Source organism: Rubrobacter marinus (genome assembly GCF_011492965.1).
In the GTDB taxonomy this organism is placed as follows: Bacteria; Actinomycetota; Rubrobacteria; order Rubrobacterales; family Rubrobacteraceae; genus Rubrobacter_F; species Rubrobacter_F marinus.
Map to the genome: position 1 here is coordinate 1,068,742 of NZ_CP045121.1, position 57,090 is coordinate 1,125,831.

53 protein-coding genes, 6 tRNA genes and 5 pseudogenes (2 of these 64 cut by a window edge) are annotated in these 57,090 nt (G+C 68.3%); 56 read left to right on the forward strand and 8 right to left on the reverse strand.

What is annotated here, in order from left to right; genetic code table 11:
- Positions 1-119 carry the 3' end of a vWA domain-containing protein gene (locus GBA65_RS24015; protein ID WP_228281699.1) on the forward strand. It extends 805 nt beyond the left edge of the window, so only the last 119 of its 924 coding nucleotides appear in the window; its start codon lies beyond the left edge, outside the window; the stop codon is at positions 117-119.
- 243 nt (positions 120-362) lie between these two features.
- On the opposite strand, the gene GBA65_RS05465 is transcribed toward GBA65_RS24015, so the two are convergent.
- The 3 genes from GBA65_RS05465 to GBA65_RS05475 form a co-directional block, all read right to left on the reverse strand.
- Positions 363-1,436 (reverse strand): class I SAM-dependent methyltransferase, encoded by a 1,074-nt coding sequence (locus GBA65_RS05465; RefSeq protein ID WP_166395715.1) that lies wholly within the window; start codon positions 1,434-1,436, stop codon positions 363-365.
- 255 nt (positions 1,437-1,691) lie between these two features.
- Positions 1,692-2,018 (reverse strand): YdhR family protein, encoded by a 327-nt coding sequence (locus tag GBA65_RS05470; protein WP_228281896.1) that lies wholly within the window; start codon positions 2,016-2,018, stop codon positions 1,692-1,694.
- Between the two features lie 46 nt (positions 2,019-2,064).
- A complete protein-coding gene (locus GBA65_RS05475) occupies positions 2,065-3,810 on the reverse strand; it encodes an FAD-dependent oxidoreductase (protein WP_207956175.1) in 1,746 nt (581 codons plus the stop codon).
- 627 nt (positions 3,811-4,437) lie between these two features.
- On the opposite strand from GBA65_RS05475, the gene GBA65_RS24020 reads away from it, so the two are divergent.
- Together GBA65_RS24020 and GBA65_RS22830 are read left to right on the forward strand one after the other, a co-directional pair.
- Entirely contained in the window at positions 4,438-5,091 is a 654-nt protein-coding gene (locus tag GBA65_RS24020; RefSeq protein WP_166395718.1) for a response regulator, read from the forward strand.
- A gap of 80 nt (positions 5,092-5,171) precedes the next feature.
- Positions 5,172-8,234, forward strand: coding sequence for a PAS domain S-box protein (locus GBA65_RS22830; RefSeq protein WP_407691067.1), 3,063 nt, complete (start codon positions 5,172-5,174; stop codon positions 8,232-8,234).
- A gap of 3 nt (positions 8,235-8,237) precedes the next feature.
- Here GBA65_RS22830 and GBA65_RS05510 read toward each other — a convergent pair whose 3' ends face one another.
- A complete protein-coding gene (locus GBA65_RS05510) occupies positions 8,238-8,870 on the reverse strand; it encodes a methyltransferase domain-containing protein (protein WP_207956177.1) in 633 nt (210 codons plus the stop codon).
- A gap of 329 nt (positions 8,871-9,199) precedes the next feature.
- Here GBA65_RS05510 and GBA65_RS05515 point away from each other — a divergent pair, with 329 nt between their 5' ends.
- The 3 genes from GBA65_RS05515 to GBA65_RS05525 all read left to right on the forward strand — a co-directional run bounded on the left by GBA65_RS05515 (position 9,200) and on the right by GBA65_RS05525 (position 12,899).
- On the forward strand, positions 9,200-11,962 hold the full coding sequence (locus GBA65_RS05515) for a PAS domain S-box protein (RefSeq protein ID WP_166395720.1): 2,763 nt from the start codon (positions 9,200-9,202) through the stop codon (positions 11,960-11,962).
- Between the two features lie 16 nt (positions 11,963-11,978).
- Entirely contained in the window at positions 11,979-12,365 is a 387-nt protein-coding gene (locus tag GBA65_RS05520) for a response regulator (protein WP_166395721.1), read from the forward strand.
- 84 nt (positions 12,366-12,449) lie between these two features.
- Complete coding sequence (locus GBA65_RS05525; RefSeq protein ID WP_166395722.1) at positions 12,450-12,899, forward strand: NUDIX hydrolase; 450 nt, start codon at positions 12,450-12,452, stop codon at positions 12,897-12,899.
- 58 nt (positions 12,900-12,957) lie between these two features.
- On the opposite strand, the gene GBA65_RS05530 is transcribed toward GBA65_RS05525, so the two are convergent.
- Positions 12,958-13,122 (reverse strand): hypothetical protein, encoded by a 165-nt coding sequence (locus GBA65_RS05530; protein WP_166394799.1) that lies wholly within the window; start codon positions 13,120-13,122, stop codon positions 12,958-12,960.
- 53 nt (positions 13,123-13,175) lie between these two features.
- Positions 13,176-13,559: a hypothetical protein gene (locus GBA65_RS05535; protein WP_166395723.1), complete on the reverse strand. Its 384-nt coding sequence runs from the start codon at positions 13,557-13,559 to the stop codon at positions 13,176-13,178.
- Between the two features lie 71 nt (positions 13,560-13,630).
- Between GBA65_RS05535 and GBA65_RS05540 the strand changes: the two genes are divergently transcribed.
- The 3 genes and pseudogenes from GBA65_RS05540 to tilS (GBA65_RS26155) all read left to right on the forward strand — a co-directional run.
- Positions 13,631-13,704, forward strand: a tRNA-Met gene (locus GBA65_RS05540).
- A 421-nt stretch (positions 13,705-14,125) separates the two neighbouring features.
- Complete coding sequence (locus tag GBA65_RS05545) at positions 14,126-14,995, forward strand: hypothetical protein (protein WP_166395724.1); 870 nt, start codon at positions 14,126-14,128, stop codon at positions 14,993-14,995.
- 195 nt (positions 14,996-15,190) lie between these two features.
- Positions 15,191-15,629: pseudogene (gene tilS / locus GBA65_RS26155) on the forward strand (tRNA lysidine(34) synthetase TilS); the annotation flags it as partial.
- Here tilS (GBA65_RS26155) and GBA65_RS24025 read toward each other — a convergent pair.
- Complete coding sequence (locus GBA65_RS24025) at positions 15,564-15,863, reverse strand: hypothetical protein (RefSeq protein WP_228281701.1); 300 nt, start codon at positions 15,861-15,863, stop codon at positions 15,564-15,566. The pseudogene tilS (GBA65_RS26155) and the gene GBA65_RS24025 sit on opposite strands and share 66 nt — an antisense overlap.
- 214 nt (positions 15,864-16,077) lie before the next feature.
- Here GBA65_RS24025 and tilS (GBA65_RS24030) point away from each other — a divergent pair, with 214 nt between their 5' ends.
- The 11 genes from tilS (GBA65_RS24030) to GBA65_RS05605 all read left to right on the forward strand — a co-directional run bounded on the left by tilS (GBA65_RS24030) (position 16,078) and on the right by GBA65_RS05605 (position 26,482).
- A complete protein-coding gene (tilS, locus tag GBA65_RS24030) occupies positions 16,078-16,464 on the forward strand; it encodes a tRNA lysidine(34) synthetase TilS (protein ID WP_228281703.1) in 387 nt (128 codons plus the stop codon).
- Between the two features lie 5 nt (positions 16,465-16,469).
- Positions 16,470-17,012, forward strand: coding sequence for a hypoxanthine phosphoribosyltransferase (gene hpt / locus GBA65_RS05560; RefSeq protein ID WP_166398362.1), 543 nt, complete (start codon positions 16,470-16,472; stop codon positions 17,010-17,012).
- A 104-nt stretch (positions 17,013-17,116) separates the two neighbouring features.
- Positions 17,117-19,000 (forward strand): ATP-dependent zinc metalloprotease FtsH, encoded by a 1,884-nt coding sequence (gene ftsH / locus GBA65_RS05565; RefSeq protein ID WP_166395727.1) that lies wholly within the window; start codon positions 17,117-17,119, stop codon positions 18,998-19,000.
- Complete coding sequence (gene folP / locus GBA65_RS05570; RefSeq protein WP_228281705.1) at positions 19,001-19,855, forward strand: dihydropteroate synthase; 855 nt, start codon at positions 19,001-19,003, stop codon at positions 19,853-19,855.
- A gap of 6 nt (positions 19,856-19,861) precedes the next feature.
- Entirely contained in the window at positions 19,862-20,239 is a 378-nt protein-coding gene (locus tag GBA65_RS05575; protein ID WP_166395728.1) for a dihydroneopterin aldolase, read from the forward strand.
- Complete coding sequence (locus GBA65_RS25035) at positions 20,236-20,487, forward strand: 2-amino-4-hydroxy-6-hydroxymethyldihydropteridine diphosphokinase (RefSeq protein WP_166395729.1); 252 nt, start codon at positions 20,236-20,238, stop codon at positions 20,485-20,487. Before GBA65_RS05575 ends, GBA65_RS25035 begins: the two co-directional genes overlap by 4 nt.
- On the forward strand, positions 20,477-20,722 hold the full coding sequence (locus GBA65_RS25040) for a 2-amino-4-hydroxy-6-hydroxymethyldihydropteridine diphosphokinase (protein WP_166395730.1): 246 nt from the start codon (positions 20,477-20,479) through the stop codon (positions 20,720-20,722). The genes GBA65_RS25035 and GBA65_RS25040 overlap by 11 nt, the downstream gene beginning before the upstream one ends.
- A 2-nt stretch (positions 20,723-20,724) precedes the next feature.
- Entirely contained in the window at positions 20,725-21,495 is a 771-nt protein-coding gene (locus GBA65_RS05590) for a type III pantothenate kinase (protein ID WP_166395731.1), read from the forward strand.
- 171 nt (positions 21,496-21,666) lie between these two features.
- Positions 21,667-22,152 (forward strand): transcription elongation factor GreA, encoded by a 486-nt coding sequence (gene greA, locus GBA65_RS05595; protein ID WP_166395732.1) that lies wholly within the window; start codon positions 21,667-21,669, stop codon positions 22,150-22,152.
- Between the two features lie 64 nt (positions 22,153-22,216).
- Complete coding sequence (gene lysS, locus GBA65_RS05600) at positions 22,217-23,713, forward strand: lysine--tRNA ligase (RefSeq protein ID WP_166395733.1); 1,497 nt, start codon at positions 22,217-22,219, stop codon at positions 23,711-23,713.
- A 252-nt stretch (positions 23,714-23,965) separates the two neighbouring features.
- Complete coding sequence (locus GBA65_RS05605) at positions 23,966-26,482, forward strand: ATP-dependent Clp protease ATP-binding subunit (protein ID WP_166395734.1); 2,517 nt, start codon at positions 23,966-23,968, stop codon at positions 26,480-26,482.
- Between the two features lie 81 nt (positions 26,483-26,563).
- On the opposite strand, the gene GBA65_RS05610 is transcribed toward GBA65_RS05605, so the two are convergent.
- Positions 26,564-27,313, reverse strand: a complete 750-nt coding sequence (locus tag GBA65_RS05610) for a hypothetical protein (protein ID WP_166395735.1) — start codon at positions 27,311-27,313, stop codon at positions 26,564-26,566.
- A gap of 339 nt (positions 27,314-27,652) precedes the next feature.
- On the opposite strand from GBA65_RS05610, the gene GBA65_RS05615 reads away from it, so the two are divergent.
- From GBA65_RS05615 to rplB, 36 genes and pseudogenes are all read left to right on the forward strand, one after another.
- Positions 27,653-28,666: a Rossmann-fold NAD(P)-binding domain-containing protein gene (locus GBA65_RS05615; protein ID WP_166395736.1), complete on the forward strand. Its 1,014-nt coding sequence runs from the start codon at positions 27,653-27,655 to the stop codon at positions 28,664-28,666.
- A gap of 158 nt (positions 28,667-28,824) precedes the next feature.
- Positions 28,825-30,243, forward strand: a complete 1,419-nt coding sequence (gene radA / locus GBA65_RS05620; RefSeq protein WP_166395737.1) for a DNA repair protein RadA — start codon at positions 28,825-28,827, stop codon at positions 30,241-30,243.
- Positions 30,240-31,322: a DNA integrity scanning diadenylate cyclase DisA gene (gene disA / locus GBA65_RS05625; RefSeq protein WP_166395738.1), complete on the forward strand. Its 1,083-nt coding sequence runs from the start codon at positions 30,240-30,242 to the stop codon at positions 31,320-31,322. Before radA ends, disA begins: the two co-directional genes overlap by 4 nt.
- On the forward strand, positions 31,323-31,520 hold the full coding sequence (locus tag GBA65_RS26160; RefSeq protein WP_407691043.1) for a CarD family transcriptional regulator: 198 nt from the start codon (positions 31,323-31,325) through the stop codon (positions 31,518-31,520).
- The gene (locus tag GBA65_RS05630) at positions 31,445-31,879 is read left to right on the forward strand and encodes a CarD family transcriptional regulator (protein WP_207956178.1); all 435 of its coding nucleotides are present in this window, start codon (positions 31,445-31,447) and stop codon (positions 31,877-31,879) included. Before GBA65_RS26160 ends, GBA65_RS05630 begins: the two co-directional genes overlap by 76 nt.
- Before the next feature lie 32 nt (positions 31,880-31,911).
- The gene (gene ispF / locus GBA65_RS26990) at positions 31,912-33,096 is read left to right on the forward strand and encodes a 2-C-methyl-D-erythritol 2,4-cyclodiphosphate synthase (protein WP_166395739.1); all 1,185 of its coding nucleotides are present in this window, start codon (positions 31,912-31,914) and stop codon (positions 33,094-33,096) included.
- A 4-nt stretch (positions 33,097-33,100) separates the two neighbouring features.
- Complete coding sequence (locus GBA65_RS26995; protein ID WP_166395740.1) at positions 33,101-34,507, forward strand: glutamate--tRNA ligase; 1,407 nt, start codon at positions 33,101-33,103, stop codon at positions 34,505-34,507.
- Entirely contained in the window at positions 34,392-35,807 is a 1,416-nt protein-coding gene (gene cysS, locus GBA65_RS05645) for a cysteine--tRNA ligase (protein WP_166395741.1), read from the forward strand. Before GBA65_RS26995 ends, cysS begins: the two co-directional genes overlap by 116 nt.
- Positions 35,808-35,817: 10 nt before the next feature.
- Positions 35,818-36,534, forward strand: coding sequence for a 23S rRNA (guanosine(2251)-2'-O)-methyltransferase RlmB (rlmB, locus tag GBA65_RS05650; RefSeq protein WP_166395742.1), 717 nt, complete (start codon positions 35,818-35,820; stop codon positions 36,532-36,534).
- On the forward strand, positions 36,531-37,040 hold the full coding sequence (locus GBA65_RS05655; protein ID WP_166395743.1) for an NYN domain-containing protein: 510 nt from the start codon (positions 36,531-36,533) through the stop codon (positions 37,038-37,040). The genes rlmB and GBA65_RS05655 overlap by 4 nt, the downstream gene beginning before the upstream one ends.
- 161 nt (positions 37,041-37,201) lie before the next feature.
- Positions 37,202-37,273: transfer RNA gene (locus tag GBA65_RS05660), tRNA-Thr, on the forward strand.
- Between the two features lie 90 nt (positions 37,274-37,363).
- Positions 37,364-37,445 (forward strand) — tRNA-Tyr (locus GBA65_RS05665).
- A gap of 16 nt (positions 37,446-37,461) precedes the next feature.
- Positions 37,462-37,533 (forward strand) — tRNA-Thr (locus tag GBA65_RS05670).
- A 53-nt stretch (positions 37,534-37,586) separates the two neighbouring features.
- Positions 37,587-37,660 (forward strand) — tRNA-Met (locus tag GBA65_RS05675).
- A gap of 44 nt (positions 37,661-37,704) precedes the next feature.
- Positions 37,705-38,905: pseudogene (gene tuf / locus GBA65_RS05680) on the forward strand (elongation factor Tu).
- 64 nt (positions 38,906-38,969) lie between these two features.
- The gene (gene rpmG, locus GBA65_RS05685; protein WP_166395744.1) at positions 38,970-39,119 is read left to right on the forward strand and encodes a 50S ribosomal protein L33; all 150 of its coding nucleotides are present in this window, start codon (positions 38,970-38,972) and stop codon (positions 39,117-39,119) included.
- A gap of 7 nt (positions 39,120-39,126) precedes the next feature.
- Positions 39,127-39,199, forward strand: a tRNA-Trp gene (locus tag GBA65_RS05690).
- Positions 39,200-39,233: 34 nt separating this feature from the next.
- A complete protein-coding gene (gene secE, locus GBA65_RS05695) occupies positions 39,234-39,491 on the forward strand; it encodes a preprotein translocase subunit SecE (RefSeq protein WP_166395745.1) in 258 nt (85 codons plus the stop codon).
- Positions 39,492-39,503: 12 nt separating this feature from the next.
- Entirely contained in the window at positions 39,504-40,037 is a 534-nt protein-coding gene (nusG, locus tag GBA65_RS05700) for a transcription termination/antitermination protein NusG (protein WP_166395746.1), read from the forward strand.
- Positions 40,038-40,058: 21 nt separating this feature from the next.
- Positions 40,059-40,502, forward strand: a complete 444-nt coding sequence (gene rplK, locus GBA65_RS05705) for a 50S ribosomal protein L11 (protein ID WP_166395747.1) — start codon at positions 40,059-40,061, stop codon at positions 40,500-40,502.
- Entirely contained in the window at positions 40,495-41,184 is a 690-nt protein-coding gene (rplA, locus tag GBA65_RS05710) for a 50S ribosomal protein L1 (RefSeq protein ID WP_166395748.1), read from the forward strand. The genes rplK and rplA overlap by 8 nt, the downstream gene beginning before the upstream one ends.
- Positions 41,185-41,352: 168 nt before the next feature.
- Positions 41,353-41,868: a 50S ribosomal protein L10 gene (rplJ, locus tag GBA65_RS05715; protein WP_166395749.1), complete on the forward strand. Its 516-nt coding sequence runs from the start codon at positions 41,353-41,355 to the stop codon at positions 41,866-41,868.
- A 43-nt stretch (positions 41,869-41,911) separates the two neighbouring features.
- Positions 41,912-42,298, forward strand: a complete 387-nt coding sequence (rplL, locus tag GBA65_RS05720; RefSeq protein WP_166395750.1) for a 50S ribosomal protein L7/L12 — start codon at positions 41,912-41,914, stop codon at positions 42,296-42,298.
- A 319-nt stretch (positions 42,299-42,617) separates the two neighbouring features.
- The gene (gene rpoB, locus GBA65_RS05725) at positions 42,618-45,941 is read left to right on the forward strand and encodes a DNA-directed RNA polymerase subunit beta (protein ID WP_407691069.1); all 3,324 of its coding nucleotides are present in this window, start codon (positions 42,618-42,620) and stop codon (positions 45,939-45,941) included.
- Between the two features lie 97 nt (positions 45,942-46,038).
- The gene (locus GBA65_RS05730) at positions 46,039-49,923 is read left to right on the forward strand and encodes a DNA-directed RNA polymerase subunit beta' (protein ID WP_166395752.1); all 3,885 of its coding nucleotides are present in this window, start codon (positions 46,039-46,041) and stop codon (positions 49,921-49,923) included.
- A 196-nt stretch (positions 49,924-50,119) separates the two neighbouring features.
- Positions 50,120-50,503, forward strand: a complete 384-nt coding sequence (locus GBA65_RS05735) for a hypothetical protein (protein ID WP_166395753.1) — start codon at positions 50,120-50,122, stop codon at positions 50,501-50,503.
- Between the two features lie 385 nt (positions 50,504-50,888).
- Positions 50,889-51,257, forward strand: coding sequence for a 30S ribosomal protein S12 (gene rpsL, locus GBA65_RS05740; RefSeq protein ID WP_166395754.1), 369 nt, complete (start codon positions 50,889-50,891; stop codon positions 51,255-51,257).
- A gap of 13 nt (positions 51,258-51,270) precedes the next feature.
- A complete protein-coding gene (gene rpsG, locus GBA65_RS05745; protein ID WP_166395755.1) occupies positions 51,271-51,741 on the forward strand; it encodes a 30S ribosomal protein S7 in 471 nt (156 codons plus the stop codon).
- Positions 51,742-51,752: 11 nt separating this feature from the next.
- Positions 51,753-53,906, forward strand: coding sequence for an elongation factor G (gene fusA / locus GBA65_RS05750; protein ID WP_166395756.1), 2,154 nt, complete (start codon positions 51,753-51,755; stop codon positions 53,904-53,906).
- Positions 53,907-53,920: 14 nt separating this feature from the next.
- Positions 53,921-55,119 (forward strand): annotated as a pseudogene (gene tuf, locus GBA65_RS22835) (elongation factor Tu).
- Between the two features lie 7 nt (positions 55,120-55,126).
- Positions 55,127-55,437, forward strand: a pseudogene (gene rpsJ, locus GBA65_RS05770) (30S ribosomal protein S10).
- Between the two features lie 204 nt (positions 55,438-55,641).
- Positions 55,642-55,920 (forward strand): annotated as a pseudogene (locus GBA65_RS05775) (hypothetical protein); the annotation flags it as partial.
- The gene (locus tag GBA65_RS25050) at positions 55,921-56,055 is read left to right on the forward strand and encodes a hypothetical protein (RefSeq protein WP_266096544.1); all 135 of its coding nucleotides are present in this window, start codon (positions 55,921-55,923) and stop codon (positions 56,053-56,055) included.
- Between the two features lies 1 nt (position 56,056).
- Positions 56,057-56,701, forward strand: a complete 645-nt coding sequence (gene rplD, locus GBA65_RS05780; protein WP_166395757.1) for a 50S ribosomal protein L4 — start codon at positions 56,057-56,059, stop codon at positions 56,699-56,701.
- Positions 56,701-56,988 carry a 50S ribosomal protein L23 gene (gene rplW / locus GBA65_RS05785; protein WP_166395758.1) on the forward strand — a complete coding sequence of 96 codons (288 nt, stop codon included), beginning with the start codon at positions 56,701-56,703 and terminating at the stop codon, positions 56,986-56,988. Before rplD ends, rplW begins: the two co-directional genes overlap by 1 nt.
- A 4-nt stretch (positions 56,989-56,992) precedes the next feature.
- Positions 56,993-57,090, forward strand: partial view of a 50S ribosomal protein L2 gene (rplB, locus tag GBA65_RS05790; RefSeq protein ID WP_166395759.1) — the 5' portion only. 742 nt of this gene lie beyond the right edge of the window; 98 of the gene's 840 nt are visible here — the first part of the coding sequence; its start codon is at positions 56,993-56,995; the stop codon falls past the right edge of the window.

Here is a 57,090-nt window from a genome sequence, read left to right on the forward strand (position 1 = left end):
GGAGCGAAGAATCCCTCGCCCGCTGCCGCCGGCTCGCCGACCTCGGCGGCGGGCGCTGCGCCCGCATAACGGCGGCGGGAGACATCCCCGCCGCCGTAAACTCCTGTCTCGCGGCGTAGGGCTGGACGGGGGCACGAGGCCGGAAGGTAGCCCGGTCCGAGCGGCTTCGCCCCTCGCGTTCGAGGCCGAGCGTGTAGGGGGGGCGCTTCGCGGGGCTCGTACCGTGCGACGACCGGGGACCTGCCCGGCTCTTCGTACTTCGGGGCGGCGCTAGGCGGCACGGGCCTTCGAGCGGGCTGTGCTTCGTCTCGTGCGAGCGTGAGGGGCGGCCGTCCGACGGCCGCCCCTCGCGCTCCGGTAGGCTAGTTTTTGGTGGAGACGTAGTAGCTGTTCTGGACGTCGTGGGGGAGGTGTTTGACCTCGATGTTGGCGAACCCCGCTTCCCGAAGCATCTCCTGGGCCTTCTCCTCGCCCCACATGGTGCCCAGGCCGTCGCCGTCCTGCGCGAGCGAGACCGTCATGCAGTGCATGGTGGAGACGGTGTAGAGGAACGGGCCGAGGGGGTGGTCCAGGTTGTTGTGGACGTGGCTGGAGCCCGCTATGTCCTGCATGAGGTAGACGCCCTCCGGCTCGAGCGCGTTCGCTATGCCCTCGAGCACGGCGGCGGGCTTCGCCTGGTCGTGTATCGCATCGAAGGTGGTGATGAGGTCGTAGCGCGCGGTCTCGCCGAGCTTCGAGGCGTCCCTGACCTCGAAGCGGACGTTGGAAGAGCCGTCCCTTTCGGCCTCTTCCCGTGCCCGGGCTATCCCCTCCTCGGAGAGGTCGTAGCCGGTGAAGAAGCTGTTGGGGAAGGCGCGGGCCATGAGGTTCAGCGCGCGCCCGCTGCCGCAGCCCACGTCCAGGACCTCGATGCCCCTTTCGAGACGCGCGGTCAAGCCGGGGACGAGCGGCAGGATGTGGTCGATCAGGGCCGGCAGGACCGTCTGGCCGCTATCCTCGGCCATCACCTCCTGAAAGCGCGGGAAGTCGGCGTACGGCACGCCGCCGCCCTCGCGGAAGCACCCGACGATCCGGTCTTCGACCGATCCCAGAAGCGGGATGTACTGCATGAAGGCGGCGACGTTGTCCGGGGCGGCGTCCCTCGTCAGCGAGGCGGCGTGCTCGGGGGGGAGGCGGTAGGTGTCGCTCTCGGGATCGTGCTCGACGACCCCGCCGACGACCATAGCGCCCAGCCACTCGCGGACGTAGCGCTCGTCGAGGCCGGATGCCCCGGCGATCCCCTCGCTGGTGGCGGGCGGCATGTCCGCCATCGCGTCGAAGAGCCCGGTCCTGTGGCCGATGCTCGTCATCAGCGCGATCGCCCCGTCGTTCAGCACCCCGACCATCCGCTCGGCGAAGGCCTCCGCGGCTGCCGCATCCAAGTTCCTCGTAGTCATGATCCTCCTTTGCTCGATTCCTTCGTGGGAGAGCCGCTGGCGGTTCGGCCTCCGAGGCTACGCCGCCGGACGGCGCCCCTCGCCGCCCTTCCGGCGTACCTTCCGCGTCGCCTGCGCCGTGGCCGTCGCGGACCGGACAGGAGGTCCGCTCCTGACCCTCCGCAGGTACTCCTCGCCCTGCCGGCGCCACGTCTCCCGGTCTCTCGGGTGGTGCGCCATCGGTCGACTCCTCCGTTCGTTGCGACTCTCCTCCGCCTACGCCCTCCCGACGGCCGGGGTGGGGGTTCCGGACAGCCCCCGCGTGACGCGCGTCGGCCCTTCCAGGACGGCGAAGTCCCTGACGGTGAGGTCGCCGAAGTGCGGGTTCGCCAGCATGCCCTTGTAGATGTCCGTCTCCCTGTAGTCCTCCATGGCCTGCCGGTCGCGCCAGGCGTAGACGCCCCCGTAGGTGTTCGTCTCCGCGTCGGCGAGCCAGGTCTTCGAGACGAGGCCGGGGAGCCCGGCGAACGCCGGGGCGATGGCCTCGCACTGGTTCCGGTACTCCTCCTCGCTTACATCCTCGAGGCGGAAGTTGACGATCATGACGTGCACGGCTTGCTCCTCTCCGGTGGGGCGTTGCGCTCTCTCTTCACGCGGTCGCGCTCATCGCTCCTTCATCGCTCGCCCCCTTCCCCTCGGCGGCCGGCTGTTCCGACCTCGGCTCCCGGGACCGCTCGCGCCGGACGGACCCCAGGTACTCGTGGACCATCTGGACGGCGATGGAGCCCTCCCCGACGGCCGAGGCGACGCGTTTCACGGAGCCGTGCCTCACATCCCCGACGGCGAACACGCCCTGCATGCTCGTCTCCATGAGGAGGGGAGGGCGCTCCACGTGCCATCCCCGGCGGGGCAGTCCGTAGCGCGAGAAGTCCGCGCCGGTGATCAGGTATCCGCCCTCGTCGCGTTCGATCCCCTCGGGCAACCAGGCCGTGTGCGGCTCCGCGCCGATGAGCACGAACAGCCCGGCCGCCGGAACGGTCTCGTTGCGCCCCGAGCGCGAGTCCTCGAGGACGAGGCGTTCGAGGCGCGCCCTGCCGCCGCCACCGGCCACCCGGGTCTCCAGGCGGACCTCGACGTTCTCGGACGCCCCGATCTCCCGGATGAGGTACTCGGACATGCTCGTCTCCAGCGAGGCCCCGCGGGCCAGTATCGTCACGCGCGAGGCGTACTTGGAGAGGTGCATCGCGGCCTGCCCGGCGGAGTTGCCGGCGCCCACGACGTACACCTCCCGCCCCTCCATGGCCTGCGCCTCGGAAACCGCCGCGCCGTAGAACACGCCCGCGCCGCGCAGGGCTTCGAGGCTCGGGATGCCCAGGCGGCGGTAGGACGCCCCGGTCGCGACGACGACCGCGCGTGCCGTGACCTCTTGCCCGCAGGAGAGGCTCACCACCACCTCGTCTCCGGCGCGGCGCAGGCCCGTGACGCGGCGCATGAACAGGAACGTCCCGCCGAACAGCCAGGCCTGCTCCGCGGCGCGGCGGGCCAACTCCGCCCCGCCGATCCCCGAGGGGAAGCCGGGGTAGTTCCGGATCAGGGAGCTCGTACCCGCCTGGCCCCCGATGGCCTCGCCCTCCACGATCAGGGTGTCGAGGCCCTCGGAGGCGCCGTTGGCCGCGGCGGCCAGCCCCGCCGGCCCCGCCCCGATGACGACGAGGTCGAACCTCGACTTCTCGAGCGTGGGGTTCACCCCGCAGGCGTCGGCGATCTCGGAGTTGGAGGGGTCGACGAGCACCTGCCCGTCGAACAGCACCAGCACGGGGAGCCGGTCCGGACCGTGGCCGACCTCGGCGAGCAGCTCCCGCCCTTCGGGGGAATCCGCGTGGTGGAAGGTGTGCAGCACCCCGTTGCGCCCGAGCAGGTCCCGCAGCTCGTGCGAGCGCGGCGACCACTGCTCGCCGACGATCCGGATCTCCTCGAACTTCGGCATGCGGTCCTTCGCCCAGTCGTAGAGAAACTCGGCCACGGTCCTGTGGAACCGCTCGTCGGTCTCCCCCCAGGGCTTGTTCACGTAGTAGTCGATGTGCCCGAGGGACATCGAGCGCAGGATGGAGCCCGCCGCCGCCCTGTCGCCCCAGGCGACGAGCAGCGCCCGTTTGGCGGTCGGGTGGACCCGCCCGACGCGCGCCAGAAGCTCCGTCCCGCTTATCCCCGGCATCCCGCGCTCGGCGAGCACGAGCGCCACGTCGTCTCCGTTCGCCTCGAACCGCCGCAACCTTACAATGGCCTCCCTCCCGGACCCCGCGCAGGCCACGCGGTAGTCGCCGCCATAGCGCTTGCGCAGCTCGCGCCGGAGGTGGCGCAGGGACTCCCGGTCGCCGTCCACGACGAGCACCACGGGCTTCCGCGGACGCGAGCTACCCGGAACTTTACCGGTGAACGGCCCGCTCCCGTTCGGGAGAACCCGGCGCTTGCGCGACCCGGCTCGGGCGTTCCGAGGGGGCGTAAGGTTGTTCGACCGGATCGGGTGTCTCATCCCTGGCTCCTTCCAACCTCCGTTCGATGTGAGTATTGGCCGCGCGAGGGGGACCCGGCATCGGGCGGAGGGACCGTCGCCGCAATGGACCTTCGGAGGCCGTACGGTCCGGGACCAAAGTCCAACGTGGCCGAGGTAGGGACGCTCGTGCGACCGTGGCCCTCGTATTCGTCCCGCCGACCCGTCCCGGCGGACGGGGGCGTGCATCGCCGTTTCAGCCGCCTCGTGCGGGACCTCCGGCTCCCTTCGCGGTCCCCGGTAACGCGGTTCGGCCCTGGCGCGGACGTCCGAACGGTCCCCGTCGAACCGGCGCCTCGCTCGTCTCCTCGCCTCGCGTTCCTGCTCCTTCGCGATCGTGAGATCCGTGGTTGGGGGCGCGAGCATCGGACGAAGGAACGATCGTTGCTATGGGCCTCGGGAGGGGACATAATCTAGGTCAAGCGTCCAGGGGTGGGCCGAAGGTTTAGAGCGTATGAGCGGGAAGAATCCATGAGCATCAGGGTCTTGATCGCCGACGATCACGGCGTGGTGCGCCAGGGGCTCGTCATGTACCTCGGGCTGGACCCGGAGATCGAGGTGGTCGGGGAGGCCGCGAACGGCGAGGAGGCGTTGCGGGCGGCCCGCGAGCTCTCGCCCGACGTGGTGCTCATGGACCTCCTCATGCCCGTGATGGACGGCATCTCCGCCACCGAGGCCATCAAGGCCGGGATGCCGGAGGTGGAGGTCGTGGCGCTCACGAGCGTCCTGGACGACGGCGCGGTCACGGGGGCGATACGGGCCGGAGCCATCGGGTACCTCCTCAAGAAGACGGACGCGCGCGAGCTGTGCCGCGCGATCAGGGGTGCTGCGGCCGGTCAGGTGCAGCTAGCCCCGGAGGCCGCGGCGAAGCTGATGCGCGAGATGCGCGTCCCCGAGAAGCCGGAGGCCCTCACCGCGCGCGAGACGGAGGTGCTCAAGCTCGTCGCCCGGGGCATGGCGAACAAGCAGATCGCGCGCGAGCTCTTCGTCGAGGAGAAGACGGTCAAGGCCCACGTCTCCGGCATCTTGAGGAAGCTCGGCGTCAACGGCCGCACCCAGGCCGCCCTCCACGCCGTCCGCAGCGGCCTCGTGGGCCTGAACGAGCTGAACGAGGAACCCTGGTAGCCCTTCCGAAACGCCGGGTTCCGCGGACGCCGCTGCGCGTCCTGCTGGTCGAGGACTCCGAAGACGACGCCCTGCTCCTCCTGCGGGAGCTCAGGCGCGGCGGCTACCAGCCCGAGCACGAGATCGTGGAGACCCCGGAAGGCATGCGGGCGGCGCTCGCCGAACGGAGCTGGGACGTGATCCTCTCGGACTACCGGATGCCGCGCTTCGGGGCTCCGGAGGCGTTGGGCCTGGCGCGCGAGGCCGGTTCCGAGGCGCCGTTCGTCGTCGTCTCCGGCAAGATCGGGGAGGACGTGGCGGTCGAGGCGATAAGGGCCGGGGCCTACGACTACGTCATGAAGGACGGCCTGGCCCGGCTGTGCGCGACGGTGGCGCACGGGCTGGAAGAGACGAAGGCCCGGCGAGAGCTCAGGCGGCGCGACGCCATCCTCGACGCGGTGCGCTTCGCGGCCGATCAGTTCCTCGGCGAGGCGGTGGGATGGGAGGAGAGCGTCAGGACGGTCCTCCGGCGCCTCGGGGAGGCCACGGGGGCGAGCCGCGCCTACATCTTCGAGAACCACGTCAGCGAGGACGGGGAGATCTGGGGAACCCAGCGTTACGAGTGGGTGGCGGAGGGCATCCCGGCGCAGACGGACAGCCCGCTCATGCAGGCCATACCGTACCGCGCCGCCGGGTACGGCCGGTGGGTGGAGATGCTGAGCCGCGGGGAGCCCGTACACGGGCGCACCGGATCGTTTCCATCGGGGGAGCAGGTCGAGCTCAGGGCGCAGGGCATCCTCTCCATCCTGATCGTGCCCATCTTCGTGGAGGGGCGCTGGTGGGGCCAGATCGGCTTCGACGCCTGCCGCGAGGAGCGCGAGTGGTCGGCGGCCGAGGTCGGCGCGCTCGGGGCCGCGGCGGGGACGCTGGGCGCGGCCATCAGGCGCAGAAGGATCGAGACGCGCCTCACGCAGAGCGAGGGGCGCTACCGCGCCGTGATCGAGCAGGCCACCGACGGCATCTACCTCCTGGACGCCGGGACCCGTCGCTTCGTGGAGACGAACCCTTCCTTCCGGAAGATGTTCGGCTACACGGTCGAGGAGGTCGGCGCGATGGACATCTACGCGCTGGTCGCCCACGACCCGGACGACGTCGACGCGACCATAGAGCGGACCCTCGAGCAGAGGCGGCGCGTCGTAGGGGAGCGCCGGTACCGGCGCAGGGACGGCTCCCTCCTGGACGTGGAGGTCGGGGTCAGCGTGATCTCCCTCGACGGCAGGGACGTGATCTGCACCATCGTCCGCGACGTGACGGAGCGCAAGCGGGCGGAGGAGCGGCTGCGGGCCTCCGAGGCGGAGCTGCGCGCGCTCTTCGAGGCGATGACCGACGTCATCTTCGTCATCGACGGGGAGGGCCGCCACCTCGAGGTCGCCCCGACGAACCCCTCGCTCCTGTACAGATCCTCCTCCGAGATCGTCGGCAAGACGCTGCACGAGATTTTCCCGAAGGAGCAGGCCGACGAGTTTCTCGGGCACGTCCGGCGCGTGCTCGAGACGCGCCGGAGCGTGGATTTCGAGTACGCCCTGACGATGGACCACGGCCGGACGTGGTTCGAGGGCACCGTCTCGCCGATGCTCGAGGAGTCGGTGATCTGGGTCGCCCGCGACGTGACCCGGCGCAAGAGGGACGAGGAGGCGCTCCGGGAGAGCGAGCGCCTCCACCGCGCCGTGCTCGAACAGGCCTCGGAGAACATCTTCCTCGTCGACGTCGAGACCAGGCGCATCGTGGACTCCAACCGCGCCTTCCGGGAGACCCTCGGCTACACGGAGGAGGGGCTCCACCGCCTGACGCTCTACGACGTCGTCGCCGCCGACCGCGAGAGCGTGGACGCCAACATCCGGCGCATCCTGGAGCGGGGGAGCCCCTCCGTGGGCGAGCGGAGGTACGTCCGCAAGGACGGCTCGCTGCTGGAGGTGGAGGTGAGCGGGAGCGTGATCCTGCGCGACGGCAAACGGACGCTCGTCGCCGTCGCCCACGACATAACCGAGCGGGCGCGGGCGCAGCGGCTCCTCGAGGAGCGCGTCTCCACCCTCTCGGGCATCGCCGCGAACCTGACGCTGGACCTGCCGGTGGAGAACACCCTGGACGTGCTGGCGAAGAGCGTCGTCGGGGCGAGCACCGCCGTCGCCTGCGCGGTGGCCCTGCTCGACGAGGGGACGGGCACGCTGCGCATGGAGGCCTCGTGGCGGGCCGGCGTCGAGTCGCCCACCATGCGAGCCGTCCGCACGGGCGAGCCCGTGATCGTCCGCGGCGTCCGCCGGTCCGTCCTCGAAGACGAGCGTTACGCCGCCGCGCACGGCCTGGTCCGGGAGTCGCCCTGGGACATCGTCTACATCGTGCCGCTCGTCTCCCGGGGCCGGACGCTCGGCGCGATCGACTTCGGCTACCTCCCCGGCCACGAGCCGGGCGAGGAAGAGAAGGTCTTTCTCGGGGCCGCCGCCGACCAGGCCGCGGTGGCGGTCGAGAACGCCCGTCTCTTCTCCGAGGCCCGCGGCAAGGCGGCCCTGGAAGAGCGCCAGAAGCTCGCCCGCGAGCTCCACGACTCCGTCTCCCAGGCCCTCTACGGCATCGCCCTCGGCGTGCAAACGGCCCGGGAGCTGCTCGAGAGCGACCCGAGGAGCGCGGCGGCGCCGCTCGACTACGCCGTCGCCCTGGCCGAGGCGGGCATGACCGAGATGCGGGCCCTGATCTTCGAGCTCAGGCCGGAGTCGCTGGAGAACGAGGGGCTCGTAGCCGCGCTGGAGAAGCAGGCCGCCGCCGTCGAGGCGCGCCACGGGCTACGCGTCGATACCGCGCTGGACGGCGAGCCGGAAGCCCCCCTGGAGACGAGGGAGGCCCTCTACCGCATCGCCCAGGAGGCCCTCCACAACGTCGTCAAGCACGCCCGCGCCAGCCGGGTACGCCTCACGCTGGAGCACGCATGCGGCTGGATCGCGCTGGAGGTAAGCGACGACGGCTCGGGCTTCGACCCCGACGGCCCCTTCCCGGGGCACCTCGGTTTGAGGTCGATGCGCGAGCGCGCGTGGCGCCTGGGCGGCACGCTGGATCTCCAGAGCGGGCCGGGGCGCGGTACCCGCGTGGTCGCGCGCGTACCCTCCGGCTGATCCCTACGCCGCGGGTCCCGTGCTCTCGCCGATCACGGCGTAGAGCGGGTCGGAGAACAACCTCCGCGGGCTCCGGTCGAGGCTGCGAACGTCGGCGAAGTTGCCGGCCTCTCGCAGGTAGCCCTCGACCAGCCGCATGTGGCCCTGGTCGTCCAGTTGGTGCCAGATGGCCACGGCCTTGTCGGGAAAGCAACGGTTCGAGAACGTGATCACTATCGGAGCGCCGACCTTCAGGACCCGTCCCGCTTCGCGCAGCACGGTCACCGGATCGGTCAGGTAATCCACCGAGACGCAGATACCCATGCCGTCGAACTCCCCGTCACCGAACGGAAGCTTCGGGTTCTCGTTGAGGTTCTGCACCACGTACTCGTCGAGCCTGGGGTTGTTCTGGAGCTCAACCTCGTTCATGCCCAGGCCGGCGACGCGACGATAGGCGACCTCCGGCGGCAGGTGCGAGACCCAGCTGCTCATGAGGTCCAGGATCGCCCCGCCCGCCGGGAAGTGCTCCCGGTAGAGCTGCGTGACGGCGGCGATGGCGCGATCGTCTATGTGGGTGACGAGCCTGGGGGTCTTGTAGAACTGCTCGTCCGGGGTCTCGTCGTAGCGCCTGAACGCTCCTGCGGGGAAATGCGACACCGTTGTCCTCTCCGGCCGTGGCACTGTTTCCGAGATCTTACCCGCAAGAGCACCACGTTCTGTGATGCCGCGCTCACCGCCAAGCGGGGCCGAAAGCCGGAGATCGACCGGGGGCCGTCGTGCTCTCCGGCGTCCCGGACCGTCGCTGGCCATCTCCCTGCCTGCCGTAGAAAACCGTGCGCTCCCCGAGCGGGAGCTGCCCGATGGCTCGGCACGAAGGACACCCCCGGAAGGGAGCATGGCGTAAACTGGGGACGTTGTCGGGTCCGTCCCGGAGCGACGAGCCCGCAACCCTGTGCGAGTCGCGATTCGAGGGAGCCGTGGTGGGCGTGAGGCGCAGCAGGAGGAGCGAAGAGCCGTTTCGCGAGAGCGAGGAGCGCTTCCGGCTCCTGGTGGAGGCCGCCACCGACTACGCGATCTTCATGCTCGACCTCGACGGGCGCGTCGCCTCCTGGGACGAGGGGGCCCGGCGCCTCTTCGGCTATACGGACGAAGAGATCCTCGGCGAGCCGGGCTCGGCTCTCTTCACGCCCGAGGACGTTCGGAGCGGTGTTCCCGAACGGCAGCTCGAGAAGGCGGCGGAAGAAGGCAGGGCCGAGGACGAACGCTGGTACCTGCGCAAGGACGGGTCGCGCGTATGGGCCAGCGGGTTCGTCAGGCCCATACGCGACGAATCCGGGGACCTGCGCGGGTTCGCCAAGGTCGCCCGCGACATCACCCATCGCAAGGAGACCGAGGATAAGCTGCGCGAGAGCGAAGAGCGCTTCCGCGCGACCTTCGAGCAGGCCGCCGTCGGCGTCGCGCACGTCTCCACCGACGGACGGCTGCTGAGGGTCAACCACAAGCTCTGCGAGATCTTCGGCTACGCCTGGGAGGAGATGCTGAGGCTCGGCATGGAGGACCTCGCGGCCCCGGAGGACCAGGAAGCCGACCTCCAGCAAGCCCGCCGGGTGCTGGCCGGCGAGATCGAGTCGTACTCGTTGGAGAAGCGCTACCTCCGCAAGGACGGCGCCGTGATCTGGGCCAACCTCGCGGTCTCGCTGGTGCGCGATCCCTCGGGAGGCCCGCAGTACTTTATCGGGGCCGTCGAAGACATCACCGAGCGCAAGCGCATCGAGGAGGCCCAGCGCTTCCTGGCCGAGGCTGGCGACGTGCTTTCCTCCTCGCTGGACTACCGGGAGACCCTCTCCAGCGTGGCGCGCCTTGCGGTGTCTTCTCTTGCGGATTGGTGCACCGTGGACGTCCTCACGGAGGAGGGCTCGCTGGAGCGGCTGGCGGTGGAGCACCCGGATCCGGAGAAGGTCGAGCTGGCGTACAAGCTGCAGGAGCGCTACCCGCCGGAACCCGATGCCCCCCGAGGCGTGCGGCTGGTGCTGAGGACGGGCGAGCCGGACATGATGCCGGAGATACCCCAGCGCCTCATCGAGGAGGCTGCCCGCGACGAGGAGCACCGCGAGATCCTCAGAAAGCTGGGGCTCCGCTCCTACATCGTGGCGCCGCTCGTGGCGCGAGGCCGTACCCTGGGAGCCATCTCGCTGGTTTCGGCGGAGTCGGGGAGGCGCTACGGGGAGGCGGACCTCCGGTTGGCACGAGAGCTCGCCCGCCGCGCGGCGATCGCGGTGGACAACGCCTGGCTCTACGAGCAGGCGCAGAGGGAGATCGCCGAGCGCGCGTGGGCTCAGGAGGAGCTGCGAGGGTCGAGGGAACAACTGGAGGTCATCCTCAAGGGCGTCGCGGACGGCATCATCGCCCAGGACGCCAGCGGGGGCATCTTCTACGCCAACGAGGCCGCAGCCAGGATGTCCGGCTACCCCTCGGTGAGGCCGTTCGTCGAAGCGCCCGCGGACGAAAGATTGGGCAAGTTCGAGCTTCTGGACGCGGAGGGTAGCCCTTTCCCCCTGGAGCGGTTGCCGGGACGCAGGGCCTTGCAAGGGGAGGAAGGGGCGGAGGAGGTCCTCCGCTTCCGCGCCGTAGAAACGGGCGAGGAGCGGTGGGCGTCGGTCAGCGCGACGCCGGTCTTCGACGCGGACGGCCGGGTCCACATGTCGGTCAGCATCATGCGCGACATAACGGAACGAAGGCGTGCCGAGCAGGAGCGAGCCCGCCTCGCCGCCATCGTCGAGTCCTCGGACGACGCCATAATCGGCAAGACCCTCGAGGGCACCATTACAAGCTGGAACGGGTCTGCGCAGAGAATATACGGCTACTCCGCGGAGGAGGCGGTGGGGCGGCCCATCACCATGCTCGTCCCCCCGGAGCTTCCGGACGAGATACCGGGCATCCTCGAGAAGATAAGGCGCGGGGAGAAGGTGGAGCACTTCGAGACGGTGCGCGTCGCCAGGGACGGCAGGAGGCTGGACATCTCGCTGAGCGTCTCCCCCATCAGAAACTCGGCCGGCGACGTCGTGGGGGCCTCGACCATCGCCCGGGACATCACGGAACGCAAGCGGACGGAGACCGCCCTGCGGGAGGTGAGGGAGACCGAGCGCCAGCGCATCGCCCGGGATCTCCACGACGGCGTCTTGCAAGACCTCTCCTACGCCGCGATAGCGCTGGAGGTCACCAAGCTCAACGCCCAAGGCACGGCCCTCGAAAGCGAGCTCCAGGAAGAGGTCGACACCCTGCGAAGCGCCTCCCAGGACCTGCGGGCCGCCGTCTACGACCTGCGCCTGGCCGACGAGCTGGACCAGCCCCTTCCCAGGTTGCTGGAGTCCCTTGTGGATCGGAATCGCGCGATGGCCCGGGACCAGGAGATAAGGGTGGAGGTGGAAGAAGGTTTCCCCGCGACGCCGCTCGGGGACGCAGCGGCGGAGCTGTCGCGCATAGTCCAGGAGGCGTTGACCAACGCCCGGCGCCACTCCGCTGCCCGCAACGTGCTCGTAACCCTGAAGGTCGAGGGAGAGGAGTTGATCGTCGAGGTGGCCGACGACGGGCGGGGTTTCGGGCCGGGAGCTTCGGTCGGGGTGGGATCGAGGAGCATGCGGGAGCGGGCCGCCTCGCTCGGCGGCGAGTTGAGAGTCCTCAGCGAACCGGGTAACGGCACGACGGTACAGCTTCGGACCCCGATGCCCGGCTCGTCATCGAGGAAGTAGAGCGGACGCCCGGGAGATGCCGGAAGGGCTCGCGAGGCCGGTCCGCGTCATGCTGGTCGAGGATCACGCCGCCTTCCATCGCGCCCTCGCCACGCTGGTGGACCGGGAGCCGGACCTCGCGGTGGTGGCTCAAGCCGGAGCCCCGGACGAAGCCCGCCGCCACGCCGCGTCGGTCGGGTTCGACGTGGCGGTGATGGACCTCGGGTTTCCCGACGGCGACGGCGAGGCCCTGATCGGGGAGCTGCGCCGGGCCGCCTCCGGTGCGGCGCTGCCGATCCTGAGCAACAGCCTCGACCCGACGAACCTGAAGAGGGCGACCGAGGCCGGCGCGGACGAGGTCCTGCCCAAGTTCGCCGCCCCCGGCGAGATCATCGGCACGATCAGACGCCTCGGTAGCGGCTGAGCACGGCACGCAGAAGGTGTCGGGGGACGGGACCCCGCGGCCCGTACTGGCGTATCTGATAACGCGCTGGTGTACCCTTGCTCGATGGAAGAGCATTCTGGCAGGCATTTCACGGTAGCGGTCTTTGTCGTGTGGGACGGGAAGGTGTTGTTGCACCTGCACCGCAAGCTCGGGATGTGGCTCCCACCGGGAGGACACATAGAAGAGAACGAGCTCCCCGACGACGCGGCCGTGCGGGAGGTTCTCGAGGAGACGGGCCTCGAGGTCGGTCTGGTGGGGGAGAAGCGCGACGACGTGGACGACCCCGTCCAGCTCCACCGCCCGGCGGGCGTCCAGCTGGAGAACATAGGTCCCGGGCACCAGCACATAGATCTGATCTACTTCGCCCGACCCGAAGGTGCCGTCGAGATCGAAGAGAGCTTCGGCGAGGACAAGGTCGGCTGGTACGGCCCCGAGGAATGGGACGGGATGGAGGTGAACGCCGAGGTCCGCGGCTGGTGCGAGATGGCCCTGGACGCCCTCGCGGCCGATTAGCCGTCGGCCGCTCCCCCACGCCGTTACGGCATAAGACGCGGCACCGCCCGGTCGTCCCCTACGGGTCGGAGCAGTCGCGCCGGTAGCCGCAGTTCGAGCAGATCAGCTTGCAGTGCAGCCCGAACATCTCGGAGCCGCAAACCTCGCACTCCTCGCGCACCGGCTCGCAGGCTTCGGGCTGCGTCTCCCGCATCACCCCATCGCGATCGTCTCTCTCCAGCATCGGACCAGTATACGGGCGTGGCGCGGAGAAGGCGTCGTGTGATGGGGAGGACGCTACCGGGAGCGGGACCTGCGATAGCTTCTCGAGATCTCGGCGATGGGTTTGGCGAGGGCGGACTTCATGCCGGCGGAGGTCAGCACCTTCTGGGCCTGGCGGAGCGAGGTACCGAGAGCACCCGTGAGGATACAGAGGGTCGCGAGGTTCTGCTGCAGCGCCGAGATCCGGACCGGCAACATCTCGGCGCGGGCGTTCAGAGCGGCGAGGCTCCCCTCAAGCTCCGAGGCCCGGCCCGCGAGCCTGACCACCTCGGCGCCGATCTCCGCCTCCAGAACGGCCCTCGCGCGGCGCAGCCGCAGCCAGGCGCGCAGCGCCGAGACCGCGGCGACGAGCGCGAGCAGGGCGCCCGCGACGATGATTATGGTAAGAAAAGTAGCCAAGATTTCCCGACCATACCACGTTGAACAAGCCCTTTACAAACCTCCCGTCCGTGCTATAAATAGCCCTGCGACGCGGGGTGGAGCAGTCAGGTAGCTCGTCGGGCTCATAACCCGAAGGTCACAGGTTCAAATCCTGTCCCCGCTACTACTCAGGGACCGGCCCACAAGGGCCGGTCCCTCTCTCGTAGCCCTGCCGCTTGCCTCCCCCTCGCGGCTTGTTCCGGCGGTTCTTGCGGAACATTTCCCCCTTCGCCTTCCAATGCCCGAAAACTCGCCTTGTAGTGGTCGCGGACCCCGGGGTCACTAGATGTGGGGCAGTCGTGCCCGGGGAGGGCCGGGGCGCTCGCTGCGGCCCGTTGATGCCCGTTTGGCCCTCCGGTATAAAGGCTCGGAGCAAGGATTACGGTTTGTCCGCGTGAGATGTCGTTCGCGGGCTCGTTCACGCGACGAACAGCGGGTTTCGAAGACCGTAGCAACAACAGGTAGGGGGATCGTAGATGCGCGAAGGTCGGGAGCTTGGGGAACCCCATGGGTCCGGTGGGCAGCGGCGGCGCGGGGTGTATCTCATGCGGCGCGCGGCAGCCGTCCTCGCGCTGCTGGTCCTTATGGTCCTGATCGCGCCGCAGGCCTACCAGGCCCTCGTCGGCCCGAACGCCCCCCCGCCCGAGTCGAGCGACGCGGGGAACTCCGGCACCGGGGAGCCAGCCGCAGAACCGGCTCCCCCGGCCACGGCCCCGGAGGAGACCGAGCCCGCGCCCGAGGAGGAGCCCGTCGAGAGGGAGACGGCCGCCAAGCCGCCGGCAGACGAGGAGCCCGCCCCGGCCGAGCCCGCGGCGGCCGAGGCAGCAGAGGTCGCCGTCCTCGCCGTCGAGGAGCAGTACGCTCCCGTCGACGCGCAGTACGCCGCGGTGGATCAGTACCCCGTCGAGGCCCAGTATGCGGTGGCGGACCAGTACCCCGTCGCGGATCAGTACGAGCCCGTGGCCCCCGAGCCCATAGCCCCGGAGCCCGTGGTCGCCGAGCCCGTCGTCCCCGCAGCGGCCGAGGCGCGGTACGTCGCCGAGGACGTGGCGGCGCTGCCGGCGCCCGTCGCCGCGCCGGTCCCCGTCGCGGCGATCCCCGAGACGGCCGCGCCCGTCGTGCCCGCCGTCCAGCCCGTCGTGCCCGAGCAGCCCGTCGCGCCGGTCGCGCCCGTCCCCGCCCCGGTCGTCGAAGAGGCCCCGGTTACGCAGGCGGCCCCCGCTACCGTAGCGAGCGAGCCCGCGCCCGTCGTGTCGGCCCCCGTCGCATCCGAGGCTCAGCCCGACGGTTGCGGTGCCAGCGCCCGCGCCTCCGCCGGCCGGGCCGTCGCCGACACCGGCTCGACCGGGAACGGTAGCCGAAGCGCCTCCTGCGGAGGCGGTACTTCCAGCGCCAGCGCTCGGTCCTCCGGCTAGAACCTCCGGGGGAGAGCCGCAGGTTGCCCCCGGAAGGTCGCCTCTAGGCGTCCTTCCGGGGCCCGAGCGTCCGGCGGTTCGTGCCTCTGTGAGGGGGCACGCCGTACAATAGTTTTCGTGGATGATCCCGATTTTCCTGCTCGTGTCGGCCGGACCGTCCGGCGGCACGGCATGGACCTGACGCGCCCCCTGGCGATGGTCTCCGGCGGGCCGGACTCCGTGGCGCTCCTGCGTGTGGTCTTCGAGCTCGGGGCGCGTCCCGTGGTGCTGCACGTGGACTACGGCCTGCGCGGCGAGGAGTCCCGGGCGGACGCGGATTTCGTCCGGGGATTGTGCGGGGAGTTGGGGCTCGCCTGCGAGGTGAGGAACTCGCGGGTCGGGGGCTCCAACCTCCAGGAGGAGGCTCGCAAAGCGCGGTACCGGCTCGCGGAGGACCTCGCGTCGGACCGGAGTTGCTCCGCGATCCTGACGGGCCATACGGCTGACGACGTTGCGGAGACGGTGCTGATGAACCTCGCGCGCGGGCGGGGACGCGGGGCTCTCCGGGATACCGCCGGTCCGGGGGCTGCTAGCGCGCCCTCTTATAGAAAGAAGGCGAGCGGAGGTGCTCCGTTACCTGGAGGACCTGGGGCAACCTTACCGGACGGACGCCACGAACCTCGCACCCAAGTACGCGCGCAACCGCGTTCGGCTGGAGGTCCTGCCGGTGCTGGAGGAGCTCTGCCCCGGCGCCGGGGGGAACGTCGCGCGCGCGGCCGGGCTCCTGCGCGAGGACCTGGAGGCGCTCGAGGGCCTGGCCGCCGGGGCGTTGCGCCGGCGCGGCGACGAGGTCCTCGTGCCGCAGGACGAGCTGCGCGAGATGCCGCACGCGCTCCGCCGGTACGCCGTAAGGGGGGCCTACGAGGCGCTGCTCCCGGGGTCCCGCCCCTGGGCTCCGCCGCCGTCGAGGGCGTCCTCGAACTCCTGGGCGCGGGGAGGGGACGCGGGAGCTTCACCTGCCGGGCGGCGTTACCGCCGTCGCGCGCTCGGGGGAGGGGCTGGCGCTCTACCGGCGGCGGGCGCCTTCTCCCGGCGGGGAGCACGTGTTGCTCCCGGGCGAGCAGGAGTTCGGGCCCTGGGCGTTCGGGGTGTCGGAGGGGGCGTTCGATGCGCGGGAGGCGGCCCGTCCCGAGGTCGCGTACCTCGATGCCTCGCTCGGGCCGTATCGGGTGCGGACGGTGCGCGAGGGGGATACTATTCGCCCGTTGGGCCTCGGGGGCACCAAGAAGGTCTACAAGGCCATGAAGGACCGCAAGGTGCCCAGGGACGTCAGGCTGCGCATGCCGGTGGTCGTGGATCGGCACGGAGAGGTGGCCTGGGTCCCTTTAGGGGAGCTCGACGAGGGGCACAAGGTGGTGGCGGCGGTCGTCGTAGGCGGAGGAAGAGAGCAGGCAGTCCGGCTGGAGGTGCTACGTAGCGCGTGGAGATGACGAGCATGATGGGGGACGTCGCGGAGATTCTCGTGCCTTCGGCGGAGATCCAGGAGAAGGTAAGGGAGATGGGGGAGCGCATCACCCGCGACTACGCGGGCGAGAGGCTCCTGCTCGTCGGCGTCCTGCGCGGGGCGGTCGTGGTGATGGGGGACCTCATGCGCAACATAGACCTGCCGTGCGAGATCGACTTCATGGACATAAGCTCCTACGGCTCCGGCACCTCCTCTAGCGGCGTGGTCCGCATCCTCAAGGATCTGGAAGAAGATATAAGCGGCCGTCACGTCCTCGTCGTCGAGGACATCATCGACACCGGCCTCACCCTCTCTTACCTCCTGCGCTCCCTCCGGGCCCGCAAGCCCGCCTCGTTGGAGATCTGCGCCCTGCTCTCCAAGCCGTCGCGCCGCAGGGTCGAGCTCGACGTGAAGTACCTCGGCTTCGAGGTGCCGGACGAGTTCGTCGTGGGCTACGGGCTCGACTACGCCGGGGCGTACCGCAACCTCCCCGACATCTGCGTGCTCAAGGAGGAGATCTTCGCCGGCTCGTAAGGTGGTGCGCCCGTGGCGCACGGCGGTGATCGCAAGGGCTTGCTTTGGCGGGAGGGGTAGTATAATCTCCGCGGTTTTCAAATCTCAGGAGAGGTAAAAAAGAGTTGGGCAGATTCTTAAGAAGTGGCGGGCTCTACTTTATTATCCTTGTCATCTTCGCCATAGTCCTGGTGCAGCTTATAAGCTCCGGCAGCCCGGACGCCACGGAGATGACCTCAGAGGAGTTCGAGCAGGCCGTGGCCGACCGCTCGTTCGTCCTCGACGACGAGCAGAACCCCCTCACCGTCAAGGACGAGGACCAGACCGTAACCGGCGTCCTGAACACGCCGGGCGAGAACGAAAAGTTCGAGTTCCCCTACGCCGAGGACTACGACATAGCGCAGACCCTCGGCGGCGCGAACATCGCGTACACGACCGACCCGCAGAACACCGGGTTCTGGCTCGGCCTGCTGGGCACCATCGGTCCCCTCCTCATCTTCCTCCTGCTCTTCCTGTTCCTCATGAGCTCCATGCAGGGCGGCGGCAACAGGGTGATGAGCTTCGGCAAGAGCCGCGCGAGGAGGATGACCAAGGACTCGCCGAAGGTCACCTTCGCCGACGTCGCGGGGGCGGACGAGGCGGTGCAGGAGCTCACGGAGATCAAGGAGTTCCTCGAGTCGCCGCAGAAGTTCCAGAAGCTCGGCGCGCGCATCCCGAAGGGCGCGCTGCTCGTCGGGCCTCCGGGTACCGGTAAGACGCTGCTCGCGCGGGCCGTGGCCGGCGAGGCCGGGGTGCCGTTCTTCAGCATCTCGGGTTCGGACTTTGTCGAGATGTTCGTCGGCGTCGGCGCGAGCCGCGTGCGCGACCTCTTCGAGCAGGCCAAGCAGAACAGCCCGTGCATCATCTTCATGGACGAGATCGACGCGGTCGGCAGGCAGCGCGGCGCGGGCCTCGGCGGCGGCCACGACGAGAGGGAGCAGACGCTCAACCAGCTTCTCGTCGAGATGGACGGCTTCGACGCGAAGGGCGGGATCATCATGATCGCCGCCACCAACCGCCCGGACATCCTCGACCCGGCGCTCCTCAGGCCGGGCCGCTTCGACCGCCAGATCGTGGTCGACAGGCCGGACCTCCCGGGTCGCGAGAGGATCCTGCGCGTCCACACCAGGGGCAAGCCCCTGGGCGACGACATCCAGGTCGAGACGCTCGCCCGTTCGACGCCCGGCTTCACCGGCGCCGACCTCGCGAACCTCGTGAACGAGGCCGCCCTGCTCGCGGCGCGCCACGACAAGGACCAGATCGACATGTCCGAGATGGAGGAGGCCATCGACCGGGTCATCGCCGGCCCCGAGAGGAAGACCCGCCTCATCTCCGAGAAGGAGAAGGAGATCACGGCCTACCACGAGGCCGGGCACGCCATCGTCGGGGCCCTGTTGCCCGAGGCCGACCCGGTCCACAAGATCACGATCATCCCGCGCGGCCAGGCCCTCGGCGTGACGATGAGCCTGCCGACGGAGGACCGGTTCATGATGAGCCGCGGCCAGCTTATGGCGCAGCTCGCGATGATGCTCGGCGGGCGGGCGGCCGAGAGGGTGACGTTCGACGAGATCACCACCGGCGCCTCCAACGACCTCGAGCGGGTGACGTCGACGGCCAGGCAGATGGTGACGAAGTACGGGATGAGCGAGAAGCTCGGCCCGATGGCGCTCGGCCACAACAACGGCCAGGTCTTTCTCGGGCGCGAGATGTCGTCGCAGCCCGACTACTCCGACGAGATCGCCTTCCAGATCGACAAGGAGATCCGCAGGATCGTGGACGAGTCCTACGACACGGCCGAGGACCTGCTCGTGCGCAACCGGCGCCTCCTCGAGAAGCTCAGTCGTGACCTGATCGAGTACGAGACGGTCGACGCCAAGCACCTCAAGCGCCTCGTCGACGAGTTCGCCGTCGACCGGGTGACGACCGAGAAGTTCGACCGCGACTACAACAGCTCCTACCAGCAGGACTAGTTGCGGATACGTACCGATAGCGTCCACAACGGGACCGGGCACTCTCCTCTGGGGCCCGGTCCCGTTCTCTTCGGCATCCTCAACGTCACCCCGGACTCCTTCTCCGACGGCGGCGAGTTCTTCGGCGCCGGCCCCGCCGTCTCCCACGCCGAGGGGCTGCTCGACGAGGGCGCGCACGTCGTCGACGTCGGCGGCGAGTCGACGCGTCCGGGATCGGACCCCGTGAGCCCCGAGGAGGAGGTGCGCCGGGTCGTCCCCGTCGTGCGCGGCATCCTGGAGGCGCGGCCCGGCACCAGGGTCTCCGTGGACACCTACCGCGCCTCGACCGCCGAGGCCGCCCTCGACGCCGGCGCCGCCATCGTCAACGACGTCACCGCGCTCGGGGGGGACCCGCGCATGGCGGGCGTCGTCGCCGAGAGGGGCTGCCCGGTCGTCCTCATGCACATGCTCGGCGAGCCCAAGACCATGCAGGAGAACCCGCGCTACGACGACGTCGTGCGGGAGGTCCGCGACTACCTGGCCGGCAGGGCGGAGCGCGCGATCTCGGCGGGCGTCGACCCCGGAGACGTCGTCCTCGACCCCGGCATAGGCTTCGGGAAGAAGCTGGAGCACAACCTCCAGCTTCTTCGACGCCTCGACGAGATCGTGGAGCTCGGGTTCCCCGTGCTCGTGGGGACCTCGCGCAAGGGCTTTCTCGGCAGGATCCTGGGCTCCGACGACCCGAAGGCCCGCGTCTTCGGCACGGTCGCGACGAGCGTCACCTCCTACGACCGGGGCGCCACGGCCTTCCGCGTCCACGACGTCCGGGCGAACCGGGAGGCGCTGGAGGTAGCGGCGGCGGTCAGGGGAGCCTAGACCCCGATGGCCTCCGAAGCCGAAGGGCCCCTCTTGTTCCGGGCGCGGGTCGAGGCGCTCGAGGTCCATGTCCACTGCGGGGTGAGCGAGGAGGAGCGGTCGCTGCCGCAGACGCTCCTCGTAGACCTCGACTACTCGTACGAGGCTCTCGGGGAGGACGACGTCGCCTCCGTGGTGGACTACGGCTCGCTCCTCGAAGGGGCGGTGAGGACGCTGGAGCGCGAGGAGTTCGGGCTTCTCGAGACGGGGACGCGGATGGTAGGGGGATACGTTCTGAGCGCTTTCCCGGCAGTCCGCGAGGTCACCGTCTCCGTCACGAAGCCCGCGGTGCCCGTGGCGCGGTCTCTCTCCGGCGTCTCGGTCTCAGCAGCCTTCCGGCGTTGACCCGGGCTTTTCTGAGCCTGGGCAGCAACCTCGGGGAGAGGCTCGGGTACCTGCGGGCCGCCGTCGAGGCCCTGGGGCGCGGGGCTCTGCTGGAAGTCCTGGGGGCCTCGAAGGTCTACGAGACGAAACCCGTGGAGGTCGAGGACGCGCAGCCCGACTACTTGAACTGCGTGGTCGAGGTCGAGTACGGGGGGGCCCGCTCGAGCTCCTGCGGTTCTGCCAGGGGTCGAGGCGGCGTTGGGGCGTGACCGCAAGGGCGAGAAGCTTCCGCGGACGGTCGACGTCGACCTGCTGCTCTTCGGGGAGGAGGTCTTGGAGGGGCCGTATCTCGTGGTGCCGCATCCGGGCGTGGAGCGGGCGTTCAACCTGCGCGGGCTCGCGGACCTCGACGCGGGCCTACATATTCCCGGGCGCGGGACGGTCGGGGAGCTCCTCGCGCACGTCTCCCTCGAGGGCGTCGCGGAGCATGGGGGGGAGTTGTAGGCTTGTTGCTGGCGGTGGATATAGGGAACACGCAGACCGTGCTCGGGGTCTTCGAGGGCGAGGAGCTCCGGGAGCGGTGGCGGGTCACGACGGAGGCGAACCGCACCGCGGACGAGGTAGGGGCGGTCTGCGCGACGCTTTTGAACCTCGCGGGCATCCCGCTCGGCGACGTCGAGGCGCTTATAGCTTCGAGCGTGGTGCCGGGGCTGACCCGCTCGTACGAGGACCTGGCGTCGAAGCTGTTCCGGGCGAAGTTCTACGAGGTGACCCCGCGCATGGAGACGGGCCTCGACAACCGCTACGAAGACCCGGGCTCGGTCGGCGCGGACCGGATCGTCAACGCCGTCGCCACGGGTAGGTACTACGGGTTCCCGGCCGTGATCGTGGATATAGGGACGGCGACGACCGTCGAGGCGGTGGACGGGGACGGGTGCTACCTCGGCGGCGCCATCTTCACCGGGCTCAACGTCGCCCTCGACGCCCTCATCGCCCGTACCGCGAAGCTCCCGAGCGTGGACCTCGCCGTAGACCCCGTGCGAGCCATAGCCACCAACACCCCCGACTCCCTCCGGAGCGGCTTCATCTACGGCTACGCCGGCGCGATAGACGCCCTGATCCGGCGCCTGAGAGCCGAGATGGGCGCGCACGACCTGCGCGCCGTCGCCACCGGCGGCCCCGCCCCCGTCATCGCGCGCCACTGCGAGGAGATAGGGGTCCTCGACCCTGACCTCACCCTCAAGGGCCTGCGCCTCCTGTACGAGATGAACGCCTGAAGCCGAACCCTGCTTACGGCCTCGCCCCAAAGGAATCACTCGTACGAAGTGTGTGAGATCTAAGCCTGGTGAGCTTGCGAAAAGCGTAGCGGATGCGGGCGCCGCGTCCGAGGGTTGCCTGATTATTGCTCGTTGACACTCTAGGGGGGCCTACGTATACTCTCTCGACTTATGACGGACAAGAACCAGGAGCTTGTAACCCAGGAAGGTTACGAGAAGCTTCAAGAAGAATTCAAACACCTCACCGAAGTCCGTCGGCGCGAGATCGCGGACCGCATTCGGCAGGCCAGGGAGTTCGGGGACATCTCCGAGAACTCCGAGTACGACGACGCCAAAAACGAGCAGTACCTCCTGGAGCGCAGGATCAGCGAGATCCAGCGCCGGCTGAGGAACGCCAAGGTGGTGGATGCCTCCGACGCGGAGGCGGGCTCCGTCGACCTCGGCACCCGCGTCACCCTTCGGGCCACCGACAAGGGGACCGAGCGGACGTTCCAGATTGTCGGCGCCAACGAGTCCGACCCGGGGAGCGGCAAGCTCTCCCACTCGTCGCCCGTCGGGCGCGCCGTCTTGAAACGCCGCGTCGGGGAGACGGTCACCGTCTCCACGCCCCGCGGCTCGACGGAGTACGAGATCGTCAACGTCGAGGCCGCAAGCTAGCGTCGTCCCTTTGCGCCACGCCCTCGCGGTCTGGCGGTTCCCTTCCCTCCCCGTGGAGTAGCACTTGAGCAGCGCCGATCTATACATACCTTCCTGGGCCGAGAGGGTAGCCGCCGGCCTCGGGCCGGGGCCGCACGTCGTGGTCACCGGCATCAGCCCCTCCGGCAACATCCACGCGGGCAACCTGCGCGAGGTGCTCGTCGCGGAGGCGGTCGCGAACGCGCAGAAGGCGAGGGGCGAGGAGGTGCGCTTCGTCTTCCACGCCGACACCATCGACCCCTTGCGCAAGATAGCGCCCGGCGTCCCCAAGGACTACGAGCGTTACCTCGGCCACAGCCTCTCGCGCGTCCCCGACCCCGAGGGCTGCCACGCCTCCTACGCCGAGCACTTCCTCGAGCCGTTCGAGGACGCCCTCGGGAAGTTGGGGATGGACGTGGAGGTGCTGCGCTCGCACGAGCTGTACGAGGGCGGCGTCTACGCCGAGGTCACGCGGGAGGCGCTGGAGCGGACCGACGACCTGCGGGGCATCCTGCAGGAGATCAGCGGCCGCAAGATGCCCGAGCACTGGTCGCCCTACCTGCCGAGGGCGTCCTCGGGCCGGCTCGGGGGGCGCGTGCTGGAGCACCTGCCCGAGCAGAACTCCGTCGTCTACGAGGACGAGGACGGCTGGGAGGACTCGTCGAACTACGCTCGCGGCGAGGGGAAGCTCGGCTGGAGGGTGGAGCTCGCGGCGCGGTGGAAGGCCCTGAGGGCGACCTTCGAGCCGTTCGGCAAGGACCACACGAGCCGCGGGGGGTCGACCGACACCGCCGACCGGATGGCGAGGGAGGTCTTCGACTACCCGGTGCCGGGCCGGTACGAGTACGAGTGGATCCAGATAAAGGGCAGGGGCGCCATGAGCTCCTCGAAGGGCATCGTGCTGCTCCCGAACGAGCTTCTGGAGATCATGCCTCCGGGGGCGGTGCGGCGCATGATCCTGGGCCGCGACCCCGGCCGCGCCCTCGACCTGGACCTCGGCGCGGGCTTCCCGCGCTTCATGGACGAGTACCGGGCGCAGACGGAGGGGAACCCCGTCCCGTTCGCCCACCTCGTCACCGTCGCCCAGACCGTCGGTGGGGACGTGGAGGGGGCCGCCGAGATGCTCCGGCGGGGCGGCTACGAGGAGGCCGTCCGGGACCGCGAGAAGCTCCGGGAGGACCTGCGCTACGCCCACAACTGGGCGGAGAGGTGGGCGCCCGAGCAGTACCGGCTGGGGGTGCGCCGGGAGGTGCCGGCCGAGGTCGCCGAGATCGACGACGAGGGCCGCCGCTACCTCCGGGCGGTCGCCGAGAAGCTCTCCGACGGGATGGGCGGGGACGAGGCGCAGGACCTCCTCTACTCCACGGCCGTCGAGCTCGGCGTCAAGCCGAAGAAGGCGTTCGCCGCCCTCTACACGGCGCTGCTTGGGAAGAAGAGCGGCCCCAAGGCCGGGCCGTTCGTCGCCGGTCTGGACGCGGGGTTTGTAAGGACGAGGTTCGCTGATGTGTCAGGGGACACCCACTCGCAGGGGGCAGAGCGGTAGACTCGGGTAGGAGTAGTCGGGGGTACCTACATCTGGTGGTAGCGCGATGCCGTTGCGCTAACCGCGCACAGATCGGGGCAAAACCTTTGTATACTCGGCGGGAGGGCTTCAGAGAGGACGATTTATGGCTCTAAGATTTGATAACGGGGCAGTATATAATCCGTTTGTTACCAGTTCACGTATACCGATCAGGAAAACCATTACGACGCTAAACGGCACAGAGGACCCTCGGGGTAGAGGAGGCTCCAAGTAATGTTCGAACGATTTACCGAACGGGCCCGTAAGGTCGTCGTCCTGGCTCAGGAAGAGGCCAGGCACTTCAACCACAATTACATCGGCACGGAGCACCTGCTTCTCGGTCTCCTCAGGGAGGACGAAGGGGTTGCCGCTCGCGCCCTCGGCTCCCTGAACGTGACCCTCGACGAGGTTCGCGAGCAGGTCGAGAGCATCGTCGGGTACGGCGAGGAGGGGACGGGCGGGCAGGCCCCGTTTACCCCGCGCTCCAAGAAGGTGCTCGAGTTGGCGCTCCGCGAGGCCTTGCAGCTCGGCCACAACTACATCGGCACCGAGCACATCCTGCTCGGGCTCGTCCGCGAGTCCGAGGGCGTGGCCGCTCGCGTGCTCTCTAACCTCGACGTCGACCCGGACAAGGTCCGGCGCGAGGTCGTCAGGATGCTCGGCGGCGGCCGGGCGCAGCGCGGTCGGAGCGGCGCGGCCGGCGAGGCGGCCGGTGGCCGCGGGGTGGAGGCCAAGCGGCCCAAGACCCGCCAGCTCGACCAGTACGGCCGCAACCTCACGGCGTTCGCCGACGAGCAGAAGCTCGACCCGGTCATCGGGCGTGCCAAGGAGATCGAGAGGATCATGCAGATCCTCGTCAGGCGCACCAAGAACAACCCCGTCATCATCGGCGAGCCGGGGGTCGGCAAGACCGCCATCGTCGAGGGGCTGGCGCAGGAGATCGCGGAGAACCGCGTCCCCGACATCCTGGCGGACAAGGAGGTCTACACGCTGGACCTCGGCGCGCTGGTGGCCGGCTCCAAGTACAGGGGCGAGTTCGAGGAGCGCCTCAAGAAGATCATGAAGGAGATCACCGACCACGGCGACATCATCCTGTTTATCGACGAGATCCATAACCTCGTCGGGGCGGGCGCCGCGGAGGGTGCCATCGACGCCGCTTCGATCCTGAAGCCGGCGCTGGCCCGTGGCGAGCTCCAGGTCATCGGCGCTACCACCATCGACGAGTACCGCAAGTACGTCGAGAAGGACAAGGCGCTCGAGCGCAGGTTCCAGACCATACAGGTCGGGGAGCCGACGGTCGAGGAGACCGAGCAGATCCTCAAGGGGCTGCGCGACCGCTACGAGCAGCACCACAAGATCGAGATCACGGACGAGGCCCTCAAGGCCGCCTCCGAGCTCGGCGACCGGTACATAAGCGACCGCTTCCTGCCGGACAAGGCCATCGACCTCGTCGACGAGGCCGCGTCGAAGATGCGGATCAAGACGATGGCGTCGCCGCCTTACTACAAGGAGGTCGACGACGAGCTGAGCGAGGTCCGGGGCCAGAAGGAAGCCGCCATCGACGGCCAGGAGTTCGAGAAGGCCGCGCGTCTTCGGGACACCGAGCGCAGGCTCGCCCTCAAGCGCCGCGAGCTCGAGCAGAACTGGCGCGAGGGGAGCGGCGACGGCGGGCACACCGCCTCCATCGGTGAGGACGAGATCGCCGAGATCGTCTCCATGTGGACGGGCATCCCGGTCAAGAAGATGACCGAGGAGGAGTCCGAGCGCCTCCTGAAGATGGAGGACGAGCTGCACGGCCGCGTGGTCGGGCAGAACGAGGCCATCAAGGCCGTCTCGCGCTCCATCCGGCGCACCTTCGCGGGGATCAAGGACCCGAACAGGCCCTCGGGCTCGTTCGTCTTCCTCGGGCCCACGGGCGTCGGTAAGACCGAGCTTGCGAGGACGCTCGCCGAGTACCTCTTCGGCGACCAGGACTCCATGATCCGTCTCGACATGTCCGAGTACATGGAGCGGCACACCGTCTCCAGGCTCGTGGGTTCGCCTCCGGGCTACGTCGGCTACGACGAGGGCGGGCAGCTCACGGAGAAGGTGCGGAGGCGCCCCTACAGCGTGGTCCTGTTCGACGAGATCGAGAAGGCCCACCCGGACGTCTTCAACATCATGCTCCAGATTCTCGAGGACGGCATGCTCACCGACGCGCAGGGTCGGACCGTGGACTTCAAGAACGTGGTCCTCATCATGACCTCCAACGTCGGGGCCCAGACCATCAACAAGACCAAGTCCCTCGGCTTCGGCAACGAGGAGTCCGGTCTCTCCTACAAGGAGATGAAGGGTCGGGTCACGAGCGAGCTCCGCAAGATCTTCCGCCCCGAGCTCTTGAACCGGATCGACGAGATCATCGTCTTCCACAAGCTCGAGCGCGAGGACATGCGCCACATCATCGAGATCCAGATCCAGCGTCTGCGCAAGCAGATGGAGGAGCGCGACGTCGCCATCGAGTTCACCGTCGAGGCGCTGGACAAGCTCTCCGACGCGGGCTACGACCCGGCGTTCGGCGCGAGGCCACTCCGCCGCGTGCTGCAGCGCATGATCGAGGACCCGATGAGCGAGATGATCCTGAAGGGCGAGGTCCCCGACGGTTCTAAGGTCATCATCGAGCCGAACGACATCTCTTTCGAGGACGTCGCCGAGGACGAGACGATCGTGAACATCAGGGTCACCCAGCCCAAGGAGGTCGTCCCCGCCGAGTAACAGCGGGACACCGAAGCAGTACACAGAGAGCCGGGGCTCCGAAAGGGGCCCCGGCTCTTTGCCGTTCGGTCGCCGCCGCCGCTACGGCAGGGGAGCGCGCGAAGCGAAGATCTCCTCGTCGAACGGCTCGTCGAACCGTACCTCCTCGACCTCCAGCGCGTCGATGTCCCCTCCGTCGAACCTCGACGCGAGCCGGAGCAGGACGCCCCGTTCGGCGTCCACGACCGCCTCGTACTCGTCGGCGCCCCACCAGAGCGGCTCGGGCGGGTACTCCCACTCCCCGACCGGCACGCCCCGGAGGCGGACGGCGTCGCGCTCCGCCCACGAGATGCCCTCCTCCACCGTCAGCTCCATCCGACCGAGCTCCGCGTCGATGCTCGCGGTCCCGGCGGGGTCGAAGGGGTACATGGTCCAGAAGACGTCGGTGGGGTGGATCAGCCAGGCCGGGTCGGCCTCTTGCGACCCCTCGCCGGTGCGCAGCTCCCACATCTCGGAGCTGCCGGGCGGCCCCTCCGGCGTCCCGAAGGGCCGGATGCGGCCGGTCGAGACCACGATGCTGGTCCCGCCGCCCGGTAGCTCGAGCTCCTGGCGCCACTGGTTCTCGTCGACGCGCCAGATCCTGCACCGCCAGCCGAACTCCGAGTCCGGCTCCGGGTGCCAGACCTCGTCCGGAGAGTCGCCGAAGGTGTGACGGCCGGCCTCGCTGCGGGCGTACCGTTCGCGCACGGCTCTGATCTTCGTGCCGTCGCCCCGGTAGACGAGCGTCGCGCGCACGGTCTCGTACCGTTGCGGCGCGGTCCTCATCAACTGCAATACGTCGTCGGCTCTCACGGACCTCCCTCGATCGGCGTTCTCGCCCGTTCGCGTACTCACGGCGGACGGGTTCGCATCATACGGTAACGACCTTCGAACCGGGCGAAGACCTGCTTCTCGAGGAGACCGGGGCTATGGGACGCCAGAAGGCCCACGGGGCTGTGAGCATCACGACGCTATGGGGGAGATGCGTGGCGGCAACGTAGCGTCTTTCGCTGCAGACGAAGAGCGGTGACTACGAGGGTAGGGTCGTGCGTGAGTGCTAGCGCGTGTAATGCGGATCTCACCTTCCCGTCGGGCCGGCGCGTAGAGTGCCGCTATGCCAGAACAAGGACCATCCGCGTCGTTGGACCCGTCGTGAAGCTTCTGGTTCTCGGCGGCGGGGGCTTCCTCGGCTATCACGTCGTGGCCGAAGCGCTGGCGATGGGGCACGAGGTCTCGACGTTCAACCGCGAAGGCGAGGCGCCCGTCGAAGGCGCAGAGGCGTTGCAGGGCGACCGCCAGGACGACCTCTCGGCCCTGCGCGGCCGGACGTGGGATGCCGTGCTCGACACGTTCAGCGACCCGGAGGCGGTGGGGGAGACGGCCCGGTTGCTCTCCGGGTCGGTGGGGGCCTACGGCTACGTCTCGGGCATCAGCCTCTACCACCCGGACGGGCCCGCGGTCGTCGACGAGGGCTCTCCCCTGCGCCGGGCCGACGAGGGGCTCGACGATGCGCTACAGGAGCGGAGCATCGCCAAGCTCCGGTGCGAGGAGGCCGTGCGGGAACGTTTCTCGGGCCCCGTCCTGATCTCGCGCATCGGCATCATGGTGGGACCGCGGGACCCCACCGATCGCTTCTCCTGGTGGCCGGTACGCCTCGCGAGAACCCTGGCGGAGGGCGACGAGGTGCTCGCGCCGGGGGACGAGAACCGGCCTGTCCAGTTCAGCGACGCCCGCGACATCGCGTCGTGGATGGTGCGGACGCTGGAGGCCGGGGGATCCGGGACGTTCGACGCCGTGGGTCCGGGACGGGAGGTCTCCATCGCCGAGGTGCTGAAGGCTTGCCGGGACGTGGCCGCCGAGGGGGCCGGCGTTGGGGCGGGAGAGCCCGAGATCATTTGGGCCGGCGAAGAGTTTCTGCGACGAAACCTCGTCGGGATCGCCGAAGAAGAGCGCCCTCTGTGGTTCCCGGAGGATCAGATCCCGTTCCGGGCCGTAGACTCCTCCCGGGCGATCGAGGCCGGCCTCCGCTTCCGGTCCGTCGAGGAGACCGCCCGCGACACCCTCGCGTGGGTACGCTCCCGACCGCAGGGCGCCGAGCTTCGGTGCGGCTTCGACCCGTCGTTCGAGCGCGAGTTGCTGCGGCGGTGGAGAAAACGACCCGTGTAGCGTACCGATCTCCGCGCCCGCCCGGCGGGCGTCTCCGGCGACGCCCTCGTGGTCCGGATGCCCCGTAGCGGCGACGTCCCGCTTCCGGACGGCAGAACGCGTTGTCGGGGTGCCGCCGTCCAAAGGGGATATTCGGGCCCGTGCCGTACAATAAGTCCATGGCTACGAAAAGCGTATTTACCTGCTCGAACTGCGGACACCAGGAGCCGAAGTGGCTGGGGCGGTGCCCGGAGTGCGGGGAGTGGAGCACCCTCGTCGAGGAGGCAAAGGAGGACAAGAAGGTCGTCGGTTTCGCTGCCCGTGCGGCGAACGCGAAGGCGCCGGGCAGGAAGGCGGCGGGCGCGACGCTGGCGTTGAACGAGGTCCGGGCGGAGCGCGAGGGCGGCAGGGTCTCGACCGGGGTCGGGGAGTTGGATCGGGTCCTCGGTGGCGGGATCGTGCCGGGCTCGCTCGTCCTCGTCGGCGGGGAGCCCGGCGTCGGGAAGAGCACGCTCCTGTTGCAGGTGATGGGGTACCTCGGGGAGGGTTGCCTGATGGTCTCGGGGGAGGAGTCCCCGAGGCAGGTGGCGCTCTCCGCCCGCAGGCTCGGGGTTGGGGACGCCGGGTTCCGGGTGCTCTCGGAGACGGACGTGGACGTGATCGAGGCGACGATCCTGGAGGAGCGGCCGAGGGTCGTGGTCGTGGACTCCATCCAGACGCTCTACTCGCCGGAGCTTACGGGGGCGCCGGGGGGCGTGGGTCAGGTCCGGGAGACGGCGGCGAGGCTCATGCGGCTCGCGAAGGCGGAGGGGATCACGGTGATCCTCGTCGGTCACGTCACGAAGGAGGGCTCCATCGCGGGGCCGCGCGTCCTGGAGCACATGGTCGACACGGTGCTCCAGTTCGAGGGGGACCGCTACCAGGCGTTCCGCATCCTGCGGGCCCTGAAGAACCGCTTCGGCTCGACGAACGAGGTCGGGGTCTTCGAGATGACGGGCGGGGGGATGGTCGAGGTCGAGGACCCTTCGGCCTTCTTCCTGAGCACGCGCGAGGGCGGGGTGCCGCCCGGGGTCGTAACGGTGTGCCTCCTCGAGGGGACGCGGCCGATGCTCGTGGAGATCGAGAGCCTCGTGGCGCCGAGCCCGCTGGCCGTGCCCCGGCGCGTCGCGAACGGGTTCGACACGGGACGGGTGAACATGCTGTGCGCCGTCCTCTCCCGGCGGGCGGGGCTCGTCCTCGGGGACCAGGACGTGTACGTGAACGTCACCGGCGGGGTTCGGGTGGAGGAGCCGGCGGCGGACCTCGGGGTGGCGCTGGCGATCGCCTCGGCCTTGAGAGACCGGCCGGTGGAGGCGGGGACGGCGTGCTTCGGGGAGGTGGGGCTGACGGGGGACGTGCGCTTCGTCTCCGGCGGGCCGCGGCGCGTGACCGAGCTTCGCAAGCTCGGGTTCGGGCGTATAATAGCTCCGGAAGGCGCGTCCGAGGGTTCGAGAGCAGGCGCTCGAAACGGCGCGCCGAACGGTCGGGCGAAGAGGAAGGAAGCCGCAGTGGAAGAGGTCAGGACGCTCGAGGAGGCCGTGGGGGCGGCGCTAAGTTGAGTCCCCAGCGGGACCTTTCCACGGAACTCCGCAAAGCCCTCGCGCTCGTGGCTCCGGGGACGCCCCTCAGGGACGCCATAGACAACATCATCAGGGCGCACAACGGGGCGCTCATCGTCGTCGCGACCCCCGAGAAGCTGGAGAAGCAGGCCCTGATCTCCGGCGGCATGAGGATGGATCTCGAGTTCACGCCGATGCGGCTCTACGAGCTCGCGAAGATGGACGGGGCGATCGTGGTCTCGCCGGACATCTCCGTGATCCACTACGCGAACGTCCTCCTCAACCCGGACGCCTCGCTCCACTCCGACGAGACGGGGACGCGCCACATCGCGGGCCACCGCACGGCTCGGCAGACCGGCAACCTCGTCGTGGTCGTCTCCGAGCGGAGGCGGGTCGTCAGCCTCTACCGCGGGAACAGCGGCCCTCACGTCCTCGAGGACATAAGCGTGGTGTTGAGCAAGGCGAACAGCGCGCTCGCGACCCTCGAGAAGTTCACGCGGAGGTTGCGGGAGGAGGCGCGCCTCCTGACGCTGCACGAGTACGACGGGGTGGTGACCCTGCGCGAGGTCGTGAGCGCCGTGAGCACCTTCGAGTACTCCGTGCGTATAGCCGAGGAGATCGAGGCTTATGTCAGGGAGCTCGGGAGGGAGGGGAGGCTCATCGAGATGCAGCTCGAGCAGGCCTTCCACAACGTCCCCGAGCAGTACGACGCGCTCATCCGGGACTACTCCGCCGAAGACTTCGATTACAGGGACATACGGGAGCGGCTGCGGGAGCTCTCCAACGAGGCGCTCTCGGACCCGATGGAGATCACGCAGGTCCTCGGGTACGGGCCGGTCGAGCAGGCGGAGGACTTCCTCCTCAAGCCGCGCGGCTACCGCCAGCTCGTGCGGGTGCCGCGCCTGCCGGGCCGGGTCGCCGAGAAGCTCATCGCCGAGTTCGGCTCCCTCAAGGAGCTGCTCGAGGCGACGGAGGAGGATCTCGACGACGTGGAGGGCGTGGGTCAGGCCCGGGCGCGGGCCATTCGGCGCGGGCTCAAGCGGCAGCGAAGCTTAGAAAGCTCTGGGGAGGTACTTTAGATGGCCGCGGAGTCGACGAACAACGACGCCAACGAGACGAGCAACGGAGAGGTAACCCGGGTGACGTTCGCCGAGGGGGATCGGGTCGTGTACCCGAACCACGGGGCGGGATGCATCTCCGGGTGGAAGAGAAGAAGATCCTCGGCGAGGTCAGGCGCTACTACGTCGTGTACCTGCCGGATTCGGAGCTCACCGTGAGCATCCCGGCCGAGGGGGACACGGGGCTCAGGGCCTGCGCCGACGACGGCAGCGTCGAGGAGGCGCTGGCCGTGCTCAGGGACGAGGTCTCGGAGATGCCCCCGAACTGGAACCACAGGCTCAAGCACAACCAGGGCAAGATCAAGAGCGGCGAGATCCACCAGGTCGCCGAGGTGGTCCGCAACCTCTCCCGGTTCAACTCGGCGAACGGCCTCTCGACGGGCGAGCGCACGATGCTGATGAAGGCCCGCCAGATTCTCGCGTCGGAGGTGGCGTTGGTGCGCGACGTCGAGGTCGCCGAGGCGGAGAAGCTCCTCGACGATGCCCTCAAGGACGGCGCCGGGGGCGACGGCAAATAGTTCGGAGAACGTCGAAACGAAGGGCCACGGCCGTGCCGGTCGTGGCGCTGGTGCTCGCCGGGGGGGCCGGCACCCGGATGGGGCGTCCGAAGCAGTTTCTGGACCTCCTGGGGCTCCCCGCCCTGCTGTACGCCCTGCGCGCCTTCGAGGAGTGCCCGGAGGTGGCGAGGATCTACGCCGTGGGGGACGGTTCCCGGGTCAAGAACTTGTCCCGGGAGGCGGGCTTCTCCAAGTTCGCCGGGTGCGCCCTGCCGGGCGAGGCCCGTTCCCTCTCCACGAAGAACGGCCTCGGGCTCCTCTCGCACGAGCCGCCCGAGACGATCGTCCTCGTCCACGACGGCTCCCGGTGCCTCCTGACCCCGGAGCTCGTGGGGCGCGTCGTGGAGGCCGCGCTCTCGGATGGGGTCGACGGCGTCGTGCCGGCCGTGCCGGTCTCGGACACGATAAAGGTTGCAGAGGAAGGGGCCGTGAAGGAGACCCTGGACCGCACCAGGCTCCACGCCGTGCAGACCCGCAGGCCTTCCCCTCGGGGTCTTGCGCGAGGTGTACGGCGGCTCGGAGGACTCTTTGCGCGTCGCCACCGACGACGCCTCGCTCGTCGAGGCGTGGGGCGGGCGCGTCGCCCTCGTCCCGGGCGAGAAGACCAACATCAAGCTCACCGAGCCCGCCGACCTGATCTTCGCCGAGGCGATCCTCGGCGCCCGGAGCGGGTTGCGCGAGGGGGTCCGGAGCTGAGCTTCCGCGTGGGCCTCGGCGTGGACGTTCACGCCTTCTCCGAGGCCGGGACCGGCCGCAAGCTTATCCTCGGCGGGGTCGAGATCCCGTACGATAGGGGCCTCGTCGGTCACTCCGACGCCGACGTCCTCGCCCACGCCGTCACCGACGCCCTGCTCGGGGCCGCGGGCCTGGAGGACATCGGTCACTACTTCCCGGACACCGACGAGAGGTTCAAGGACGCCGACTCCATACGTCTCCTCAGGGAGGTCAGGGCCATCGTCGGGGACGGGTGGGAGGTGGCGAACGTCGACGCGGTCGTGGTCTGCGAGCGTCCGAAGATACGCGACCATCGCGCCGCCATGCGCGAGAACCTCGCCGGCGCCCTGGGCGTCGAGCCCGCGCTGGTCGGCGTGCGCGGCACGACCTCCGAGAGGCTCGGCTTTACCGGCCGCGGCGAGGGGATAGCGGCGCAGGCCGTCTGCCTCCTGGAGAGCCGTTAGGAGGGTGGAGGACGGCAAGGTCCGGGTCCGCTTCGCGCCGAGCCCGACCGGGATGCTCCACCTCGGCGGCGCGCGTACGGCGCTCTTCAACTACCTCTTCGCCCGCTACCAGGGGGGAGACCTCGTTCTCCGCGTCGATGACACGGACCGCGAGCGGAGCACGAGGGGGTTCGAGGCGGCGCAGCTCGAGGACCTCGAATGGCTCGGCCTCGGGTTCGACGAGGGGCCCTACCGCCAGAGCGAGCGCGGCGACGTCTACGACGCGGCGGTGGAGAAGCTCGCGGAGGCCGGGCTCGTCTACAGGGCGGAGGACGAGGCGGGCAGGCGCGCGCTGTACTTCCGGCCTCGGGAGCGCGAGGGCAGTTACCGGGATGCGCTTCGCGGGGAGATCCCCTTCTCCAGGGTCGAGGACTTCGTGCTCGTCAAGTCCGACGGGACGCCCGCGTACAACTTCGCGGCCGTCGCGGACGACGCGGAGATGGGGATCACGCACGTCCTGCGCGGGGAGGAGCACCTCTCCAACACGGCGCGCCAGGTTCTCCTGTACCGGGCGCTCGGCGAGGGGGAGCCGGAGTTTTTGCACCTCGGCCTGATCCTGGCCCCCGACGGCGCGAAGCTCTCCAAGCGCCACGGCGCCCGGAGCGTCGCCGAGCACCGGCGGGAGGGCTACCTCCCCGGGGCGATAATCGAGCACCTGGCGACCCTCGGCTGGTCGCATCCCGCGGGCCGGGAGGAGTTCGACGGCTTGGAAGAGCTCGCGCAGGAGTGGGACCCCTCGCGCCTCGGCGCGAGCCCGGCGATCTTCGACCCCGACCGCCTCCTGCAACGCAACGCCCGCCGCATCCGAGCGCTGCCCGCCGGGGATCTGCTGCGGCGCCTGGAGCCGTTCCTCGACGAGCCCCCGCCGGAGGGGAGGGAGCTCTTGGCCGTCGAAGCCATAAAGGAAGAGATGCGGGTGCTCTCCGACGCCCCGCGCCTCGTCCGCGAGATCACCGACCCCGTCGATCCCAGGACGTTCGCGCGCGAGTTGACGGAGGCGAGCGTAGGGGTCTATGCCCGCGCCGAGGAGGTGCTCGAGGGGCGGCGGATCGAGGGCTGGAGGATGCCCGCGGAGTCGTCGGGGAGCTGCGCGCCTGGGCGAAGGGGAGGGGATGAAGACCCGCGACCTCTTGCATCCCCTGCGGCTCGCGCTGACGGGGTGCCCCAGAGGGCCGCAGATGCCTTACCTCTTCGCCGTGCTCGGGGCCGCGAGTCGCGGGAGCGGATAAAGAGGGCGCGAGAGGCTAGACTGGGGCATGAGCGTGCGGATACGGGACACCCTGAGCGGGCGGCTGGTCGAGGTGGGGGAGAGCGGCAGCGTGGGCCTCTACGTCTGCGGGCCGACCGTGTACAACCACATCCACATCGGTAACGCCCGGGCGCCCCTATTCTGGGACGTGGTGACACGGTACCTGAGGAGCCGCGGCTACGGGGTCACGTTCGTCCAGAACATAACGGACGTGGAAGACAAGATCATCAACAAGGCGAACGAGGAGGGCGTCTCCTGGCAGGAGATCGTCGACCGCTACACCGACTCCTTCCACGAGCGTCTGGAGCTCCTCGGCGTGAGCCTCCCCGACGTCGAGCCCCGGGCCACGGAGCACATCCCCGAGATGATCTCGCTCATACAGGACCTCATCCGGGGGGGACACGCCTACGCCCCGGGCAACGGCGACGTCTACTACCGGGTGGAGAGCTTCCCGGCCTACGGCCAGCTCTCCAGGCAGCGCCCGGACGAGATGCGCGAGACCGAGAAGGCCCAGACGGGCTTCAAGGAGAGCCCTCTGGACTTCGCGCTCTGGAAGGCCTCGAAGCCCGGCGAGCCCTCCTGGGAGAGCCCGTGGGGAGCGGGGCGTCCCGGCTGGCACATCGAGTGCTCGGCGATGGTCGAGAAGCACCTCCCCGACGGCGCGGACATCCACGGCGGCGGCACCGACCTCCGTTTCCCGCACCACGAGAACGAGCTCGCGCAGAGCGCCGGCGCCCACCCGGACCACGAGTTCGTGCGCGCCTGGGCGCACCACGGGATGGTCAACTTCGCCGAGACCGGGAAGATGGCCAAGTCCCTGGGCAACATCCTCGACGTAAAGGACGCCGTCGAGCGGCACGGGAGCAACGCCCTGCGCATGTGGCTGCTCCAGAGCCACTACTCCCAGCCCATCGACTACTCGGAGGCGATCCTGGAGGAGAAGCGCCGCTCCTACGAGCGGCTCCAGCACCTCCTCTCCCGGATCTCCGGCTCCGCCTCTTCTTCCGAGCTCGACGAGAATCTCGCCCGCGAGCTACGAGAGCGCGTGGACCGGGCGATGCTCGACGACCTGAACACCCCGGAGGCCGTGGCTGCCGTCTTCGAGCTCTCCGGCCGAGCGGGGGCCGAGATCTCCGCCCGCCCAGGGGCCGCGCAGGAGTTCGGGAAGCTGGCGGAGGCCCTCGCGGAGACCCTGACCACGTTCGGCTTCGACCTCGCGGAGGAGTCCGTGGCGGAGGTAAACGGCGTCAGCATCCGCTACACGGAGGAGCCGGAGGCCGGGGTCCTCGACCGGGTCGCGCAGAGGGAGGGGGCGCGCAGATCCAAGGACTGGCCGCTCGCCGACAAGCTCCGGGACGAGCTCAAGGCCGAAGGGTGGATCGTCGAGGATACGCCCGAGGGTCCCGTCCTGAGTCGCCGGTAGCGCGGATCTTTTGAAGGGGGAGGTCGTCTACGGCGTACGGCCGGTGATCGAGGCTTTGAGGGGCGGCCGTCGGCGCGTTCACGAGGTCCTCGACGCGGTTGGGGAGGGGGGCGTGGCCTCCGAAGCGGCGGCTCGCAGAGTGCCGGTGAAGCGGATCCCGAAGGGGAGGATCGAGGAGCTGGCCCCCGGCGCGGCCCACCAGGGCGTGGCGGCGCGCGTCGAGCCCTACCCCTACTCCGGTCTCGACGAGATCCTGAACGTCCCCGAACCGCTGGTGCTGGTCCTCGACGGCGTCACCGACCCCCGCAACCTGGGGGCCATACTCCGCGTCGCGGACGGGGCCGGGGCGAGCGGGGTCGTGATCCCCAAAGACCGCGCCGTGGGTGTGACGCCGGTGGCGGTCAAGGCGAGCGCGGGGGCGAGCGAGCACGTCCGCGTAGCCCGGGAGACGAACCTCAGGCGGGCGCTGGAGAAGATGAAGGAGGCCGGCGTGTGGACGTACGCGGCCGAGGGGGGAGAGAAGGGCCGGTCCTCCGCATACACCGAGCTCGACCTCTCGGGGCCGGTCGCGTTCGTTCTGGGGAGCGAGGGGCGCGGGGTGAGGCGGCTCGTGCGGGAGGGGTGCGACGGGACGGTCTACGTCCCGATGCTCGGTGCAGTCTCCTCGCTCAACGTCTCGGTGGCGGCGGCGGTGCTGGCGTTCGAGGCGAGGCGGCAGCGGGGATGACGCGCTACCTCATCCTCGACGGCTACAACATCATCGGTGCCCTCAAGCGGTATTCGGCGCGCACGACCGGCGGCTTCGACGAGTCGCGGGAGACCCTCATAAACGATGCCCTCAAGGCGGCCGGCTGGACGGGGCGGAGCGTGATCCTGGTCTTCGACGCCGCCCGAAGCCCGGAGGCGGGGCGGAGCGAGCTGCGGGCCGGGGGCGCCGTCCGCGTGATCTACAGCGCCGCCGGGGAATCCGCGGACGACGAGATCGAACGGCTCGTCCGGAGCCTCGGATCTTCCGCCACGGTCTGCTCCGGGGACTTCGCGCTTCAGCGGGCCGCCCTCGCCGGTGGCGCCGCCCGCTCCGTCCCGCGCGAGTTCGAGGCCCTCCTGGACGAGCTTCCGGTCGTTACGCGTAACCCCAACACCCCCTTCCGCGCCCGCGTCGCCGACCGTCTCTCCCCCGAGGTGCTCCACGACCTCGAGAGGCTCCGCCGCGAGGCCGAGGGCCGAGAGTAGCTTCACAACTCTCGGCGGCAGGCCTGCATCGGTCGGAGCAAGGGCCGGATCGGGGAGGCAGGCGCGCGAGGGCCCCTGCTAAAATACGGTTGCTCGGTTTCGCAAAGGGCGGCAACGGCGCGCAGTTGCGGGGCCGACCGCCGGTGGCCGAGGGCGACAAGGCCTGAGTAGCTCAGTGGTAGAGCAGCCGCCTTGTAAGCGGCAGGTCGGGGGTTCGAATCCCTTCTCAGGCTCTCCGGGCGCTCGTCGGCGCCCCGTTGAAAAGTCGTTCGCGTTTGCTACTATACGCAAGCGCCGCGAGGTAGCTTTACTCGGGTGTGCGCGGGGGTGTGCCCGAGCGGCCAAAGGGAGCAGGCTGTAAACCTGCCGGCTTAGCCTACGGAGGTTCGAATCCTCCCGCCCCCACGGTACAGAAGGATATGCTCCCGTAGCTCAGTGGCAGAGCACTTCCATGGTAAGGAAGGGGTCATCGGTTCAAATCCGATCGGGAGCTCTGGGATCGGGTCGCGGAGGCGAGGCCGCGGCCGGGTCCCCTACATAAAGCGTGGCGGTGTAGCTCAGTCGGTCAGAGCAGCGGAATCATAATCCGCGTGTCGCAGGTTCGAGTCCTGCCACCGCTACTTTTCCGTGTCGCACAGGTACCAGTGAGAAAGAGAGGTAAGGAATGGCAAAGGGAAGGTTCGAGAGGAACAAGCCGCACCTCAACGTCGGCACCATAGGCCACGTCGACCACGGCAAGACGACGCTGACCGCGGCGATCACCAAGGTCCTCGCAAAGCGCGTCCCCGACGACCCGGCCAACAAGATCGTGGCTTTTGATCAGATCGACAACGCCCCGAGGAGCGCCAGCGCGGCATCACCATCGCCACCTCCCACCAGGAGTACGCGACGCCCAACCGCCACTACGCCCACGTCGACTGCCCCGGCCACGCCGACTACGTCAAGAACATGATCACGGGGGCGGCGCAGATGGACGGGGCGATCCTCGTCGTCAGCGCCGCCGACGGGCCGATGCCGCAGACGCGCGAGCACATCCTGCTGGCCCGCCAGGTGGGCGTCCCCTACATCGTGGTGTTCCTCAACAAGGCCGACATGGTCGACGACCCCGAGCTCCTCGAGCTCGTGGAGATGGAGGTCCGCGAGCTCCTTTCGGAGTACGACTTCCCCGGCGACGACGTGCCGGTGGTGACGGGCTCGGCCCTGCGCGCCCTGGAGGGCGACGAGGGGGAGCAGGGCGAGGGGGCGATCATGGCGCTGATGGAGGCCGTCGACTCCTACGTGCCCGAGCCCGAGCGGGCGGTCGACAGGCCGTTCCTGCTGGCGGTGGAGGACGTCTTCACGATCCAGGGGCGCGGCACGGTGGCCACGGGCCGGGTCGAGGCCGGGGAGATCGCCTTGAACACCGAGGTCGAGGTCGTCGGCATACGCCCCACGCGCAAGACGGTGGTGACGGGGGTGGAGATGTTCAACAAGTCGATGGACGCGGCGCAGGCCGGGGACAACATCGGCGCGCTCCTTCGCGGGGTGAAGCGCGAGGACATCGAGCGGGGTCAGGTGCTCGCGAAGCCCGGGACGATCACGCCGCACACCCGCTTCAAGGCCGAGGTGTACGTCTTGAGCAAGGAGGAGGGGGCCGCCACACGCCGTTCTTCTCCAACTACCGCCCGCAGTTCTACTTCCGCACGACCGACGTGACGGGGGAGATCCGCCTCGAAGAAGGAGTCGAGATGGTGATGCCCGGGGACAACACGGTGATGAACGTGGAGCTGATCTCTCCGATCGCGATGGACGAGGGGCTGAACTTCGCGATCCGCGAGGGGGGCCGCACGGTCGGAGCGGGCGTCGTCACCGAGATCGTAGAGTAGGTCGACCCTAGTGGTCTGAGGGGGCGGGGCATCATGCCCCGCCCCTGTGATTTGGAGGAAAACTGTGCGACAATTGGTCACGCTGGCTTGCGAGGAGTGCAAGCGCCGGAATTACCACAGCCGGAAGAACAGGCGCAACACCCCGGACCGCATCCAGTTGATGAAGTACTGTCCCTGGGACAAGAAGCACACGCTTCACCGGGAGACTAGGTAACAAGCAAAGGGCAGTAGCTCAGTTGGAAGAGCAGCGGTCTCCAAAACCGCAGGTCGTGGGTTCGAGTCCCTCCTGCCCTGCTTTACCCAAACCGATAGGGGCATAAGAGAGACGATGGGCAACAAACGAAGCGCGGCACCGGCCGGAGGCGGCAAAAGCCAGGCGCAGCAGCAGCCAAAGAAGCGACGCTTCGGCGGCCTCATAGATTTCATCCGCAACGTGCGGGCCGAGCTGCGGCGGGTAACCTGGCCGAACCGGGATCAGCTTCAGCAGAGCACGGCGGTGGTGCTCATCATCGTGGTCGCGCTCACGGCGTTTGTGGCGTTCTGGGACTTTATCTTCCAGAACCTGGCCCGGATCGTATTCCTGTAGGAGTTTGTTGTTTTGAAGAAGTGGTTTGTCGTCAACACCTATTCGGGGCACGAGAACAAGGTTCGCGCCACCATGGAGCGGCGCATAGACTCGTTCGGTCTGAAGCGTCACTTCGGTGAGATCAGCATCCCGACCGAGAGCGTGATCGAGATCAAGGACGGCAAGAAGGTCCCGACGATCCAGCGCCAGTTCCCCGGGTACATCCTGGTGAACATGAACATGAACGACGACACCTGGAGGCTGGTCCGCCAGACGCCGGGCGTCACCCAGATCGTCGGCAACGGGGATACGCCGCTGCCCCTGAGCCGGGCGGAGGTCGAGCGCCTCCTCAGGCCGGAGCAGGCCGCCGAGACGCGCGAGAAGGTCAAGACCACGGTCGACTACACGGTCGGGGAGACGGTGAAGGTCATCGCAGGTCCCCTCGCGGACTTTACCGGCGTGATCTCCGAGATAAACGTGGACCAGTCGAGGTTGAAGGTGCTCGTCTCTATCTTCGGGCGCGAGACGCCGGTCGAGCTCTCCTTCAGCCAGGTCGCCAAGCTTTAAAGATTCGGAAGGGAATGAGACATGGGTAGAGGACGTGGGCGCGGCAAGCGCGTCGCGCGAAAGCTGAAACTGCAGATCACCGGCGGGCAGGCGAACCCTGCGCCGCCCGTAGGCCCGGCCCTGGGCCAGGCCCAGGTGAACATCGGGGAGTTCGTGCGCCAGTTCAACGACGCCACGCGCGACCAGATGGGCCAGGTGGTGCCGGTCGAGATCACGGTCTTCGAGGACCGGACCTTTACGTTCGTGACGAAGACGCCGCCCGCGGCGTTCTTGCTGCAGCAGGCCGCCGGCATCCAGAAGGGGAGCGGCGAGCCGAACCGGGCGAAGGTCGGCGAGGTCAGCCGCGCGCAGGTCGAGGAGATAGCGAAGACGAAGATGCCGGACCTCAACGCCGCCGACGTCGACGGCGCGGTCAAGATCGTCGAGGGGACGGCTCGGAGCATGGGGATTACGGTCAATGGCTAAGAGGCTCTTGGAACAGAAGCAGAGGATAGATCAGGAGAGGCTCTACGGCCCCCGCGAGGCGCTGGAGCTTCTCAAGGAGCTCGAGGGCGCCAAGTTCGACGAGAGCGTCGAGGTGCACGTCAACCTGAACGTCGACCCCAGAAGGGCCGACCAGATGGTCCGCGGCACGCTCATGCTCCCGAACGGGACGGGCAAGGTTCGCCGCGTGGCCGTCTTCGCCGAGGGCGAGAACGCCCGGGAGGCCGAGGAGGCCGGGGCGGATATCGTGGGCTCCGAGGACCTCGCGGCGCGCGTCCAGAACGAGAACTTCCTGGACTTCGACGTCGCGGTCGCGACGCCGGACCAGATGCGGGTCGTCGGTAGGCTCGGCCAGATTCTCGGCCCCCGCGGGCTCATGCCGAACCCGAAGAGCGGGACGGTCACGCCGAACGTCGCTCGCGCGGTCGAGGACATCAAGAAGGGCAAGATCGAGTACCGGGTCGACCGGTACGGGATCATCCACGGCATCATCGGCAAGAAGTCCTTCGACCTCGACAGCCTGGTGCAGAACTACTTCGCCATGCGCGACGAGCTGCAGCGGGTGCGCCCCGCCCCGGTGAAGGGTCGTTACTTCAAGTCCATCGTCGTCACGACCACGATGGGCCCGTCGATCAAGGTTGACCCCGCGGTCGAGAGGGAGTAACATCTCGCCGCGTAAAAGCACGAGCAACGTAGACCAGAGACAACCGGGATCCGCGAGGATTTAAACGAACACCCGGTCGAGGTCGCAAGAGATCCTAGAGCTGTCAAAGCCCGGGTGCCCTTGCGGCCCCGGGGCTTTCTATGTCTCTCCGAAAGTAGAGGAGGCGAGGTGAAGAGAGAAGACAAGGCGCGCGTGATCGAGGAGCTGACCGAGAAGCTTCGCGGCAGCTCGGTGGTGCTCGTGGACTTCAAGGGCATGAACGTGGCCCAGAGCACCCGGCTTCGGGCGCGCAGCCGCGAGGCCGGCGTGGACTTCGTCGTGGCGAAGAACACCCTGGCCCAGAGGGCGGCTAATGAGGCCGGCGTCGAGGGGCTGGACGAGTTCCTCGTGGGGCCGACGGCGCTCGCGTTCTCGGACGACCCGGTGGCGAGCGCGAAGCTCATGGCCGAGTTCGCCGACGACATCGAGGCTTTCGAGCTCAAGGGCGGGCTCCTCGACGGTGGCCGCGTTATGGGCTCCGACGACGTGGTCGCCCTGAGCAAGCTCCCCGGTAGGGAGCAGCTTCTCGCGCAGCTTCTCGGCGCGATCCAGGCGCCGGTGGCCGGGCTGGTGACGGTCCTGAACGCGCCGCTGAGGAACCTGGCGGTCGTCCTGAACGGGGTGGCCGAGCAGAAGCAGCAGTAGCAGGCAGTAGGCAAACAGCAGCAGAGCAACAGGAGGAAAGAAAGTGGCACTAAGCAACCAGGAGATTCTGGACGCGATCAAGGAGAAGTCGGTTCTCGAGGTCTCCGAGCTCGTGAAGATGTTCGAGGAGGAGTTCGGTGTCTCCGCGGCGGCCTTCGCGGCGGCCCCGGCGGCGGGCGCGGCGGCCGGTGACGGCGCTGCGGCGGCCGAGGAGGAGCAGACCGAGTTCGACGTCGTGCTCACCGGCGCGGGCGACAAGAAGATCCAGGTCATCAAGGAGGTGCGCGCCGCCACGGGCCTGGGCCTCAAGGAGGCGAAGGCCCTCGTGGACGACGCCCCGAACCCGGTCAAGGAAGGCCTCTCGCGCGAGGACGCCGAGGCCCTCAGGGACAAGCTCACCGAGGCCGGCGCGAGCGTCGAGCTCAAGTAGCTCCCGCAGTATCTCCGGCGGCCGCTACCGGTCGCCGAGGCACGGGGGCGCCCCTACCACACACGGTAGGGGCGCCCTTCGCTTGCGCGGCGCCTTCCATACTTACGGGTTGTCGATTGCGCCGTACGATGCTAGACTTCCGCGCGTCGACCCCCGAGGCCGGCGCCAATAAAATTTTGATTACGGATGTCTTGACTTACCCGGGTTGGGAGGGTAAGATATTCGCTTGCGTGTTATACCGTTCTTCAACAATTATCCCCGGAGGAGAACTGATTTGGTGACCCCTATTGTGCGTCGTAAGCGGCACCCCTATGCCCAGATGCAGGCTAATTTCGATCTGCCCAATCTTATCGAGATACAGCGGAATTCTTTTGAGAAGTTTCGTGCGGACGGCATCCGTCAGACGCTGGAGGAGATCTCTCCGATCGAGGACTACACGGGGTCTTACGCCGTGGAGTTTGGTGAGCCTCACTTCGACGAGCCGCCGTACACCCAGGAAGAGTGTGTAACCAAGGACAAGACGTACTCCGCGCCGCTTTTCGTGCGGGTGCGTTTCATCGTCAAGGAGACCGGGGAGCTCCGGGAGCAGGACGTCTTTATGGGCGACTTCCCGCTCATGACGGATTCGGGGACGTTCATCATCAACGGGACCGAGCGCGTCGTCGTGACCCAGCTCGTGCGTTCGCCGGGGGCGTACGTGATGGAGCCGAAGGACGTGACCAAGCAGGTCCTGACGGCGAGCCTCATGCCCTCGCGCGGCTCCTGGCTCGAGTTCGAGGTCGAGACGAAGGGCTTCGTCTCCGTCCGCATCGACCGCAAGAGGAAGCTGCCGGTCACCGTGCTCCTCAAGGCGCTCGACATGGGCGGGCCGGAGGAGATCCTCCAGCGCTTCGACAACTCGTGGCTTATACGGAACACCCTGGAGAAGGACGACACCTCGGATCGCGAGAGCGCGCTGCTCGAGGTCTTCCGTCGCCAGCGCCCCGGCGAGCCGGTCAACCGCGAGAACGCCGAGAACCTCGTCGACGGGCTCTTCTTCGACCCCAAGCGCTACGACCTCTCCGAGGTCGGCCGCTACAAGGTCAACAAGAAGCTCAAGCTCGACGTGCCCCTGGAGACCCAGACCCTCACCATCGAGGACATCGAGGGGCTCCTGAAGCGCCTCATCGCGATCTCCCAGGAGGTCTCGGAGGACGAGGAGTTCGGCCGGATCAACTACGAGCGCATCCGCCCGAAGCTCGACGAGTACGAGCACTTCGGCAACAGGCGTCTCAGGACCGTCGGGGAGCTCGTGCAGGAGGCGTTCCGGATCGGGATGTACCGGATGGAGCGGGTCGTGCGCGAGAGGATGACGACGCAGGACACCGACACGATCACGCCGCAGAGCGTCGTGAACACGAAGCCGGTGGCGTCCGCGATCAAGGAGTTTTTCGGCTCCTCGCAGCTCTCGCAGTTTATGGACCAGACGAACACCCTTAGCGGCCTCTCGCACAGGCGCCGCCTGAGCGCGATGGGCGCCGGTGGACTCTCCCGCGAGAGGGCCCCGATAGAGGTTCGAGACGTCCACCCGACGCACTACGGGCGCATGTGCCCGATCGAGACGCCGGAGGGTCCGAACATCGGGCTCATCGGGTCGCTCTCGACGTACGCGACGGTGGACAACTACGGCTTCGTGCAGACGCCGTACCGCAAGGTCACCGACGGTGTCGTGACGCAGGAGATCGAGTACCTCTCCGCCGACGAGGAGGAGGAGTTCACGATCGCGCAGGCCAACACGCCCGTCGAGGAGGGGACCGGTCGGATCACGACCGACAGCGTCCTCGCCCGCCAGCGCGGCGGCGAGGTCACGTCCGTCACGCCGGAGGAGGTCGACTACGTCGACGTCGATCCGGTGCAGATGGTCTCCGTCGGGACGGCGCTCATACCGTTCCTCGAGCACGACGACGCCAACCGCGCGCTCATGGGCGCGAACATGCAGCGTCAGGCCGTGCCGCTCTTGCGCAGCCAGGCCCCGTACGTGGGGACCGGCATGGAGTTCCGCGCGGCGACGGACACGGGCGACGTGGTCATCGCTCGTAGCCCCGGTAAGGTCGAGAAGGTGGTCGCCGAGAAGATCTCCGTGCGGCGCGAGGGCGGCGAGCTCGACGAGTACCGCCTGCGCAAGTTCGCCCGCTCCAACCAGGGCACGTGCGTGAACCAGAGGCCGCTCGTCAACGAGGGCGAGGAGGTCCAGGCCGGCGCCGTTCTGGCCGACGGCTCCTCGACCGACGAGGGCGAGCTCGCCCTCGGCAAGAACATGCTCGTCGCGTTCATGCCGTGGGAGGGCTACAACTTCGAGGACGCGATCATCATCTCGGAAAGAGTAGTCAAGGACGACGTGCTCACCTCGATCCACATCGAGGAGTACGAGGTCCAGGCGCGGGACACCAAGCTCGGGCCCGAGGAGATCACGCGGGACATCCCGAACGCCTCCGACGACGTCCTGATGAACCTCGACTCCGACGGGATTATCCGCATCGGCGCCGAGGTCACGTCCGGTGACGTGCTCGTCGGCAAGGTCACGCCCAAGGGCGAGTCCGAGCCGACGCCGGAGGAGAAGCTCCTTCGCGCGATCTTCGGCGAGAAGGCGCGCGAGGTGAAGGATTCTTCCCTCAAGGCGCCGCACGGCGAGGGCGGTACCGTCATCGACGTCAAGCGGTTTTCCCGCGAGGCTGGGGATGAGCTCGCCCCGGGCGTCAACGAGATGGTGCGGGTCTTCGTCGCCAAGAAGCGCAAGATCGCGGAGGGCGACAAGCTCGCCGGGCGCCACGGCAACAAGGGCGTCATCTCCCGGATCGTGCCGGAGGAGGACATGCCGTTCATGGAGGACGGCCGTCCGGTCGACGTGATCCTGAGCCCGCTCGGTGTTCCGAGCCGTATGAACATCGGCCAGATCCTCGAGACCCACCTCGGTTGGGCCGCGAGCCAGGGCATCGGCGAGGGCCATGTGCCCGGTGAGGCTACGTTCGTCTCCACGCCGGTCTTCTCGGGCGCGCAGGTCGAGGACGTCAACCAGGCCATCGACGACGCGCGGACGAACGGCGGCTCCGAGGTCGGTATGGGCCGCGGCGGCAAGGTCACGCTCTACGACGGGCGTACCGGCGAGCCGTTCGACGGGAAGATCACCGTCGGCTACATGTACATCCTGAAGCTCCTCCACCTCGTGGACGACAAGATCCACGCGCGTTCCACGGGCCCGTACTCGCTCGTGACGCAGCAGCCTCTGGGCGGTAAGGCCCAGTTCGGCGGCCAGCGCTTCGGCGAGATGGAGGTGTGGGCGCTCGAGGCTTACGGTGCGGCGCACACGCTGCAGGAGCTGTTGACGATCAAGAGCGACGATCGGGTCGGGCGCGTCAAGAGCTACGAGTCGATCGTGAAGGGGGAGAACATCCCCGAGCCGGGGGTGCCGGCGAGCTTCAAGGTTCTGCTGAAGGAGATGCAGTCCCTCGGGCTCTCGGTCAAGCCGGTGTACAACGCGGAGGCCGCGGCCGAGGACTCGGACCGTCGGGACTGGGACGAGGCGGCGAGGGCGCTGGGGATCAACCTCAGCCGCGAGGAGCCCACGGGCAACCTCGACGACCGGCCCGACACCTTCGCGAGCTAAGGCGAGGTCGAGCGGGGCGGCGACAGGCTTACCGAGTCGTCGCCGTCCCGCATGAGGGACGTTTGCCACAGGGTTTTACAGAGAGGAACTATAGAGCGTGCAGGGTCTAGAGCGCGACATAGATATCAACAAGCTTGAAAAGATCTCCATCGGCCTCACGTCGGCCGACGAGATCCGCGAGTGGTCTCGCGGCGAGGTGACGAAGCCGGAGACTATCAACTACAGGACGCTGCGTCCGGAGAAGGACGGGCTGTTCTGCGAGCGCATCTTCGGTCCCTCCAAGGACTGGGAGTGCTACTGCGGCAAGTACAAGAGGATCCGCTTCAAGGGCATCATCTGCGAGCGCTGCGGCGTCGAGGTGACCCGCGCCCGCGTGCGCCGCGACCGGATGGGCCACATCGAGCTGGCCGCCCCGATCGCGCACGTGTGGTTCGTGAAGGGCGTGCCGAGCCGGATGGGCTACCTCTTGGACATCAGCCCGAAGGACCTCGACCGGGTGCTGTACTTCGCCTCGTCCATCGTGACGTGGGTGGACCGCGAGGAGCGGGCCAACGACATCGACGCGCTTCGCGGGCAGGTGGAGGATGAGATCCGCGGGCTCGAGGAGGAGCGCGACGAGGAGGTCATGCAGACGCAGGCCTTGCGCACCAAGCGCGAGAGCGTCATCAAGGGCGAGAGCTCCCCGGACGAGTTCACCGAGGACCTTGCGGAGATAGAGGAAGAGGAGCGCGAGGCGACGATAGCCCGCGTCCACAAGGAGGCCGAGGAGACCGTCCAGGACATCCAGCGCTCCGTGCAGGAGCAGATCGACCTGGTCAGGCGCGCCTGGGAGGAGTTCCAGACGCTGGAGCCCCGCCAGATCGTGGACGACGAGGAGCTCTTCCGCGAGATGCGGGACCGCTTCGGCGACGAGTACGGCTACGGCGTGTACTTCCGTGGCGGCATGGGGGCGGAGGCCGTCCGCGACCTCATCATGCAGGTCGACCTCGAGGACGAGGCCGAGGAGCTCCGGGAGATGGTCAACGAGGCCAAGGGCCAGAAGCGCCAGAAGGCGATCAAGCGGCTCAAGGTCGTCGACGCCTTCCGCGTGAGCGAGAACAACCCGGCGTGGATGATCATGGACGCCGTCCCGGTGCTGCCGCCGGATCTCCGCCCGATGGTCCAGCTCGACGGCGGCCGCTTCGCGACCTCCGACCTGAACGACCTGTACCGGCGCGTCATCAACAGGAACAACAGGCTTCGCCGCCTGCTGGACCTCGGCGCCCCGGACGTGATCGTGAACAACGAGAAGCGGATGCTCCAGGAGGCCGTCGACGCTCTGTTCGACAACGGCCGCCGCGGCCGCGCCGTGACGGGCGCCGGCAACCGCGCCCTGAAGTCCCTGAGCGACATGCTCAAGGGCAAGCAGGGCAGGTTCCGCCAGAACCTGCTCGGCAAGCGCGTGGACTACTCGGGGCGTTCCGTGATCGTGGTCGGTCCGAACCTGGAGATGCACCAGTGCGGCCTGCCGCGCCTCATGGCGGTCGAGCTCTTCAAGCCGTTCGTTATGAAGGTGCTCGTCGACCGGGCGCTCGCCCCGAACATCCGGAGCGCGAAGCAGATGGTCGAGAGGCTGAGGCCCGAGGTGTGGGACGTCCTCGAGGACGTCATCAAGGAGCACCCGGTGCTCCTCAACCGCGCCCCGACGCTGCACAGGCTCGGCATCCAGGCGTTCGAGCCGGTGCTGGTCGAGGGTAAGGCTATACAGGTCCACCCGCTCGTGTGCGCGGCGTTCAACGCCGACTTCGACGGCGACCAGATGGCCGTTCACGTGCCGCTGAGCCCGGAGGCTCAGGCCGAGGCGCGCGTCCTGATGCTCTCGACGCAGAACATCCTGCTGCCGGCGAACGGGTTCCCGATCGCGGTGCCGTCGCAGGACATGGTGCTCGGGCTCTACTACATCACCTACGGCGACGACGACTTCGACGAGCAGGACCCGAAGGCGTTCATCTCGTCCTACGACGAGGCCGAGGCGGCGTACAAGGAGGGCTCGCTCAAGATCCACGACAAGGTCCTCCTCCGTCGGAGTGGCGGCAAGGTCGCGACCACGCTGGGCCGGGCGATGTTCAACCGCAACGTCGAGGAGACGCTCAAGGGCTACCTCGGCGAGGCGTACGATCCGGCCGAGTACGAGTTCGTCAACGAGACGTTGAAGAAGGGCGAGATCAAGTCCCTCGTCTCCGCGTACGTGGACCGCTACCCGACGGAGCTCGTCAGCCAGCTTCTCGACACCCTCAAGAGGGTCGGGTTCCACACGGCGACGAAGGCCGGCGTCTCCATCGGCAAGAACGACATCGTCGTGCCGGAGCAGAAGGCCGGCATCCTGGAGAAGTACGACGGCCTCGTCGAAGAGGTCGAGGAGCAGTGGGACTCGGGCTTCATCTCCGACGACGAGCGCCTCGAGCGGGTCATCGCGATGTGGACGCAGGCGAAGAACGAGGTCGAGGCGGCCATGAAGGCCAACCTCTACAAGCTCAACCCGATCTTCATGATGGCGAACTCGGGCGCCAGGGGTAACTACTCCCAGATCACGCAGCTCGCCGGCATGCGCGGCCTCATGACGAACACGAAGGGCGAGATCATCGACGAGCCCGTGAAGTCCAACTTCATGGAGGGCCTCTCGGTCTTGGAGTACTTCACCTCGACGCACGGCGCCCGGAAGGGCCAGGCCGACACGGCGCTCCGTACGGCCGACTCGGGCTACCTCACCCGTAGGCTCGTGGACGTCTCCCAGGACGTCGTCGTGAACGAGGCCGACTGCGGCTCGACCGGCTACATCGACATACCGCTCTACCTCGACGGCGGCAGGGGCGACGCGAACGACTCCGTCGCGGCCCGCTTCCTTGCCCGCGACCTCGTGAACCCGGAGACGGGCGAGGTCGTCGCCGAGGCGGGGACGGACATCACCCCGCGCGTGGCCTCCGAGTGGCAGGAGATCCTGCCGAAGACCACCATGGTCTCCGTGAGGACGCCGTCCAAGTGCGAGAGCGCGCAGGGTGTGTGCCAGGCCTGCTACGGCCGGGCGCTCTCGACCTACCGTCCCGTGGACGTGGGCGAGGCCGTCGGCATCATCGCGGCCCAGTCCATCGGTGAGCCGGGGACGCAGCTTACGATGCGTACCTTCCACACCGGCGGTATCGCCGGCGAGGACATCACGGCCGGCCTGCCGAGGGTCGTCGAGCTCTTCGAGGCTCGTCACCCGAAGGCCGAGGCGACGCTCGCCGACATCGACGGGTACGTTACCCTCGACGAGGCCGACAACGACCGGATGATAAAGGTCACCCTCACCTCCGGGGACGGTACGGAGAGCCGCGACTACGTGGTCGAGCGGCAGCTTCTCAGGCCGGAGTTCACGGAAGGGGCGGAGGTTACGGCCAACACCCCGATCACGGAGGGCTCGGTCTACCCGCACCAGATCCTCGAGAACGACCAGCGCTACGACCGCGGCACGACCGCGACGGAGCGGTACATCGTCGAGGAGGTGCAGAAGGTCTACCGGACGCAGGGCGTGGACATCCACGACAAGCACATCGAGGTGATCGTTCGCCAGATGCTGCGCAAGGTCGTGGTGGACAACCCGGGCGACACGAACCTCCTGCCGGAGCAGGTGGCCGACAAGTTCACGGTCCTGGCCGAGAACGCGCGGGTCGAGGAGGAGGACGGTACGCCGGCCACCTTCCACACGGTCCTCATGGGGATCACGAAGGCCTCGCTCGCCACGGACAGCTTCCTCTCCGCGGCCTCCTTCCAGGAGACGGCCCGCGTCCTCACGGACGCCGCCATCGAGGGCAAGGTCGACGGGCTCGCGGGCCTCAAGGAGAACGTGATCATCGGCAAGCTGATCCCGGCGGCCACCGGCATGCCGCAGTACCGCCAGCTCACGGTCTCCGTCGAGGGCTACGGTGCCCGGGAGGTCGAGGACCTCGACATAGCCGCTTCGTAGCGGCCAACAGCCGATCGGCTTCGAGGAGGGCCGGGCACCATGCCCCGGCCCTCCTTCGTGTTCTCGTCCGCCGGTCCGGAGGCGATCGCGGCGAGTTTTTGGAGTGTTCGAGCCAGATGGGTGAATCTTTTCGGCCCGCACCGCGTATCTTATATATACGAGGGCTACCGAAGGGGTGCTTGCGGACGGGATGCGCGTGATCTCTGATGACCTGCTGGCCTACGCCGCTCCGAAGGGGGCGAAGGGGAAGTGCCGTGTTCGAGTCTACGAGCCGGACGACCCCAAGCTCGACGCGACCGTGATAATCGCCTCCGAGGTCCCGATAACCCGGGCCGAGCATTCGGGAGGCGGCGTCCACGATCGCCGCGCGGGTGGCGGCCTCCTTTCACCTCTACGAGAGGCCCGTGTTTATCGACCACCGTCCCCCGAGGACTTCGAGATGGTCTGGTTCGGGCGTTACCGCGCGCAGGAGATCAGACGCATGGGCCCCCATCTGCTGTGGGACCTCGAGGTGGGCGAGCCCGAGAGGAAGCCCCTGGACCGCCAGACCGTCGAGGTGCTGGTCGGGCAAGAGGTGTAGCTCCCCGCCGCGCTAGGCCTCGGACGCCGGCAAACCGGCGTCGTTTCCGCCCCGGCAGCCGGGGCGCGCAAGCATAAACCGGAGCCGCGACGACGCCCGTCCGACGAGTTCGGGGCGCGCCCGTGTGTTACAATACATATCAAGCCGGCCGGTTCGATGGGTGCGATTGGACCTATCGCTGCGGTCACGGTCTGGTTCTCCGAGCATCTCGTTGCGGGGTTTCGGGGCGGGGGAGACGGCGCCTTGACGTTGGGTTCTCTTGCGCCTAGAATCAGGCGTTGCGGTTACGAGTGGTTACATGACCCTTCACGGGTCGGGGCCCGGCCGTTTTGTGGATTTTGTTGTAGGACTTTCAATCCCGAGGGACAAGAAAGGGAGGCACGGCGTGCCGACGACGAACCAGCTTGTGCGCGACGAGCGCAGGTTGAAAAAGGAGAAGACGGCGACGCCGGCTTTGCAGGGCTCGCCGCAGAGGCGGGGCGTCTGCACCCGTGTCTCGACGACCACCCCGAAGAAGCCGAACTCGGCGCTCCGCAAGATCGCCAGGGTGCGGCTGACCAACGGTATGGAGGTCACGGCCTACGTGCCGGGCGAGGGGCACAACCTCCAGGAGCACTCCGTGGTCCTGGTGCGTGGCGGCCGTGTGAAGGACCTGCCGGGTGTCCGGTACAAGGTCGTGCGCGGGGCGCTCGACACGCTTGGGGTCAACAATCGCAAGCAGGGCCGCTCCAAGTACGGGACGAAGAAGGCGTAGGGGAGGGTAGTCCATGCCTAGACGCGCAGCACCGCCGAAAAAGAAGATAGCCGGGGATCCCGTCTACGGGAGCATCACGGTGCAGCAGCTGATCAATAAGATCATGCTCGACGGCAAGAAGAGCACGGCCGAGAAGATCGTCTACGACGCCCTCTCTTTTATCGAGGAGCGGACCGGGACGAGCCCGGTGACCGTCCTCAACAACGCGCTGGACAACATCCGGCCGCGGCTCGAGGTCAAGAGCCGCAGGGTCGGCGGCGCGACGTACCAGGTGCCGGTCGAGGTGCCGCAGCGCAGGGCCAACACGCTGGCGCTCCGCTGGATGGTCGCCTACGCCCGCGCCAGGCGCGAGAAGACGATGGGCGGCAGGCTCGCCGGCGAGATCCTCGACGCGAAGGACAACGTCGGGTCGAGCGTGAAGCGCCGCGACGACACGCACCGCATGGCAGAGGCAAACCGCGCGTTCGCACATTACAGGTGGTGAGGTAGGAGAAAATGGCTGTATCTGCTGTTTCTAGAAAGACGCCGCTAAGGCGGGTAAGAAATATCGGCATCATGGCCCACATCGATGCCGGCAAGACGACGACGACGGAGCGTATCCTGCTCTACACGGGCCTCACCCACAAGCTGGGCGAGGTCCACGACGGCAACGCCGTGATGGACTGGATGGCCCAGGAGCGCGAGCGCGGCATCACGATCACGTCCGCCGCGACGACGGTCTTCTGGGGCGGCACCGGCGCCTCCAAGAACGGTAAGGGCGGCGGGCGCCAGGAGGGCCTCCACACCCGCATCCCGGAGGAGCACCGGATCAACATCATAGACACGCCCGGGCACGTGGATTTCACCGTCGAGGTGGAGCGCAGCCTTCGCGTGCTCGACGGTTCGATCGCGTTGTTCGACTCCGTGGCCGGGGTGGAGCCGCAGTCCGAGACCGTGTGGCGCCAGGCCGACAAGTACAACGTGCCCAGGATCGCGTTCGTCAACAAGATGGACAGGATCGGGGCGGACTTCTACAAGGCCGTCGCGACGATGATCGACCGGCTCAACGCCAACGCGGTGCCGGTGCAGTTGCCGATCGGGGCCGAGGGCGAGTTCCAGGGGATCGTCGATCTCGTGGAGATGAAGGCCGTCGTTTATCTCGACGACCTCGGGGCCGAGTGGCAGGAGACGGAGATCCCGGCCGACATGCAGGAGCTCGCGAACGAGTATCGCGAGAAGCTCATGGACGCCGTCGCCGACCAGGACGAGGAGCTCATGATGCTCTACCTGGAGGGCGACGAGATCGATCCGGACCAGATCCGGGCCGCGATCCGCAAGGCGACCCTGAGCCTCGCCATGACGCCGGTCTTTGTCGGCTCCGCGTTCAAGAACAAGGGCGTGCAGCCCCTGCTCGACGGCGTGGTGGACTACCTGCCGAGCCCGCTCGACGTGCCGCCGATCCAGGGTATCGGCCCTGACGGCGAGACGACCGTTACGCGCGAGGCCGACGAGAACGGCCCGCTCGCGGCGCTCTCGTTCAAGGTCCAGTCCGACCCGCACGTCGGCAAGCTGACGTACATGCGGGTGTACTCCGGTACGCTCAAGTCCGGCTCCTACGTCTACAACACGACGAAGGGCAAGCGCGAGCGCGTCGGCAGGCTCCTGCAGCTGCACGCGAACAGCCGCGAGCAGCGCGACGAGGTCTACGCGGGCGAGCTCGTGGCGGCCATCGGGCTCTCCGACACGGGGACGGGCGACACGCTCGTCGCCGAGAACGACGAGCGCATCGTGCTCGAGCAGATGATCTTCCCCGAGCCGGTCATCGACCAGGCCATCGAGCCGAAGACGAAGGCCGACCAGGAGAAGCTCTCCGTGGCCTTGCAGCGTCTCGCCGAGGAGGATCCGACGTTCCGCGTGCGGGGCGACGAGGAGACCGGCCAGACCGTCATCGGCGGCATGGGCGAGTTGCACCTCGAGATCATCGTCGATCGGCTCCTCAGGGAGTTCCGGGTCGACGCGAACATCGGCAAGCCGCAGGTCGCCTACAGGGAGACCGTGCGCAAGCGCGTCGAGAACGTCGAGGGACGTTTCGTCCGGCAGACCGGTGGCCGCGGCCAGTACGGCCACGCGGTGATCAACATCGAGCACAACGAAGAGGGCAACTACGGCTTCGAGAATAAGATCGTCGGCGGTGTGATCCCGCGGGAGTACATCCCGAGCGTGGACAAGGGCATCCAGAGCGCCCTGGACGACGGCGTGATCGCCGGCTTCCCCGTCGTGGACGTCAAGTTCGAGCTCGTCGATGGTTCCTACCACGACGTCGACTCCAACGAGATGGCGTTCTTTATCGCGGGGAGCATGGCGGCCAAGGAGGCCATCAAGCGGGCCAACCCGGTCCTCCTGGAGCCGATCATGGACGTCGAGGTCGTCATGCCCGAGGAGTTCATGGGCGACGTTATGGGCGACCTGAGCGCGAGGCGCGGGCAGATCCAGGGCATGGACAGCCGCGGCGGCGGACAGGTCATCCGGGCGATGGTCCCGCTCTCCGAGATGTTCGGGTACGCGACGACCGTGCGCTCCAAGACCCAGGGCCGCGCCACGTTCACCATGCAGTTTGACCACTACGCCGAGGTGCCGAAGAGCATCGCGGCCGAGCTAGCCGAGAAGTAAGGAGGAGCCAGAACATGGCAAAGGGAAGGTTCGAGAGGAACAAGCCGCACCTCAACGTCGGCACCATAGGCCACGTCGACCACGGCAAGACGACGCTGACCGCGGCGATCACCAAGGTCCTCGCAAAGCGCGTCCCCGACGACCCGGCCAACAAGATCGTGGCTTTTGATCAGATCGACAACGCCCCGAGGAGCGCCAGCGCGGCATCACCATCGCCACCTCCCACCAGGAGTACGCGACGCCCAACCGCCACTACGCCCACGTCGACTGCCCCGGCCACGCCGACTACGTCAAGAACATGATCACGGGGGCGGCGCAGATGGACGGGGCGATCCTCGTCGTCAGCGCCGCCGACGGGCCGATGCCGCAGACGCGCGAGCACATCCTGCTGGCCCGCCAGGTGGGCGTCCCCTACATCGTGGTGTTCCTCAACAAGGCCGACATGGTCGACGACCCCGAGCTCCTCGAGCTCGTGGAGATGGAGGTCCGCGAGCTCCTTTCGGAGTACGACTTCCCCGGCGACGACGTGCCGGTGGTGACGGGCTCGGCCCTGCGCGCCCTGGAGGGCGACGAGGGGGAGCAGGGCGAGGGGGCGATCATGGCGCTGATGGAGGCCGTCGACTCCTACGTGCCCGAGCCCGAGCGGGCGGTCGACAGGCCGTTCCTGCTGGCGGTGGAGGACGTCTTCACGATCCAGGGGCGCGGCACGGTGGCCACGGGCCGGGTCGAGGCCGGGGAGATCGCCTTGAACACCGAGGTCGAGGTCGTCGGCATACGCCCCACGCGCAAGACGGTGGTGACGGGGTGGAGATGTTCAACAAGTCGATGGACGCGGCGCAGGCCGGGGACAACATCGGCGCGCTCCTTCGCGGGGTGAAGCGCGAGGACATCGAGCGGGGTCAGGTGCTCGCGAAGCCCGGGACGATCACGCCGCACACCCGCTTCAAGGCCGAGGTGTACGTCTTGAGCAAGGAGGAGGGGGGCCGCCACACGCCGTTCTTCTCCAACTACCGCCCGCAGTTCTACTTCCGCACGACCGACGTGACGGGGAGATCCGCCTCGAAGAAGGAGTCGAGATGGTGATGCCCGGGGACAACACGGTGATGAACGTGGAGCTGATCTCTCCGATCGCGATGGACGAGGGGCTGAACTTCGCGATCCGCGAGGGGGCCGCACGGTCGGAGCGGGCGTCGTCACCGAGATCGTAGAGTAGGCAGACTATGGCCGTATCCAAGATCAGGATAAAGCTGAAAGCCTATGACCACGAGGTCATAGACAAGACGGCGAAATCTATTGTGGAGACGGCGGAGCGGACCGGGGCCTTTGTTTTCGGCCCGTCCCTCTGCCGACGAAGAGGAGCGTCTACACGGTGATCCGCGGTCCCTTCAAGGACAAGGACTCCCGGGAGCACTTCCAGCTCCAGACGCACAAGCGCCTCATAGACATCCAGCAGCCCACCCCAAGGACCGTCGACTCGCTCCAGCGGCTCGACCTCCCGGCGGGCGTCAACATCGAGATTAAGGCTACCTAAGGTTATGGCGACTGCAGTATTCGGGCGCAAGAAGCACATGACCCAGGCCTTCCAGGACGACGGTACGCTCGTGAGCGTGACCGTCATCGAGGTCGAGCCGAACTTCGTCACCGCCGTGCGAACGGCGGATGTCGACGGCTACGACGCGGTCCAGGTCGGTTTCGGGACGGTGCCGACGCGCAAGGTGAACAAGCCCACGCGGGGCTGTTCGAGAAGCACGAGGCCCGCCCGGAGGTACGTCAAGGAGCTCCGCGGCGTCTCCGGCGAGGTGGGCAGCACCATCGGCGCCGACGTCTTCGGCGAGGGCGACAAGGTCCACGTGACCGCCGTCTCCAAGGGGAAGGGCTTCCAGGGACGGTCAAGCGCCACGGCTTCGGCCGTGGGCCGGTCTCGCACGGCTCGCACAACGTCCGGGCCCCGGGCTCGGTCGGCGCTTCGGCGGACCCGTCGAGGATCTTCCCGGGCCAGCGTATGCCGGGGCAGATGGGCAACAGCGGCGTGACGGTCAAGAACCTCCGGGTCGTGGCCGTGGACGCCGAGAACAACGAGCTCTGGGTGCGCGGCGGGGTGCCGGGCGGCAAGGGCTCGGTCGTCAAGATCCGAAAGGCGGGTGAGTAGGGTGGCGAAAGCGAACCTGTTCGACGCCGGTAGCGGTCAGTCTTCGGAGCTGGACCTGACGGGCCCGCTCTTCGAGACGGAGCCCAAGGAGCACGTCATACACCGCGCGGTGGTCGCCGAGCTCGACGCCCGGCGCCGCTTCACGGCCTCGACGAAGGGGCGCAGCGACGTGCAGGGCTCCGGGCGGAAGCTCTACCGCCAGAAGGGGACCGGCCGGGCGCGCGCGGGCGACATCAAGCCGCCGAACCGCGTCGGCGGCGGTACCTGGGGCGGCCCGAAGCCCAAGAGCGGCTACGGGGCGCACAAGAGGATCAACCGCAAGGAGGCCCGGGCGGCGTTTCTCGGCGCCCTCTCCGCGAAGGCTGCTGACGGCGAGCTCTACGTGCTCGACGCTTTAGGCTTCGAGCGGCCCTCCACCAAGGAGGCCCGGGGTATCTTCGAGCGGATGGGGCTTCAGGGCCCGGTCCTCGTCGTCGTGACGGAGGATGACCAGCACGCTGAGCTCTCGTTCCGCAACCTGCCTAGGGTTACGGTCGTGCGGCCCTACGAGTACGGGGTCTACGAGCTTTTGAGGGCGCGCGAGGTCGTGTACTCGCGGTCGGCCTACGAGCGGCTGACGCGCGAGCGTGAGGAGGTCCAGGCTTAATGGATCCGCACCAGGTAATCATCCGTCCGGTCATCTCGGAGAAGAGCTACAACCTCATCGAGACCGAGGGGCAGTACACGTTCCAGGTCGACCGGCGGGCGAACAAGAACCAGATCAAGCAGGCCGTCGAGCAGGCGTTCGACGTGAAGGTCCACAAGGTGAACACGGCGAACATGAAGAGCAAGCCGAAGCGCCAGGGCCTTACCCGCGGTCGCACCGCGAACTGGAAGAAGGCCGTGGTCCGCCTGCAGGCGGGCGAGCGCATAGAGCTGTTCGAGGGGGTCTAGGAGCGTGCCAGCGAGACGCTACAGGCCGACGAGCGCGGGCCGGAGGAACTCTTCGGTCCTCACGCGCGACTCGGTCACGAGGGAGAAGCCGGAGAAGGGCCT

Bases quoted from the DNA above. Each gene is read 5' to 3' on its own strand.
- GBA65_RS05605 (WP_166395734.1), top strand. From the start codon at position 23,966: ATGTTCGAACGATTTACCGAACGGGCCCGTAAGGTCGTCGTCCTGGCT.
- GBA65_RS24020 (WP_166395718.1), top strand. From the start codon at position 4,438: ATGAGCATCAGGGTCTTGATCGCCGACGATCACGGCGTGGTGCGCCAG.
- GBA65_RS05520 (WP_166395721.1), top strand. From the start codon at position 11,979: ATGCCGGAAGGGCTCGCGAGGCCGGTCCGCGTCATGCTGGTCGAGGAT.
- GBA65_RS05525 (WP_166395722.1), top strand. From the start codon at position 12,450: ATGGAAGAGCATTCTGGCAGGCATTTCACGGTAGCGGTCTTTGTCGTG.
- hpt (WP_166398362.1), top strand. From the start codon at position 16,470: ATGATGGGGGACGTCGCGGAGATTCTCGTGCCTTCGGCGGAGATCCAG.
- rplA (WP_166395748.1), top strand. From the start codon at position 40,495: ATGGCTAAGAGGCTCTTGGAACAGAAGCAGAGGATAGATCAGGAGAGG.
- GBA65_RS05470 (WP_228281896.1), bottom strand. From the start codon at position 2,018: ATGATCGTCAACTTCCGCCTCGAGGATGTAAGCGAGGAGGAGTACCGG.
- GBA65_RS25050 (WP_266096544.1), top strand. From the start codon at position 55,921: ATGGGCAACAGCGGCGTGACGGTCAAGAACCTCCGGGTCGTGGCCGTG.
- GBA65_RS05530 (WP_166394799.1), bottom strand. From the start codon at position 13,122: ATGCTGGAGAGAGACGATCGCGATGGGGTGATGCGGGAGACGCAGCCC.
- rpoB (WP_407691069.1), top strand. From the start codon at position 42,618: ATGCAGGCTAATTTCGATCTGCCCAATCTTATCGAGATACAGCGGAAT.
- rpsG (WP_166395755.1), top strand. From the start codon at position 51,271: ATGCCTAGACGCGCAGCACCGCCGAAAAAGAAGATAGCCGGGGATCCC.
- greA (WP_166395732.1), top strand. From the start codon at position 21,667: ATGACGGACAAGAACCAGGAGCTTGTAACCCAGGAAGGTTACGAGAAG.
- GBA65_RS05465 (WP_166395715.1), bottom strand. From the start codon at position 1,436: ATGACTACGAGGAACTTGGATGCGGCAGCCGCGGAGGCCTTCGCCGAG.
- rplK (WP_166395747.1), top strand. From the start codon at position 40,059: ATGGGTAGAGGACGTGGGCGCGGCAAGCGCGTCGCGCGAAAGCTGAAA.
- secE (WP_166395745.1), top strand. From the start codon at position 39,234: ATGGGCAACAAACGAAGCGCGGCACCGGCCGGAGGCGGCAAAAGCCAG.
- cysS (WP_166395741.1), top strand. From the start codon at position 34,392: ATGAGCGTGCGGATACGGGACACCCTGAGCGGGCGGCTGGTCGAGGTG.
- rplW (WP_166395758.1), top strand. From the start codon at position 56,701: ATGGATCCGCACCAGGTAATCATCCGTCCGGTCATCTCGGAGAAGAGC.
- GBA65_RS05575 (WP_166395728.1), top strand. From the start codon at position 19,862: ATGGCCTCCGAAGCCGAAGGGCCCCTCTTGTTCCGGGCGCGGGTCGAG.
- GBA65_RS05655 (WP_166395743.1), top strand. From the start codon at position 36,531: ATGACGCGCTACCTCATCCTCGACGGCTACAACATCATCGGTGCCCTC.
- fusA (WP_166395756.1), top strand. From the start codon at position 51,753: ATGGCTGTATCTGCTGTTTCTAGAAAGACGCCGCTAAGGCGGGTAAGA.
- GBA65_RS26160 (WP_407691043.1), top strand. From the start codon at position 31,323: ATGGCCGCGGAGTCGACGAACAACGACGCCAACGAGACGAGCAACGGA.
- GBA65_RS05545 (WP_166395724.1), top strand. From the start codon at position 14,126: ATGCGGCGCGCGGCAGCCGTCCTCGCGCTGCTGGTCCTTATGGTCCTG.
- radA (WP_166395737.1), top strand. From the start codon at position 28,825: ATGGCTACGAAAAGCGTATTTACCTGCTCGAACTGCGGACACCAGGAG.